Origin of the sequence: Acinetobacter sp. BMW17, from assembly GCF_001592855.1 — a bacterium.
GTDB lineage: Bacteria > Pseudomonadota > Gammaproteobacteria > Pseudomonadales > Moraxellaceae > Acinetobacter > Acinetobacter johnsonii.
In genome coordinates this window covers 230,687-287,806 of the sequence record NZ_LSOD01000047.1, presented here as the reverse complement: position 1 = coordinate 287,806, position 57,120 = coordinate 230,687, and the positions used below count along the sequence as shown (strand labels likewise).

The 57,120-nt window shown below is 42.5% G+C and carries 54 protein-coding genes and 5 tRNA genes (1 of these 59 running past the window's edge); 36 read left to right on the top strand and 23 right to left on the bottom strand.

All coding sequences use genetic code 11. The features are described 5' to 3' along the window. Positions 1 to 99: 99 nt before the first annotated feature. The 5 genes from AXW61_RS16110 to htpG all read left to right on the top strand — a co-directional run bounded on the left by AXW61_RS16110 (position 100) and on the right by htpG (position 5,902). Positions 100 to 984 carry an alpha/beta fold hydrolase gene (locus AXW61_RS16110; protein WP_062035232.1) on the top strand — a complete coding sequence of 295 codons (885 nt, stop codon included), beginning with the start codon at positions 100 to 102 and terminating at the stop codon, positions 982 to 984. A gap of 101 nt (positions 985 to 1,085) precedes the next feature. Further along, on the top strand, positions 1,086 to 2,456 hold the full coding sequence (locus AXW61_RS16105; RefSeq protein ID WP_062035230.1) for a Na+/H+ antiporter NhaC family protein: 1,371 nt from the start codon (positions 1,086 to 1,088) through the stop codon (positions 2,454 to 2,456). Positions 2,457 to 2,774: 318 nt separating this feature from the next. Continuing rightward, positions 2,775 to 3,377: an OmpW family outer membrane protein gene (locus AXW61_RS16100; protein WP_062035228.1), complete on the top strand. Its 603-nt coding sequence runs from the start codon at positions 2,775 to 2,777 to the stop codon at positions 3,375 to 3,377. A gap of 160 nt (positions 3,378 to 3,537) precedes the next feature. Then, positions 3,538 to 3,882: a lysozyme inhibitor LprI family protein gene (locus AXW61_RS16095; RefSeq protein ID WP_062035226.1), complete on the top strand. Its 345-nt coding sequence runs from the start codon at positions 3,538 to 3,540 to the stop codon at positions 3,880 to 3,882. A gap of 100 nt (positions 3,883 to 3,982) precedes the next feature. Next, the gene (htpG, locus tag AXW61_RS16090; protein WP_062035224.1) at positions 3,983 to 5,902 is read left to right on the top strand and encodes a molecular chaperone HtpG; all 1,920 of its coding nucleotides are present in this window, start codon (positions 3,983 to 3,985) and stop codon (positions 5,900 to 5,902) included. Between the two features lie 182 nt (positions 5,903 to 6,084). Here the strand turns inward: htpG and AXW61_RS16085 are convergent, their stop codons facing one another. The 4 genes from AXW61_RS16085 to AXW61_RS17655 all read right to left on the bottom strand — a co-directional run bounded on the left by AXW61_RS16085 (position 6,085) and on the right by AXW61_RS17655 (position 9,979). Continuing rightward, positions 6,085 to 7,236, bottom strand: coding sequence for a hypothetical protein (locus tag AXW61_RS16085; RefSeq protein ID WP_029574925.1), 1,152 nt, complete (start codon positions 7,234 to 7,236; stop codon positions 6,085 to 6,087). 77 nt (positions 7,237 to 7,313) lie between these two features. Next, positions 7,314 to 9,353 (bottom strand): hypothetical protein, encoded by a 2,040-nt coding sequence (locus AXW61_RS17660; RefSeq protein ID WP_062035222.1) that lies wholly within the window; start codon positions 9,351 to 9,353, stop codon positions 7,314 to 7,316. A gap of 10 nt (positions 9,354 to 9,363) precedes the next feature. Continuing rightward, complete coding sequence (locus AXW61_RS16075) at positions 9,364 to 9,543, bottom strand: hypothetical protein (protein WP_062035220.1); 180 nt, start codon at positions 9,541 to 9,543, stop codon at positions 9,364 to 9,366. Positions 9,544 to 9,817: 274 nt separating this feature from the next. Continuing rightward, positions 9,818 to 9,979: a hypothetical protein gene (locus AXW61_RS17655; protein ID WP_004692748.1), complete on the bottom strand. Its 162-nt coding sequence runs from the start codon at positions 9,977 to 9,979 to the stop codon at positions 9,818 to 9,820. Between the two features lie 459 nt (positions 9,980 to 10,438). Between AXW61_RS17655 and AXW61_RS16070 the strand changes: the two genes are divergently transcribed. Next, positions 10,439 to 10,639: a dodecin family protein gene (locus tag AXW61_RS16070; RefSeq protein ID WP_062035218.1), complete on the top strand. Its 201-nt coding sequence runs from the start codon at positions 10,439 to 10,441 to the stop codon at positions 10,637 to 10,639. Between the two features lie 96 nt (positions 10,640 to 10,735). On the opposite strand, the gene AXW61_RS16065 is transcribed toward AXW61_RS16070, so the two are convergent. Then, complete coding sequence (locus tag AXW61_RS16065; protein ID WP_062035216.1) at positions 10,736 to 11,425, bottom strand: DsbA family oxidoreductase; 690 nt, start codon at positions 11,423 to 11,425, stop codon at positions 10,736 to 10,738. A gap of 235 nt (positions 11,426 to 11,660) precedes the next feature. On the opposite strand from AXW61_RS16065, the gene AXW61_RS16060 reads away from it, so the two are divergent. From AXW61_RS16060 to AXW61_RS16050, 3 genes are all read left to right on the top strand, one after another. Continuing rightward, positions 11,661 to 12,176, top strand: a complete 516-nt coding sequence (locus AXW61_RS16060; RefSeq protein ID WP_062035214.1) for a hypothetical protein — start codon at positions 11,661 to 11,663, stop codon at positions 12,174 to 12,176. A gap of 147 nt (positions 12,177 to 12,323) precedes the next feature. Beyond that, complete coding sequence (locus AXW61_RS16055) at positions 12,324 to 13,073, top strand: hypothetical protein (RefSeq protein ID WP_062035212.1); 750 nt, start codon at positions 12,324 to 12,326, stop codon at positions 13,071 to 13,073. 112 nt (positions 13,074 to 13,185) lie between these two features. Beyond that, positions 13,186 to 13,458 carry a hypothetical protein gene (locus tag AXW61_RS16050; protein WP_058868773.1) on the top strand — a complete coding sequence of 91 codons (273 nt, stop codon included), beginning with the start codon at positions 13,186 to 13,188 and terminating at the stop codon, positions 13,456 to 13,458. A 57-nt stretch (positions 13,459 to 13,515) separates the two neighbouring features. On the opposite strand, the gene AXW61_RS16045 is transcribed toward AXW61_RS16050, so the two are convergent. Next, positions 13,516 to 14,214, bottom strand: a complete 699-nt coding sequence (locus AXW61_RS16045) for a hypothetical protein (RefSeq protein WP_062035211.1) — start codon at positions 14,212 to 14,214, stop codon at positions 13,516 to 13,518. Between the two features lie 282 nt (positions 14,215 to 14,496). On the opposite strand from AXW61_RS16045, the gene tehB reads away from it, so the two are divergent. The 3 genes from tehB to AXW61_RS16030 all read left to right on the top strand — a co-directional run bounded on the left by tehB (position 14,497) and on the right by AXW61_RS16030 (position 18,388). Then, the gene (gene tehB, locus AXW61_RS16040; RefSeq protein WP_062035209.1) at positions 14,497 to 15,369 is read left to right on the top strand and encodes an SAM-dependent methyltransferase TehB; all 873 of its coding nucleotides are present in this window, start codon (positions 14,497 to 14,499) and stop codon (positions 15,367 to 15,369) included. Positions 15,370 to 15,500: 131 nt separating this feature from the next. After that, complete coding sequence (locus AXW61_RS16035) at positions 15,501 to 16,988, top strand: AAA family ATPase (RefSeq protein WP_081408317.1); 1,488 nt, start codon at positions 15,501 to 15,503, stop codon at positions 16,986 to 16,988. After that, positions 16,976 to 18,388, top strand: a complete 1,413-nt coding sequence (locus tag AXW61_RS16030) for a VWA domain-containing protein (protein ID WP_062035206.1) — start codon at positions 16,976 to 16,978, stop codon at positions 18,386 to 18,388. The genes AXW61_RS16035 and AXW61_RS16030 overlap by 13 nt, the downstream gene beginning before the upstream one ends. A gap of 51 nt (positions 18,389 to 18,439) precedes the next feature. Here AXW61_RS16030 and fadA read toward each other — a convergent pair whose 3' ends face one another. Further along, entirely contained in the window at positions 18,440 to 19,612 is a 1,173-nt protein-coding gene (gene fadA, locus AXW61_RS16025; RefSeq protein ID WP_062035204.1) for an acetyl-CoA C-acyltransferase FadA, read from the bottom strand. 12 nt (positions 19,613 to 19,624) lie between these two features. Continuing rightward, the gene (fadB, locus tag AXW61_RS16020) at positions 19,625 to 21,778 is read right to left on the bottom strand and encodes a fatty acid oxidation complex subunit alpha FadB (RefSeq protein WP_062035202.1); all 2,154 of its coding nucleotides are present in this window, start codon (positions 21,776 to 21,778) and stop codon (positions 19,625 to 19,627) included. A gap of 479 nt (positions 21,779 to 22,257) precedes the next feature. Here fadB and lpxO point away from each other — a divergent pair, with 479 nt between their 5' ends. From lpxO to pgsA, 6 genes are all read left to right on the top strand, one after another. Next, on the top strand, positions 22,258 to 23,172 hold the full coding sequence (lpxO, locus tag AXW61_RS16015) for a lipid A hydroxylase LpxO (protein ID WP_062035200.1): 915 nt from the start codon (positions 22,258 to 22,260) through the stop codon (positions 23,170 to 23,172). Positions 23,173 to 23,389: 217 nt separating this feature from the next. Continuing rightward, a complete protein-coding gene (locus AXW61_RS16010; protein ID WP_062035199.1) occupies positions 23,390 to 23,797 on the top strand; it encodes a PH domain-containing protein in 408 nt (135 codons plus the stop codon). Between the two features lie 155 nt (positions 23,798 to 23,952). After that, positions 23,953 to 24,297, top strand: coding sequence for a DUF2185 domain-containing protein (locus tag AXW61_RS16005; protein WP_062035197.1), 345 nt, complete (start codon positions 23,953 to 23,955; stop codon positions 24,295 to 24,297). Positions 24,298 to 24,456: 159 nt separating this feature from the next. Further along, positions 24,457 to 26,256, top strand: a complete 1,800-nt coding sequence (uvrC, locus tag AXW61_RS16000) for an excinuclease ABC subunit UvrC (RefSeq protein ID WP_062035195.1) — start codon at positions 24,457 to 24,459, stop codon at positions 26,254 to 26,256. A gap of 113 nt (positions 26,257 to 26,369) precedes the next feature. Then, entirely contained in the window at positions 26,370 to 27,164 is a 795-nt protein-coding gene (locus tag AXW61_RS15995; protein WP_062035193.1) for a thioesterase family protein, read from the top strand. 106 nt (positions 27,165 to 27,270) lie between these two features. Next, on the top strand, positions 27,271 to 27,858 hold the full coding sequence (gene pgsA, locus AXW61_RS15990; RefSeq protein ID WP_062035191.1) for a CDP-diacylglycerol--glycerol-3-phosphate 3-phosphatidyltransferase: 588 nt from the start codon (positions 27,271 to 27,273) through the stop codon (positions 27,856 to 27,858). Between the two features lie 53 nt (positions 27,859 to 27,911). Here the strand turns inward: pgsA and AXW61_RS15985 are convergent, their stop codons facing one another. Further along, positions 27,912 to 29,714 (bottom strand): ABC transporter ATP-binding protein, encoded by a 1,803-nt coding sequence (locus tag AXW61_RS15985; RefSeq protein ID WP_062035189.1) that lies wholly within the window; start codon positions 29,712 to 29,714, stop codon positions 27,912 to 27,914. Positions 29,715 to 29,842: 128 nt separating this feature from the next. Here AXW61_RS15985 and AXW61_RS15980 point away from each other — a divergent pair, with 128 nt between their 5' ends. Further along, positions 29,843 to 30,475, top strand: a complete 633-nt coding sequence (locus AXW61_RS15980; protein ID WP_062035186.1) for an alpha-ketoglutarate-dependent dioxygenase AlkB — start codon at positions 29,843 to 29,845, stop codon at positions 30,473 to 30,475. Between the two features lie 6 nt (positions 30,476 to 30,481). On the opposite strand, the gene AXW61_RS15975 is transcribed toward AXW61_RS15980, so the two are convergent. After that, complete coding sequence (locus AXW61_RS15975; RefSeq protein ID WP_004692725.1) at positions 30,482 to 31,252, bottom strand: IclR family transcriptional regulator C-terminal domain-containing protein; 771 nt, start codon at positions 31,250 to 31,252, stop codon at positions 30,482 to 30,484. Positions 31,253 to 31,699: 447 nt separating this feature from the next. Here AXW61_RS15975 and AXW61_RS15970 point away from each other — a divergent pair, with 447 nt between their 5' ends. From AXW61_RS15970 to AXW61_RS15960, 3 genes are read left to right on the top strand one after another with little or no spacing between them, the layout of a single operon-like run. Continuing rightward, positions 31,700 to 33,781: an FUSC family protein gene (locus AXW61_RS15970; protein WP_062035184.1), complete on the top strand. Its 2,082-nt coding sequence runs from the start codon at positions 31,700 to 31,702 to the stop codon at positions 33,779 to 33,781. A 2-nt stretch (positions 33,782 to 33,783) separates the two neighbouring features. Next, the gene (locus AXW61_RS15965) at positions 33,784 to 33,990 is read left to right on the top strand and encodes a DUF1656 domain-containing protein (protein WP_062035182.1); all 207 of its coding nucleotides are present in this window, start codon (positions 33,784 to 33,786) and stop codon (positions 33,988 to 33,990) included. 35 nt (positions 33,991 to 34,025) lie between these two features. Next, positions 34,026 to 35,033, top strand: coding sequence for an HlyD family secretion protein (locus AXW61_RS15960; RefSeq protein WP_062035180.1), 1,008 nt, complete (start codon positions 34,026 to 34,028; stop codon positions 35,031 to 35,033). Between the two features lie 123 nt (positions 35,034 to 35,156). Here the strand turns inward: AXW61_RS15960 and ruvX are convergent, their stop codons facing one another. The 3 genes from ruvX to recN form a co-directional block, all read right to left on the bottom strand. Then, a complete protein-coding gene (ruvX, locus tag AXW61_RS15955; RefSeq protein ID WP_062035179.1) occupies positions 35,157 to 35,600 on the bottom strand; it encodes a Holliday junction resolvase RuvX in 444 nt (147 codons plus the stop codon). Next, on the bottom strand, positions 35,593 to 36,147 hold the full coding sequence (locus AXW61_RS15950; RefSeq protein WP_004692720.1) for a YqgE/AlgH family protein: 555 nt from the start codon (positions 36,145 to 36,147) through the stop codon (positions 35,593 to 35,595). The genes ruvX and AXW61_RS15950 overlap by 8 nt, the downstream gene beginning before the upstream one ends. Before the next feature lie 112 nt (positions 36,148 to 36,259). Next, complete coding sequence (gene recN, locus AXW61_RS15945; protein ID WP_062035177.1) at positions 36,260 to 37,921, bottom strand: DNA repair protein RecN; 1,662 nt, start codon at positions 37,919 to 37,921, stop codon at positions 36,260 to 36,262. A 392-nt stretch (positions 37,922 to 38,313) separates the two neighbouring features. Between recN and AXW61_RS15940 the strand changes: the two genes are divergently transcribed. The 3 genes from AXW61_RS15940 to AXW61_RS15930 all read left to right on the top strand — a co-directional run bounded on the left by AXW61_RS15940 (position 38,314) and on the right by AXW61_RS15930 (position 40,479). Then, positions 38,314 to 38,637 carry a pyrimidine/purine nucleoside phosphorylase gene (locus AXW61_RS15940; RefSeq protein ID WP_004692718.1) on the top strand — a complete coding sequence of 108 codons (324 nt, stop codon included), beginning with the start codon at positions 38,314 to 38,316 and terminating at the stop codon, positions 38,635 to 38,637. A 142-nt stretch (positions 38,638 to 38,779) separates the two neighbouring features. Continuing rightward, entirely contained in the window at positions 38,780 to 39,529 is a 750-nt protein-coding gene (rlmB, locus tag AXW61_RS15935; RefSeq protein ID WP_004692717.1) for a 23S rRNA (guanosine(2251)-2'-O)-methyltransferase RlmB, read from the top strand. Positions 39,530 to 39,561: 32 nt separating this feature from the next. Then, positions 39,562 to 40,479 (top strand): DMT family transporter, encoded by a 918-nt coding sequence (locus AXW61_RS15930; protein WP_062035175.1) that lies wholly within the window; start codon positions 39,562 to 39,564, stop codon positions 40,477 to 40,479. 14 nt (positions 40,480 to 40,493) lie between these two features. On the opposite strand, the gene coaE is transcribed toward AXW61_RS15930, so the two are convergent. From coaE to pilB, 4 genes are read right to left on the bottom strand one after another with little or no spacing between them, the layout of a single operon-like run. Continuing rightward, positions 40,494 to 41,093 (bottom strand): dephospho-CoA kinase, encoded by a 600-nt coding sequence (gene coaE, locus AXW61_RS15925; protein WP_062035173.1) that lies wholly within the window; start codon positions 41,091 to 41,093, stop codon positions 40,494 to 40,496. 6 nt (positions 41,094 to 41,099) lie between these two features. Then, entirely contained in the window at positions 41,100 to 41,960 is an 861-nt protein-coding gene (locus AXW61_RS15920) for an A24 family peptidase (RefSeq protein WP_062035171.1), read from the bottom strand. Then, positions 41,960 to 43,186 carry a type II secretion system F family protein gene (locus tag AXW61_RS15915; RefSeq protein WP_004978753.1) on the bottom strand — a complete coding sequence of 409 codons (1,227 nt, stop codon included), beginning with the start codon at positions 43,184 to 43,186 and terminating at the stop codon, positions 41,960 to 41,962. Before AXW61_RS15915 ends, AXW61_RS15920 begins: the two co-directional genes overlap by 1 nt. Positions 43,187 to 43,216: 30 nt before the next feature. Beyond that, positions 43,217 to 44,929, bottom strand: coding sequence for a type IV-A pilus assembly ATPase PilB (pilB, locus tag AXW61_RS15910; protein WP_062035169.1), 1,713 nt, complete (start codon positions 44,927 to 44,929; stop codon positions 43,217 to 43,219). A gap of 279 nt (positions 44,930 to 45,208) precedes the next feature. Between pilB and tpiA the strand changes: the two genes are divergently transcribed. The 11 genes from tpiA to AXW61_RS15855 all read left to right on the top strand — a co-directional run bounded on the left by tpiA (position 45,209) and on the right by AXW61_RS15855 (position 52,457). Continuing rightward, positions 45,209 to 46,000 (top strand): triose-phosphate isomerase, encoded by a 792-nt coding sequence (gene tpiA, locus AXW61_RS15905; RefSeq protein WP_062035167.1) that lies wholly within the window; start codon positions 45,209 to 45,211, stop codon positions 45,998 to 46,000. Positions 46,001 to 46,013: 13 nt separating this feature from the next. Further along, positions 46,014 to 46,343, top strand: coding sequence for a preprotein translocase subunit SecG (secG, locus tag AXW61_RS15900; RefSeq protein ID WP_004692710.1), 330 nt, complete (start codon positions 46,014 to 46,016; stop codon positions 46,341 to 46,343). A gap of 53 nt (positions 46,344 to 46,396) precedes the next feature. Next, a tRNA-Leu gene (locus AXW61_RS15895) sits at positions 46,397 to 46,481 on the top strand. A 49-nt stretch (positions 46,482 to 46,530) separates the two neighbouring features. Next, positions 46,531 to 46,607: transfer RNA gene (locus tag AXW61_RS15890), tRNA-Met, on the top strand. 72 nt (positions 46,608 to 46,679) lie between these two features. Further along, positions 46,680 to 46,756, top strand: a tRNA-Met gene (locus tag AXW61_RS15885). A gap of 68 nt (positions 46,757 to 46,824) precedes the next feature. Beyond that, positions 46,825 to 46,901, top strand: a tRNA-Met gene (locus AXW61_RS15880). Positions 46,902 to 46,990: 89 nt separating this feature from the next. Continuing rightward, a tRNA-Met gene (locus AXW61_RS15875) sits at positions 46,991 to 47,067 on the top strand. A gap of 228 nt (positions 47,068 to 47,295) precedes the next feature. After that, positions 47,296 to 47,820 (top strand): ribosome maturation factor RimP, encoded by a 525-nt coding sequence (rimP, locus tag AXW61_RS15870; RefSeq protein WP_004692708.1) that lies wholly within the window; start codon positions 47,296 to 47,298, stop codon positions 47,818 to 47,820. A gap of 39 nt (positions 47,821 to 47,859) precedes the next feature. Further along, positions 47,860 to 49,344, top strand: a complete 1,485-nt coding sequence (gene nusA / locus AXW61_RS15865) for a transcription termination factor NusA (protein WP_062035165.1) — start codon at positions 47,860 to 47,862, stop codon at positions 49,342 to 49,344. A gap of 9 nt (positions 49,345 to 49,353) precedes the next feature. Beyond that, positions 49,354 to 52,053 (top strand): translation initiation factor IF-2, encoded by a 2,700-nt coding sequence (gene infB / locus AXW61_RS15860; RefSeq protein ID WP_010325772.1) that lies wholly within the window; start codon positions 49,354 to 49,356, stop codon positions 52,051 to 52,053. Continuing rightward, positions 52,053 to 52,457: a ribosome-binding factor A gene (locus AXW61_RS15855; RefSeq protein WP_004978763.1), complete on the top strand. Its 405-nt coding sequence runs from the start codon at positions 52,053 to 52,055 to the stop codon at positions 52,455 to 52,457. The genes infB and AXW61_RS15855 overlap by 1 nt, the downstream gene beginning before the upstream one ends. Positions 52,458 to 52,850: 393 nt before the next feature. Here AXW61_RS15855 and AXW61_RS15850 read toward each other — a convergent pair whose 3' ends face one another. The 6 genes in view from AXW61_RS15850 to AXW61_RS15825 are tightly spaced (at most 11 nt apart) and all read right to left on the bottom strand, a layout consistent with a single transcriptional unit that may run on beyond the window. Then, positions 52,851 to 53,249 (bottom strand): Na+/H+ antiporter subunit G, encoded by a 399-nt coding sequence (locus tag AXW61_RS15850; protein WP_004692702.1) that lies wholly within the window; start codon positions 53,247 to 53,249, stop codon positions 52,851 to 52,853. Positions 53,250 to 53,260: 11 nt separating this feature from the next. Continuing rightward, complete coding sequence (locus AXW61_RS15845) at positions 53,261 to 53,536, bottom strand: monovalent cation/H+ antiporter subunit F (RefSeq protein WP_004692700.1); 276 nt, start codon at positions 53,534 to 53,536, stop codon at positions 53,261 to 53,263. Then, positions 53,533 to 54,054 carry a Na+/H+ antiporter subunit E gene (locus AXW61_RS15840; protein WP_062035163.1) on the bottom strand — a complete coding sequence of 174 codons (522 nt, stop codon included), beginning with the start codon at positions 54,052 to 54,054 and terminating at the stop codon, positions 53,533 to 53,535. Before AXW61_RS15840 ends, AXW61_RS15845 begins: the two co-directional genes overlap by 4 nt. 2 nt (positions 54,055 to 54,056) lie before the next feature. Beyond that, on the bottom strand, positions 54,057 to 55,865 hold the full coding sequence (locus AXW61_RS15835; protein ID WP_062035161.1) for a monovalent cation/H+ antiporter subunit D: 1,809 nt from the start codon (positions 55,863 to 55,865) through the stop codon (positions 54,057 to 54,059). Then, positions 55,865 to 56,230: a Na+/H+ antiporter subunit C gene (locus AXW61_RS15830; protein WP_004692695.1), complete on the bottom strand. Its 366-nt coding sequence runs from the start codon at positions 56,228 to 56,230 to the stop codon at positions 55,865 to 55,867. The genes AXW61_RS15835 and AXW61_RS15830 overlap by 1 nt, the downstream gene beginning before the upstream one ends. 1 nt (position 56,231) lies before the next feature. Next, positions 56,232 to 57,120, bottom strand: the 3' end of a protein-coding gene (locus AXW61_RS15825) for a monovalent cation/H+ antiporter subunit A (protein ID WP_062035159.1). It continues 1,952 nt past the right edge of the window; 889 of the gene's 2,841 nt are visible here — the last part of the coding sequence; the start codon falls outside the window, past its right edge — the gene reads right to left on this strand; it ends in the stop codon at positions 56,232 to 56,234.

Genomic DNA, 57,120 nt, shown 5'->3' with positions numbered 1-57,120 from the left:
TGATGAACTTCTATCCATACTAGAGAAGATCAAATCAATTGGCATTGATCGTTTTGCCACTAAAGTATAAAAAACAGTCAAAATAATAAGGAGCCGAACATGGAGCTACAAAGTCATTGGGTACAGACAACTGATCAGCAAAGACTTTATGTCAAAACATGGGGGAAATCGGAGAATCCTGTTGTAGTCTTGGTGCATGGCTATCCTGATAATCAGGACGTATGGGAGCCTGTGATTCAATACCTCATCCATGATTATTATATTGTGACTTATGACGTACGTGGCGCAGGTATGTCGAGTATACCGCGTCATATAAGAGCCTATGCCTTGCCTCAGCTATCACTAGATTTGGAAAGTGTAGTGAATAGTGTGATCCCACAGCGTAGCTTTCATTTAGTTGCGCATGACTGGGGGTCGATTCAGTCATGGGAGTCCGCGACTGAGCCAAAATTTAGAGAGCGTATGCTGTCATTTACCACCATTTCAGGCCCATGCTTAGACCATGCCGCATTTTGGATGCGTGAACAGTTCGCACAACATAAGCCTCAATTTTTTAAGCAGTTAACGAAGTCTTGGTACATTGCGGCCTTTCAGTTGCCTTTTTTAGCACCAACCGTATGGCAGTTTTTTAGTCCTGAGCATTGGGGCAAAGTTTTATCGCGTTTAGAAGGACGCTCAGACTTACCGCTGAATCATCACATTGCTGCCGATGGTAAGCACGGGGTTGCGCTCTACCGCGCGAACTTTATCCCACGCCTGACGAAACCTCGGGAACGCTTTGCAATTTGTCCCGTACTAGCGATTGTGTTGGAGCAAGATCAGTTTGTGAGTCCAGCGTTAATCGATGAAATGCCGAAGTGGGTCGAGGATTTTCAACGGGTGAATGTGAATGCCAACCATTGGGCAATCTTGAGCCAGCCAGAGGTAATTGCTAAAGAAATCAAAAGGTTTGTTCAAAACTGGCGTTGTGTTGAAGCCAGCTGAAATGATCTGTGAAAGAGAAAGGTGCTAGCGACCTGTAAGGGCAGAATTTTTTGGTTATTTTCTGATAAAATGCGCCTTTCTTCCAAGTCACTCTTTTCACTATGTTCGCAATTCTTGCCGCTATTGGGGTCATGTTTGGACTTTCATTAGCTCGTGTGCCTGTAGTATTTGCATTAATTATTGGTGCTGTCACAGGTGGTTTATTGGCTGGTTTAGGGCTACACGGTACCCTCGAAGCATTTAATAATGGGCTTGGGGGCGGCGCAAAAATTGCGTTGGCTTACGGGGTTTTAGGTGCATTTGCTTTGGCTTTGGCACGCTCAGGTTTACCTGACTTGTTGGCCTATAAGCTTATTAAAACATTGAAAGGTTCGAGCAATGAAAAGGCACAAAATCGGGTTAAATATCTGATTTTTATAACCGTCGCGTTAGCAGCCATTTGTTCACAAAACGTCATTCCTGTGCATATTGCGTTTATTCCAGTCCTGATTCCTCCTTTATTAAGTGTGTTTAACCATCTTCAGTTAGATCGTCGACTAATTGCTTGTGTTCTAACATTTGGCTTGGTTGCCACTTATATGCTGGTACCATTTGGATTTGGTGCGATTTTCCTGAATGACATCTTAGGTCAAAATATTAATACTTTCGGGCAACCCTACGGCTTTAAAATCAATTATGCCGATATCCCTTCAGCAATGGCCATTCCTGTTTTTGGCATGTTTATTGGTTTATTGGTTGCTGTATTCTTTAGTTACCGTAAGAAACGTGTATACGAAGAAGTACATGTGGAACCAGTGCAGCAAAGTATTTCTTCTGAACTTGATATCACGGGTGAGAAGTCTAAGCCCGAAATTTCAAAGTTTACGTTATCTATGGCTCTCATTGCGGTAGTTGCTACGCTTTGGGTACAAATTGCATCAGATTCCATGATTTTAGCTGGTTTGGTTGGTGTTGCGATTTTGAGCTGTGCAGGCATTTTTAAATGGAAAGAAGCAGATGATGTGATTATTAGCGGTATGCGAATGATGGCATTAGTTGGTTTCATTATGATTGCAGCACAAGGTTTTGCATCTGTTATTTCTGCGACCAATCAAGTGCCAGCATTGGTAGAAGCATCAGTGCAGTGGATTGGTTCTAGCCAAGGACTCGCTGCATTTTGGATGCTATTGATTGGCTTACTGATTACTTTAGGCATTGGTTCTTCGTTCTCTACCATTCCAATTTTAGCAATTATTTATGTGCCTTTGTGTATCCAGTTTGGTTTCAGTCCAGCGGCAACCATTGCGATTATTGGTACGGCTGCGGCACTCGGTGATGCGGGTTCTCCAGCTTCTGACTCCACTTTGGGACCGACTTCGGGTTTGAATATGGATGGTCAGCATGATCACATGAAAGACAGTGTGATCCCGACCTTTATTCACTTTAATATTCCGCTCATGATTTTCGGTTGGATTGCTGCCATGGTGTTGTAATTTAACCCCCCCAAATTATTATAAAAAGGCGATTTTAAATCGCCTTTTTTATTATTTATTCAGATTAAAACAATCGGGTTTATAATATTAATTCGGATTAAAAAGGTTGGAATTAAAATATATTTATTTTGATTTTATATTATTAATTTAAAACCAACTAAAATGGTCTATTTAATATTTAAATTAATTTAAAACAATAGCTTAAAAATAGCATTTGAAATACATTATTATTATAATTGCATATTAATTACACTCTTGTTTATGATGAGTTAATGTTAATTTCTATATTAATTATTTTACAAACAGAGGTTGTTTGAAATGTTGAAGCAAATTACCCTAATTACATTAATGGGTCTTTCTGCATCTGCTGCAATGGCAGGTCAATGGCAAGTCAAAGTCGGTGGATCTGCAATTGCGCCAACGCAGGACACGAAAATTGCGAATGGTACATTAACGGTTGAAGCAGATAGCGAACTCGCGTTTACGCCATCGGTTGAATATTTCTTTAATGACAATATTTCTGCAGAGCTGCTATTGGCGACACCAATTAGCCATGACGTGACAGTAAATGGTAGCAATGCTGTAAAACTTAAGCATTTGCCGCCAACAGTGACTGCAAAATATAACTTTAAAAATTCAACAGGTTTCACGCCTTATATTGGTGTCGGTGCAACAGCATTTATTGCTTGGGATGAAGAAACTTCAGGTGTACTTGCAGGAACTAAAGTTAAAGTCAAAGACGACTACGGCTATGCTGCACAACTTGGTTTTAATTACCAACCTGCTGATGCGAAAAACTGGGGTGTGTTTGTCGATGTTCGTTATGCGGACTTAAACCCAAAAGTTGAAACTGTGGTTGAAAACTTTAAATTAGATATCGATCCAGTGATTTATACACTCGGTTATAGCTACAAATTTTAATAATCAAAAGTAGCTTTTTAAGAACCTCATCAATGATGGGGTTTTTTTATGCAAAGACTAAAGTTGAATAGTGGTCAACGTTGAAATAAATCACGATGATTCAGTATTAAAAGAAAATCATCTATAAAATGGATAGAAACAGAATAAGAGAGTGATAAAAATGAAATCTATGTTCGGGATCGGTTTAGTTTGTGCTTTGGCTTGGAGCATACATGCTCAAGCAGCCAGTTTTAATTGTGATAAAGCAAAAACGACGACGGAGCACGCGATCTGTGAGCACCGGCAAATCAATGATGCCGATGTGAAAATGGCCACCACTTATACCATTTTAAAACGTCTTGTTCCGATGGGGACACGTGGCATGATTCAGGATGACCAAGTGAAATGGTTGAGTCTCCGTGACCGCTGTGGTGCTTCACAAAGTTGCCTCATGGATGTGTATAAAATGCGCCAGCAGCAGTTAGAACTACATCTAGATCGTATTTACCGTCAGGGCCCATTTTAAAAAAAGGACAAAAAAACTTGCGATCACTATTGAAAAACGTACCGCTCACTCCAATTCATTAAGCATTCTCTATAAGACTTAATACATTAAGGAGCGATTGATGAGCGAGCAAAACGCACATAAACATAGTTTCCAAGCTGAAGTGGCTCAGCTATTACATTTAGTGACGCACTCACTGTATTCAAATCCTGACATTTTCCTACGTGAATTGATCTCAAATGCGTCCGATGCCTGCGATAAATTGCGTTTTGAAGGCATTAATCATCCTGAATATTATGAAAATGACCCAGACCTACATGTGCGCGTCAGCTTTGATGAAGCCAATCAAACACTGACCATTTCAGACAATGGGATTGGTTTAACTGAACAAGAAGCGATTGACCACTTAGGTACGATTGCTAAGTCTGGAACCAAGGACTTTATGTCTAAGCTCACGGGTGACCAAAAATCAGATGCACAACTGATTGGTCAGTTTGGTGTCGGTTTCTACTCGGGCTTTATTGTGGCTGACAAAATTACCGTAGAATCACGCCGTGCAGGTGTGGGTGCTGATCAGGCGGTACGTTGGGTCAGTGCGGGCACGGGTGAGTTCGAAGTCGAGCAGATCCACAAAGACAGCCGTGGTACCGATATTATTCTACATTTGCGTGAAGATGCGTTGGACTATTTACAGTCGCATAAAGTGAAGCAAATTATCAATAAATACTCAGATCACATTAGTCTGCCGATTGAGATGCAAAAAGAAGTTTGGCAGCAAGAAGAAGCGGTCGAAGGTGAAGAACCAAAACCGGGTCAGTATGTGAAAACGGGTGAGTGGGAAGCGATTAACTCAGCCAGCGCCCTGTGGACACGTAATAAAAATGAAGTGACTGAAGAGCAGTACGTCGAGTTCTATAAGAATCTCAGCCATGACTTTGCAGCCCCACTGGCATGGGCGCATAACCGCGTCGAGGGCAGTACCGAATATACGCAGTTGTTGTATGTACCGGGTAAAGCTGCTGCGAATATCTTTACCCGTGAAGCCAAAGCGGGGATTAAGCTCTATGTAAAACGTGTTTTCATTATGGATGACGCGGATAACTTGATTCCAAACTATTTACGCTTTGTTCAAGGGGTGGTCGATAGTGCCGATTTGCCACTGAACGTTAGTCGTGAGTTGTTACAAGAAAGCCGTGATGTGAAAACTATTCGTGAAGGGAATGCACGCCGTGTATTGACGATGCTGGATGCTTTAGCCAAATCGGAAGATGAAAAAGACCAAGAGAAGTTCAAAACCTTCTACCGTGAATTTGGTTCAGTATTGAAAGAAGGTTTGGGCGAAGACTTTGGTAACCGTGAGCGTATTTTAAAACTTTTACGCTTCTCAACTTCAAACAATGATGCGGTGAGCACTTCTTTGCAGGACTATAAAGCGCGTATGCCTGAGGGGCAAAAAGCGATTTACTATGTGACTGCAGACAGTCTCAATGCTGCGAAGAACTCGCCACAACTTGAGCTGTTTAAGAAAAAAGGCATTGAAGTCTTACTCATGGCAGACCGTGTCGATGAATGGGCAATGGAATTTGTGCATGAGTTTGATGGCACACCAATGCAAAACGTGGCGAAAGGTGCAGTCGATTTAGGTGATTTACAAGATGCCGAAGAGAAGAAGGCACTTGAGGCAGCTGCAGAGCAGTTTAAACCTGTGGTTGAAAAACTGTCTGACTCATTGAAAGCCAAGACCAAAGAAGTACGTGTGACCACACGTTTGGTGGATTCACCTGCATGCTTGGTGACAGGTGAGGGAGAGCTTTCTCCACAACTGATTCGTATGCTGCAACAAGCGGGTCAGGCCGTACCTGAAAGCAAGCCAATTTTGGAAATTAACCCAGAGCATCCATTGGTGAAAAAATTAGAAAATTCGGCACAGTTTGATGACTTGGCCAATGTGATTTTTGACCAAGCGATGATTGCTGAAGGCGGCTTACCTGATGATCCTGCCGAATATATCAAACGGATTAACAGCTTATTGCTTCAATAAACCATTATATGTTTAAAGAAAGCCTATCGTTAAGATAGGCTTTCTTTTATGTCAATGAGTTGGATCAAGCACCTTAAAAACTGTCGAATGTATTGATTAACTCGGTGGAAAAGAAGTTGATGTGGATATCCGTGGATAAGTGAGAACTTATCCACAGTTCAGCTTAAATATCCACCATGCCATTAAAATAAAGCCTCAAAACGCACCAAGGCACTGACGTAATGGCTGCGGTCTTCACGGTGATCATTAAAATAATTTAAATCGCCTTGGATATAAAACCACTCGCGTAAGAAGGGTTGACGCCACGAGACAAAAGGCCCCCAACGGTTCAAGCGCAGGTCATCGTTGTTGTAGAAACCACCAGTGTAAATGCCGTAGTTAAAACGATTGCCATGAAAGAATTGGTGTTGTCTAAAGCTATAGTTATCCCAGAGCAGATCATCATCCTGATCGTCTGCATAGGTCAGACTGAACTGATTGGATAAAAATGGCTGATTGGGTCGTGCATGCGTCAGCTCTAGGTTGGTACGTAAGTAATTTTCACTGTCGATACCATAACGGTAAATCTGTTCAGCATAAGCACGAAAATCATTGTCGAGTTTCCATTCTTTCGATAACTCGATCCGCGCATAGATATCATCCCCTGAACGGACCCCCAAGTCGAAATCAGTTTCAAAAGGCAGACGATCTGATAATTGCGACCATCTTAAAGCCAGTGAGCTATTGGCATCACGGGTTTGGCGGCGATCAAATGTTTTATCGTTATTCGCACTGGGTGGATTTTCATTGGTAATTGCAACATTGTTTTGCAGTTCATTATCTAAAGAGTCATCCCCAAACACCACACTGAGTTTATGTTCTAAGGTTGGAAGTTTAACTCGACCCCGAATACGCGGTTTTACATCATATTCATCATGTTTATTCCAGCGGTTATCGACCAAGACACGTAATGTGGCTGTAGCTGGTTTTTTAGGATCGGTTTCACCAAACCAATTGTCCATTTTGGCGGCTGTTCGGTCTGCCCAGTTTCGAACTTCTTTTTGCTGGCGGTCGACCCAGGTGCGTTCTTCAGTGAGGTCAGTCGTGGGCACAATCAGCTCGTCCGATTCTTCAGGTAGAACGGTTGGAAGTGAGTCAATCCACTGTGGAATTTGATATAAAAGTCCACTACCTTTGGGGGGCGATGCGATTTTGTCAATTTCAGCCACGTCGTGAGGTGGCACAAAATGTTGTGTGCTGTTGGTATTGCTTTCCGCCCAAGCCACGTTGACGTATGTACCTAAACTTAGGCAGAAAAATAAAGAGATGGATCCCACATGTTGAGTTCTTAGCATGCTTTCGTACTTTATTGTTCTTCGATGTTTTAGTGTTGTAAATTTCACATAAGAACACAAGTAGAAAATACAAAACTCTACAACTCGATGCTCAGCTGTTTTTGAATAGAATCAAATAATTGAAACACAGTGATAGGTTCAGGCAAAGTGGAAATCGTATTTTGAATCAGTTGCCAACTGACGCCGTGCTGTCGGTCTAAGACCAAGCACGGATACGCGATGTCGGTACGTGAGAGCTCTACCCGCTTTTGACCATGAATTACTCGAATTTTTTGTCGTTCTTTTAACACTAAAATGGGCGTATTTACGTCCGCGGGGCTTTCTTCAAAATGAATGAATTTACGGCTATTGAGGAGATCGACCAGAATAAATGGGTGATAGTCTTCAATGTGCCATACCAATTTGGCCTGTTGGGTATACAGCTGAAAAATCGAAAACACATCATGCATGTGAGTCTGTAGCTGATCCCATTCAATTTCGCGAATGGCTGCGAGTTGATGTTGACCACTCTGGGCAAATTGTTGGCTCAGGCGAATGGCTTCTGTAGGACTGTCAGCACCAAATAGAGCCAAATACTTAATAAACCTTCCGTGCTGATGGGTCTGTTCTGCCAAATAGATGGGATAGTCCAAGCAGTGATCGAGTTGGTCGCTGTGGATCAGAAACTCGATATTTTGATTGATCTCAATGTGCCCTGAAATGTCGAGGCCATACAGCTTAGGGTCTAAATTTGGTTGATGCAGCGTGTGCAATTGCGCTTGATATTGCCCCAAATGAATCTGTGTGGGCAGTATGGGTTGCGCAGCAGTAGCTGATGCTTCTGAATTTTCTGTATGGCTATCCTGCAAAACAGGGCATGGTGCTGTCACCTCGCTTTCAAGTGGATTTTGCTGATGAGATACAAATGAAATGTCTGTGTCTTGTGGTTCAGCTAAGATCGATCGCCTTTGGATAAAATCCTGAATGGCAAGCGTTGAAATAGACGCACTTGGCTTGAGGTCAAATCGAATGGGTGTAACGGTCTCAATGATAAATTCTTCCTGAGGCGGACATAGCCCATCACTTAAAAGAGGCTGATTGCTGAGAATCAAATGATTTTCTGCTAATACTTCAGGTTGAAGATCTAAATCTGTTTTTACAATATCGACCTGATTTTCAGGTTCCTTATCTTGTTTGATACTTAGTTTAATAGGATTGATTGAGACGACATCTTCTACAGCGTCTTGTTTAAAAGACCTGAGTTTGGATTCTTCAATTTGAGTTGCATTTAGGTTGCTGTCGAATGTAGGTTGTATTTCCGTATTGAAATGAAGCGCTGCTTCAGCCTTAGATAAAAGCAGACTAGACTCAGGACGGACTTCGAGGAAGTCTGACTCAGACTCTTGGGTTCGTTCAGCCGATGTATCATCTGTAGCAATGCTTAAAAGCTCAATACCCGTGAAAACAAAAGCATCGGTAACTACATTGTCCTGTGCATGCCCTATGTCAGTTTTTTCCTCGAATGTTGTTGTAATAGGGATGATAAACTGGTCTCGTGCAACTTCTGCAACTTCTGCAACTTCTGCAACTTCTGCAACTTCTGCAACTTCTGCAACTTCTGCAACTTCTGCAACTTCTGCAACTTCTGCAACTTCTGTGGATATTTCTGGTGTGGTAAGAAAATGTGTGTTGTCGGGCTGTTGAACGCTTTGTGCATGGCTCAAAAACCATTGGTAAGCGTGTTCAAACTTTATGTGCCATGAGCTGCTATACAGTGTCGCGGGAGTGCTTTGAAAAGCAATTTGCCAACCTAAACCTGATTTATATAAAAAACCCCATGCGAAAGCTGCCTGCTGCTTTAAGGCATCGGTTAAAGCAGATTCATATTGAAATAGTCCAATATAGGCATGTTGGTAGGGGCTTTGTTGTATCCAGCGTTCAGCCGTAGCTTGAGGCTGAGTCAGCGCCTTATAGGCTTCGAGTTGTTTTTGGAAAATGGGCTCATCACAGAGTGCAAAGATTTCACGGATGCGTTTTTTCGAGCGCGCAATTTCAAAAAAAGACAGAGGTTGATGCTCCAAACCATCAATCAATTGATGCAGTTCTTTGATCAGCAGTGCTTTTTCGATTGCTTTCATGCGCTGAACTCTAAAGTTGTTTTTGTGCTTGTTCCAAGTAGCTTGCCAAAACCATATTGATGGCCAGTTCAAGTAATTTATATTCGGCTGAAGTCGGCTGCGTATACAGCTGTGCGAAAGCAATCAATTGATCAAGGTCAATGGCTTGGGGTGTAATACGACCTTGGATGAGGGCTTGTAAATTTTGCATAGGCATGTGCTATTGAGTGCATTTAATTTATTGGTTTTGGAATTGGGTCTTCTTGTTGGATCATAATTAGAAAAGAATAAATAGGCAAAAATTATTCTGCTCTCGATACGAGAAAAGGGTAGTGAAAAATGTAGATAATTTCGATTTCAGCACAGATTGAATTAAATATTTTGCCCTAGAGGGTTCATAGCTGAAATTTTTTGTCAGTTCTTTGCAATTTTGGGCAAAAAAATAGGCAATCAACATTGCCTATTTTTGACCAAGTCAGCACAAATTACGCTTCTTGATGTGGTGCAGCCGCAGGAGCATCAGCCGTTGCCGTTTGAGTGTCTGCTGGTTTTTTTACAGGAAAATCTGGAACAAAAACAACTTGTGCAGAAACAGTTGCAGAAAGAGCCATTACAGCGACAGCCAAAGCATATTTAACAGCGTTCATGATATTTCCTCTAAAAAGGAGGTCTCACTAAGGAGACTGGGAGTTTTAAAAAGACAAATTTCGCATGAATAATATCAAAAAATGATCGATTTAAGCGCTGGTTTAGGCCATTAAAAGATGAATGGCGAGTTCATTTATTGTTAAAAAACAATTAATTAGAATAAATACTCTAGTCTGGTATAGAGTTTTTACTCCAGTGCTAAGCTGTTTAAATTTAAAGTGAAAATTTAGATTTTCAAGTTTGAAATGAAGCTTGAAAGTAGGACTTTTTTGTCTGAAATGAGACCTGAAAAAGGACTTGGAGTTACATGATTAATTGTTTAAATATTCATCATTTTGAAGTCTTTTGATTGTGCACACTGTGTAAGTTTTTGCTGTGGAATGTTTAACTCATCTATTTTTGATTAAAAATTCACCTAAGATGAACAGGCAAAAACAACAATAGCTGAGGACAAACAGATGGCCATTGCAAAAGTGGTAGAAGTCAATTCAAGCAGTGCGAAAAGTTTTGAAGATGCGATTCAGACTGGGGTCGCAAAAGTCACCGAGACGGTGAAGAATGTTCAAGGTGCTTGGATCAATGAACAAAAAGTGGTGATTAAGGACAACCAAATTGTAGAATATCGGGTCAATCTTAAAATTAGTTTCTTGGTCGATTAAAGACAGATCAGTTTTTTTAACTTATAAAAAATCCCCGCAGGTCGGGGATTTTCTTATCTATGGATAGGGCTCAGTTAAGGTCTGAACCGAGTATCCTTATGATTGTTTTGGTGTTTCACAAGACTCATCGGAACACTGTGCAGCATTATTTTCTTCTGCTGGCATTTGTGCTTTTTCAAGGACTTGTAAAAAGACTTCACGCGGCTGCGCACCCGCTAAAGCCACACGTTGATCGAAAACAAAGAACGGCACACCCGTTACCTTCAGTTGTTCACGCGCCACTTCTTGGTCAAACTTCACGAAATCTGCGTATTCGTCAGAATCCAGCACATCATCTACCTCAACTGGGTTTAACCCAATACGAGAGGCCACATCTTCAATGGTTTCACGTTCACCAATCGGTAAACCTTGCGTCATATAACTAAAGAAAAAGGCTTCTTCAGCTTCATTGCCTAAACCATGGCTTTGAGCAAGGTGGATAATACGGTGTGCATTGAAACTGTTGCCTGAGTTGGCATTTTCCCAGTTAAATTCAATGCCTTCTTCCGCAGCCATTTTGGCAATATTACGTTGCATCTCTTCAACTTCAGCGACTGTGCGACCATATTTTAGTGCGAGACGTTCTGAGTTCGAAATTTCTTGGCGTACTGGCGCATCTGGATCCAGTTCAAAACTGTGCCAGTGCACTTCTAATTCAACACCAGCTTGTTCAGCCGCCGCTTCTAAACGTTTTTTGCCAATATAACAAAAAGGACAAACAACATCTGACCAAATATCTACACGCATGGGATTTCTCAAAAATAGTAAAAAGAGCAATTAAGGAAATGATGGGGATGAGTTATAAAATTTAAAGCAGGGCCATTAAAAAAAGCGGTTTCGCTATGGATTCAATCAGTTGAGCCCTCTGGGTTTGACCGTTTATCTGACAACTACGTTGCATAAAGATCGAAAAATATACAATAGGGTGAAGGCGCTCAGTTTGAGCATGCTTTTTATATCTCTTATCGTTTGGGATTGTTTTATGAAATTTTTAAATTCTCTTCCAGTTTTTTGTTGTGTTCTTATTTTTATGCCGACTTTGCTGCAAGCCAATGGTGAGATCGTGAGTCTACCGACTTTTAGAACCATGGCGGAATCAGAGCTACGTGCTGAAACGGGTGTGATTCCTTATCAACAGGATGAAAATATTCGTAAAGCCTTGCAGCACCGTATTGTTCAGTTACAGGATGATGCGCAGTCTTTTGTGGTCGATCCGACCATCACTCAAAACATCGATATTTTGCCACCTGCGGTCACCGCAGATCTAAATTCTGTGCCGCCTTTGTTACGTGAGCATGTCTTGAACATTGCCGCTGGTTTGCAGTCGTCTAATCCAACTGAAGGTTTGTATATCATGTTGCAGCCGTTTGGCATTGACCGTAATGCGACCAATGTACAAATTGCCCGTGAACAAATTTCGATTGGGCAGATTGATCGGAATTTTATGCAAGGGATTCAACAGAATAGTCAGCAACCGAGAATAGCTCCAACGAAGTAACACGTCTTTATTTGTTTATCGCCCGTACATTCCTCATCCACTTGGGGAGGGTACGGCCTTAGCGTCCTCAAATCTCGATAACATGTTGAAATATTGATCATGTGCCTTTATTTGCTATGATGAAAAGAAATGAAGAGGAAGCTGAACATGCGACGTATTGTGTTGATTTTAGTTCTTGCGACCAGTGCCGTTTTTGGTTGGATGTTTTATCAGTATTCTCAACAACAAAAAGAGCAGCAGCAGCTACAACGCTATGAAACGGTGCTGTATGAAAAGACCGAACAAATTTACAAACAAGCTCAAGATTGGACCACACCGATTCAAGTCGATGTAAAAGACCCACGTCTGACAGGTGACTATCAAATTATGGCGGAGTTTGTGCTCAGTCATATGCTGCAAAATGCCGAAGCGCGTAATCAATATCTGCGAGATTTAAAAGCCTTAGATTGGGATCAATTTTTAAATATTGACCGATTAAGCAAAGACAAAAAGAACAATTATGCTGAAACGGAGCAAATGCTGAAAGACGTACATGCCGTTGTTGATAGCTATGCACAGCAGGTTGAACAACGTCAAAAAGAAGCGATTGCTCAGGCCAAAGATTTAGCAATATCTGCGCGGTTCCGCCATCAACTGACCGACAGCATGAAAGCCAGTGAAAAAAGCCATGAAGCTACCCGCCTGTTTAGTCTTGAACAGCAGAATTTAGCCAAAGCGGATCAAATTTTCTTGGTGCTGAAAAATAACCAATGGGAAAAGAAAAATAACACCTTTATGTTTTATGAAGATGCACCACTACAGCAGTTTAATGCGCTGTATAAAGAGATTTTGGCACTGAATAGCCAAATGCAGCAGGTCGAAAAACAGACCCAAAAAGAGGTAGAACAGAAGTTATAACACCGTGCAAAGATGACAGCCTTGTAAGCGGACTGTCATCTGTTGTTCAAAATAGGCTGCTAGAGTAAAAGCATCACAACGATGACGACTTTTCAGTGCAGGCAGGTGAGTCATGAGAACCATACACGTTTTTGATGATATTCAGCATGTGTATAGTGAGTTTGTAGAAAATAAAAACTATCCAAAATTAGAACGCTTAAGCAACTGGGGGAAGAATCGTTTTTTCTTCAACCAATATTTCAAAATGATTGAAGACTGGTACCACACCGAACAAATCGTGATTCAGTTCAACCAACAGTACTTCAGTCTAGATACGGGCAGCGCGCCTGACTTTATGGACAAAGAAAAGTATATGGCTTGGTTGATGGGCGAACTCTTAATTTAAATCCTTCACACAACAGCACAGCGCCTGATTCGTTCTAGGCGCTGTGCTTTTATTGTCTTAATCAAAAATTTTATCGGCCGCTTGGAAGGGTAGACTGACCACATCAATTGCCACGGCAAAAGGCAGTAACACTAATTTTTCAAAAGGATTCATACCTGACTTTGATTTATAACTTTCCTCTTGATGGGTATAAATGCTCACCTGATAAGGTTTACTCAAGGCTTTTAACGACGCTAAATTGTTCGCGGCAGGGTAAACCACACCTGCCAGTTTGATCTCAAAACAGAAACGCTGTGCAAACATGCGTTCATCACTGGAACTTGAACATTCCTTCGCACCATTTTCAATAAAAAATTCAAGATCTTTCTTGCTGATGTCTTCTTTGAGTTTCACATAAGACAGTGGTAGTGTCCCTGTGAAATGACCATCATTCTTTTCTGAATAGAAACTTAGTTCTCGGGTGACTTGAATATTTTTCGGTTCCAGTTTCCCAATCAAGCTGACAAATTGGGGCCCGCCTTGGGTCAATACATAACTTTTTTGTTGCCCCGCAATCACTAAACTATGCGCAGGTAAATTCGGTAGAGGCTGAGCAGGTTTGCCAAAAGCCACCACTTGGTCTTCAATCAAGGTGACTTTGTTGGTACGGGTATAGGTTTTATTGTCTTTGGTCATCAGGGTTTTGGTGGCACAGCCTGTGAATAATGTTGCCATGACGCCTAAGCAAATGATGGTTTTTAAAGGTGATGCAAACATCAATAGACTCCGAATCATTTGAAATATAGTTAAGCTGAGTTTTTATTGTCTTTAAGCCTATCATTAAAATGTTCAAAAAGGCGCCAAAGCTCAAAAGTTTGAAGTCATGAAAGTTCGATGAGTCGCTCAATGCCGTGGCAACAGATTTTATTTTTTATCCATCTACTGGTTTTAGTTACTGAATGAATGTTCATTTGAGTCTGAACTGGCTATGATCATACAAGTGTTCAATAAAAAACGATGGACTGGCGAATACGTCATAACAAGGTGGGGACTAGGCTGATGCAAGACTTGATTTGTTATAAAGAACTTCCTGTATGGACTGCGCAGACCATTCCGCAAGGGTTTAAAAATCAACACAATACCAAAGCGGGCACGTGGGCAAAGCTAAAGATTTATCAAGGTGAGCTGAGCTTTGCTTTTTTAGATGAAGCAGGTCAAGTGCAATCTGAACATCTATTTACAGCTGAGCAACAGCCACCGTTTATTGAGCCTCAAGCATGGCACAAGATTGTTTCGACCAGTGACGACATAGAGTGTCGGCTACAGTTTTACTGTACCCCGCAGGATTATTTTTATAAGAAATATCAGCTTTCACCTACGCACTCAGAAATTTTGGCGGCTACGCCGTATTTACACGGTGGTCGGGCTTTGGATGTTGGCTGTGGGCAAGGGCGCAATGCACTGTACTTAAGTCAGCAGGGCTTTGAGGTGGATGCTTGGGATGTGAATCCGCAAAGTTTGCAAAAACTACAGCAGATTATAGATGCCGAAGGTATTCAAAAGATTCATGTGCAACAGCGTGACCTCAATGCTGACCCAAGCATTACAGGTACATATGACTTTATTTGCTGTACGGTCGTGATGATGTTTTTAGAGGCCTCAACGGTGAAACCATTAATTGCGCAGATGCAGCAAGTTACCAAAGTGAACGGGTTGAACTTGATCGTCTGTGTGATGGATACCGATGATATTCCTGCACAGCCTGACTTTCCTTTTGCCTTTAAAGCAGGAGAGCTAAGTGCGCTATACGATGGCTGGAACATTGTGAAATACAATGAAGATGTAGGTGAGTTACATCGGGTTGATAAGCAGGGTAATCGGATTAAGCAGCATTTTGCGACGTTATTGGCGCAGCGGATAGATGATTTATAAGAATAAATGTTTTTTTACTATAAACTGAGGAAATTAAATGATTTGTCATAGAAAAAATTAAAGAGTAGTGATAAGTTTATTATTTGAAATATTTATTTTTAATTAATAACTTATATTTACTTACGGCGTATATGAACATAAACCAAAGAATTGAAAAAATTTTAAATCATTTATCTGACAATATGTATGAAAGAGAACATATTATTGCATTAACTTTGTTAGGTGCTTTATCAGGTACAAATACTTTTTTACTTGGTTCTCCAGGTACTGCTAAAAGCTTAATTTCAAGAAAAATTGCACAGGCTTTCGAGCAGCCAAAGTATTTTGAATATTTGATGAATCGCTTTAGTACACCTGAAGAAGTTTTTGGTCCTGTTTCTATCAAAGCGTTAAAAGAAGATCGTTATACACGTAAAATTGAAAGCTATTTACCAAATGCAGACTTTGCTTTTTTAGATGAAATTTGGAAATCTAGTCCTGCAATTTTGAATGCTTTACTCACATTGGTAAATGAAAAATTATTTAAAAATGGTGATGAAATTCTTCATGTACCATTAAAGGCTTTAATTTCAGCTTCAAATGAAATCCCTGCTGAAAATCAAGGTTTGGATGCTTTATATGATCGTTTCATTTTACGCCTAATAGTTGAGCCGATTAAAAATAATGAAAATTTCTTAAATTTAATTTGCTCTAAACCAACTGAGATCGAGGTAAATTTAGATAAGCAGTTATTAATTAAAAAAGATGAATGGCAAAAATGGCAAAAAGACATTCATGAGGTGAAATTTAGCAAGGAAGTATCAGATATCATATTGATGATTCGTCAAATGATATCTGATTTACCTAAAGATAAAAAAATTTATGTTTCAGATCGTCGTTGGCAAAGAGCTGCTTATTTACTTAAAGCCGCTGCATTTTTTAATGGGCGTCAAGAAGTCATTTTAAGTGAAATATTTTTGCTGAAATATTGTTTATGGAGTAAATCAGAAAATTTTAAAGACATTGATAATATTGTAGAGCAATGCTTAAAGAATAATGGTTTAGATAGTGGTATTGATCAAGAGAATTCCATATCAGAAAAGCAACGCTTAGAAAATGAAATTAAAACAGAGCTGTATTATTCGGATGATATTTATGACACAGTGAAAATTGGTACTGAAGAATACTATCCATTTACTCTTCAAACTTACAGAAATGAAATTGAAGTTTATATTAATGTGAGTCATGTAGGAACTGATGAATGGTTTTATGCAAAAGATATCAATGGAAATGATTTAAATTATGAATATAATTTTCAAAATAATGGTAGTTGTAATTTTCACAATATGAATAAAAAGTTTACTCCACAAGTGAAATATACGAAAGGTTCTAAAAAGGAAGATATAAATAAAAGGCTAATTAAAGCTTTACACGATGAGGTAGGTAGTATCCAAAAGAATTTTGAACAGGCATTATTGCAAGTTACAAATAGAAAGAATGAACTTTTAGATGAATTTGACTCATTATTTATTTCTTTAAAAGAAAAAGATTTTTTAGTGAGTAGTCTTGAAAAGCAGATACAAAATTTTGAATTAAATATTCAGGATAGTGAGAGACTAAAATCCTTATGTATCAGCTAAATTTATTTGATGATACTAAAGAAGCAGTGCAACAAGCCACGAAAGAAAATTCATTATCACAGTGGCTTGAGCATGAAAAGATTAGTCATCGTTTAGACATGCAAGTCAAAGTTTGGTCTAAAAATACTGAGCGACAACTTTTCTTAGATAATCCATATTATTTGTATCAAGAGCAATATGAAGATATTGCTCAAAATAATGTGTCTAAAGTAAATGGCGCTGTTCAGCAGTATAGTGAATTCTTAAAATTTTCAGGTTTGCCTGACTCTACTGCGTATTGGCAAAAAGAGCTTGAAAAGCCTAAAGTGAACCAACAAAAGTTGATGTCTCACTTATTAGGTGATTGGAAGAAAAATTTAGATCAACAAATTGCTGAATGGAATTTAAAAAAGATTGATGAGCTGAGAAAAAAGTTTATTGAAGAGTTTATAAAGCAATTACAGGATTTAGAAGAGTTAAAAAAACTGACGGACAGTTTAGGCTTGGAAACAGGTACTTTTTTAGACTATTCCAAAGGAAATTTAACACCACAAGATATTGTTCAGTTTAAACAATGGGCGGAATATCTCCGAAACAATGCTTCATTGGCAGAGGTTTTAAATGTATTAGGTAAAATTCAAAGTGCTAAAATTGCAGAAGATAAAAAAGTTATTTCACAGTCTTTGAGTATTGAAACATATATTCCTGATATAAATTCTAGAGAAGAAATTATAGGAACAAAATTAGCTAAGGATTTAGAGTTTATTTTGCCTTCTGAATTGGCATTATTGTCAGATCCTGAAACTGAAATTTTGTTTGATTTAAAATTTATAGAATCCAATCTGATGTGTTTTGAGATGCAAGGATTGCAACCTTATAAAGATACTATTGAACAGGATGTAGAGGTATCTGATGATTCGAAAGGACCGATGATCTTATGTATAGATACGAGTGGTTCGATGAATGGCATGCCAGAATATATTGCTAAAGCAACGGCTTTATATTTTGCAACTCAAGCAATGAAAGAAAAACGAAAATGTTTTTTAATTAATTTTTCGACATCAATTAAGACATTAGAATTAACAAGTGACAATGGATTAAAAAGTGTTATAGATTTTCTAAAAATGTCTTTCTATGGTGGAACAGACGTTGCACCTGCTTTAGCTTATGCATTGCAACTAGTTGAAAAAGAAAATTATAAAAAAGCAGATATTCTTGTAGTATCAGATTTTATAATGGCATCTTTAGATACAAAAATTCATAATAAGATTAAATTAGTTAAGGAAAATAAAAATCAATTTTTTTCATTAGTAATAGGGTGTTCTCCAATTAATGAATTTTCTCGAGATTACTTTGATAGAGAATGGCTATTTAATCCTAGAAATAGTTCTGTTACAGAAATAGTGAATTTAATTAAATAAAGAAACCCCGCAATAAGCGGGGTTCTTTTTATCTCAGTATTTAACTAAATATTAAACACGTTCGATAATAGTCGCGATACCTTGGCCAAGACCGATACACATAGTCGCAAGACCAATTTGCGTATCTTGTTGTTCCATCACATTCAACAAGGTCGTTGTAATACGTGAACCAGAACAGCCCAATGGGTGACCCAATGCAATCGCACCACCATTTAAGTTAATGATGTCTTGCTTCTCATACACGCCTAAGCCTTTCATCACTGATAAGCCTTGAGCAGCAAATGCTTCGTTTAACTCGATGGTTTGGATATCTGCCATCGTTAAGCCAGCACGTTTAAGCGCTTTTTGAGTTGCAGGTACAGGACCATAACCCATGATTGCAGCATCACAGCCTGCAACCGCCATAGAGCGAATCACAGCACGTGGCTTAAGACCTAAAGCTTGAGCACGTTCAGCAGACATCAGTAGCATTGCAGATGCACCATCAGACAAAGCTGAAGACGTTGCTGCTGTTACTGTACCGCCTTTCGGGTCAAATACAGGACGTAAACCTTTGAATGCTTCAAGGTTTGCATCTGGACGAATCACTTCGTCGATGTCGCAAAGGATTTTGAAGCCATTGGCATCATGACCTTCAACACCTACGATTTCATTTTTGAAACGGCCTTCTTGCGTTGCAGCCCAAGCGCGGCGGTGAGATTCAACACCGAATGCATCTTGTTCTTCACGGGTAATGCCATTCATGCGACCTAACATTTCAGCCGTTAAGCCCATCATGTTAGACGCTTTTGCATAGTGCTTAGATGCTTCTGGGTTCAGGTCGATGCCGTGCATCATCCCAACGTGACCCATGTGCTCTACACCACCGATGATGAAGATATCACCTTGGTTGGTTGCAATCTGTGCAGCAGCGGTGTGTAGCGCTTGCATAGATGAACCACAAAGACGGTTAACCGTTTGACCTGCCACAGTTTTTGGAAGGTCAGCCAATAAACCAATGTTACGGCCAATGTTCATACCTTGTTCTAGAGTCTGGTTTACACAGCCCCAGATCAGGTCTTCAACTTCATTGGTGTCAAACTGGTTACGAGCAACTAAAGCACGAACCAATTCAGCCGATAAGCTGTCAGCACGTACATTGCGGAACATACCGTTTTTGGTTTTACCCATTGCTGAACGTACGCCATCAACGATGACAACGTCACGTGGATTTAAAGTAGCCATTCACGTTGCTCCTTAACCGTAGAATTTTTTGTTGTTAGCAGCCATGTCACGCAACATTTGTGGCGCTTCATAAGCTTTACCTAAGTGTGCGTATTTGTCGCAAAGTGCAACGTATTCAGCAACACCTGTTTGGTCGATGTAACGGCATGGACCACCACGGAATGGAGGGAAACCTACACCCATAATCATTGCCATGTCTGCTTCAGAAGCAGTCGCTACGATGTTGTCTTCTAGGCAACGAACAGTTTCGTTACAGAAAGCAAGCATCATACGGTCAATGATTTCTTGAGCATCAAACTCGCGTTTTTCTGCAGTTGCCACAGTAGCAACAAGCTCATACGCAGTTGGATCAACCACTTTGGCTTTTTTGCCTTTACGGTCAAGTTCGTATTTGTAGAAACCAACGTCGTTCTTTTGACCCAAACGTTTGTTTTCGTACATGATTTCGATTGAACCTTTGAAGTCTGGCTTCATACGGTCAGGGAAACCTTCAGCCATGACTTCTGCACCGTGAACGCCCGTGTCGATACCCACCACGTCGATCAAGTAAGCAGGACCCATAGGCCAGCCGAATTTTTCCATGACTTTGTCGACTTGTTGGAAGTCAGCACCGTCTTTCAATAGAAGGTCAAATGCACCAAAGTAAGGGAACAATACACGGTTTACAAGGAAGCCCGGGCAGTCGTTGACTACGATTGGTGTTTTACCCATTTTCTGAGCAAGAACTACAGTGGTTGCAATCGCTTCAGCCGAAGTCTTCTCACCACGGATCACTTCTACCAATGGCATCATGTGTACTGGGTTAAAGAAGTGCATACCGACAAAGTTTTCAGGACGTTGTAGGTTTTCAGCCAAACGTGTGATTGAAATTGTTGAAGTATTTGAAGCAATGATCGTGTTTTCACGGACGTTCTTCTCAGTTTCAGCAAGTACAATGCCTTTTACTTTTGGATTTTCAGTTACTGCTTCAATCACGATGTCCACTTCTTTAAACTCGTCATAGCTTAAAGTTGGACGGATGCGCGCAAGAGTTTCACCCATTTGAGCAGGTTTCATCTTCTTACGTTCAACTTGTTTGGTCAGTAAGCCATTGGCTTCTTTCATACCCAAAGCAAGTTGCGGGTTACCAATGTCTTTCATTATGATTGGTGTGCCTTTGCTTGCCGCTTGGTAAGCAATACCGCCACCCATGATACCCGCGCCCAATACAGCCGCTTGGTTTACAGGGTGCGCACCTTTTTCATATTTCTTCGAAGTTTTCTTCACCACTTGGTCATTGATGAATAGACCAATTAATGCATTTGCTTGTGGTGTAATCGCTGCTTTTGCAAAACCAGCCGCTTCAGCTTGAAGTGCTTCATTACGTGGAAGGCTTGCACCTGCTTGTAATGAGTCAAGAAGAAGTTTAGGCGCAGGGTATTGAGCAGGATTTGCTTTTGCAAGAACTGCACCTTTCGCCGAGTTGAACGCCATCATTTGTTCGATTGGGTTCAATTTAACAGGGTCAAGTTTTTCCTGACGTTTTGCTTTCCAGTCTACACGGCCAGCAAGGGCTTGTTTAACCAAGTCAATTGCAGCGTCTTGTAGTTTGTCTGCAGCAACAACCGCATCAACCGCACCGTCTTTCAGTGCCGCAGCAGGTTTTTTAGGATTAGCCATGGCCATCCATTCAACTGCATTGTCGATACCAATTAGACGGCTTAAACGAACCGTACCACCGAAACCAGGGAAGATGCCCAGTTTGATTTCAGGAAGACCGACTTGAGCCGCTTCTGACATCACACGATAGTCACACACGAGGCACATTTCAAAGCCGCCGCCCAATGCCATACCATTGATCGCTGCAACTTTAGGAATGTCTAAATCTTCAAATGCGTTGAAGATGTCGTGAACAGGCAATGCCCAATCCACAATCGCTTGTTCGCCTTGAGCGAAGTTTGCACCAAATTCAGTAATATCTGCGCCAACGATAAATGTAGATTTAGCCGAAGTAACGATTAAGCCTTTGATGTCACCGTTTGCTTTAACAGCGTCAATTGCAGCTTTGAAATCTTCAATCGTTGCACGGTTAAATTTGTTGACCGACTCACCTTGTAAGTCAAAGCGGAATTCTGCAATTCCGTCCGAAAGCATTTGGACGGTAATGGCATTGCCAGCGTGGATCATGCCTGATCTCCTTTATTTTGGAGGACTTCTAAGTTGATGTTGTGAAGCGAGTACGTCATTCCTACGTACATCTATGCTCCGCCAATCTTACGATAACTATATCGAAAAAGAACATAACAAGTTGTATCAAGCCGTGACGCAAGGGTCATCTATTTTTATTCAATTATTTCGTGTGCTTGCGTGATGTATTTTTGAATAATGCGGCCTAAATAGAGTGAAGTTTTTGTTTCGTTTAAGATTTTTTATGGATGAGTGATTAAAAAATGATTAGACAGCGTCCTTATATTTCAAGTCAACCTTTGAGCCGATTTTGGCAATTTAGTCAATGCTGCACTTGCAGGTAAACCCAAACAGAATGAAAACTTGTGATGAAAAGCTGGAAATAGGACGTACTTTGCAGCCTATGTTACAATTTGCAGTCTAGACCGAATACCGGTCTTTTTCTTTTATTTCGTTTTCTTTGGTTTCCAGGTTTTCATATGATTAAGTGGATCATTCTGGCGATTTTTATTCTTTCTGCATTTTATATTCAGCAACGTGGGAAGGTTCGTCACTCGTTTTATCGTCAATTTTTCGATCACTCAACGATTCTTGCGCCAATTAACTACCTCATGTACATGTTTTCAAAGGTACCGAATCAGCCATATATCGATACACAGCATTTTCAAGACTTAAAAGTGTTGGATGAAAACTGGGAAATGATTCGTGATGAAGCAAAAGTTTTATATGAAAAAGGCGGAATTAAAGCATCGAGCAGTTATGATGACTTGGGGTTTAACTCCTTTTTCAAAACAGGCTGGAAGCGTTTTTATCTGAAATGGTATGACTCTGCACATCCATCAGCCGCTGAACTTTGTCCAAAAACGACGGCGTTGCTGAAAACCTTGCCGACCATTAAAGCTGCGATGTTTACCGAACTGGCACCAGACAGCCGTTTGGTTCGTCACCGTGACCCCTATGCGGGTTCATTACGTTATCACTTGGGGCTGATCACACCGAACGATGACCGCTGCTTTATTGATGTGGATGGTGAGCGCTATTCATGGCGTGATGGTGAAAGTGTGGTCTTTGATGAAACCTATATTCACTATGCAGAAAATAAGACCGATCAAAACCGCATTATTTTCTTTGCCGATGTCGAGCGTCCGTTAAAGACACGCTTTATGGAACGTTTCAATCACTGGTTTGGTAAAAAAGTTATGACCGCTGCCAGCTCTCCAAATGAAGCTGGGGATCAAACGGGTGGACTGAATAAAGTCTTTGGTTATGTCTATCAAGTGCGGATCAAAGCCAAAGCTTTGAAGAAAACCAACCGTCAACTGTACTACTTCTTAAAGTGGTTCTTGATGCTTGGAATTTTCTTTTTGATCTTTGTTCGACCTTATGTGTTTTAAAGCACATTAAACGCCCTGAGGGGCGTTTTTTATTTGGGCAGAAAAGGGGAAGCCTATCTGCCCTTTTGATTTTTCTATTTATTTCAAGGCTTACAGTGGATTCGAACCACGCATGGCTTTATGCTTTATCCAGTTAAAACTAAAAACAATATGAGTGCGTATCTGTGTCATTTTTAAGATCGCAACTTATAACTTAGATAAAGCATGAGGTTTCAAGGTGCAAAAGTTTCGTTCGAAGATGGACTGGTGGTTTTTGGGGTTTATTATTGCCATGTCAGGCCTGTTGGCCCAATTGATTTTGACCACCTATGGCAAAGGCATTTTGATGCAAAATCTTTTGTTCGTTGTGGTCTATGCTTTGACTATTGTTTTACTGTGGTGGCCGCTGTGGAGTACTCGCTATGTGGTCGATCAGGAGCAACTGACAATTCGCAGTCTCTGTTTTAAATGGATCATTCCCTTAAGCGCGATACAGTCGGTTTCTGAAACAGATAATTCCATCAGTTCACCTGCTTTGTCTCTAGACCGTCTAAAGATTGAATACTTAAAAGAGGGCCAAACCAAAACCATTTTGGTGTCACCGAAAGACAAAGTAGCGTTTAAAGTTGCGTTAAAATTGTCATAAATATAGTCTTAGGCAAATTGTATGCTTTACGGGCCTAAGCGAGTGAAAGCCTTGCTCAAATATGCCGTGAAGACTAAAGTAAAATAAACTTGAGTCCTGTTCATCCCACAAACCTCCACATGCAAAACGTCTACTTGCCGTTGAAGGGTATGCTTATGAAGTCGTATCAATTGAGTCCGACACAAATTCAAACTTTAGTGCCGCATATGGGAAGTTGTATCGCTTCAGATATGATTACGGTGCAAGGCCTAAAAGTGGCCTATATGTACCGTGAAGAAGCACAATCTAGCGAAGAAAGTGGTTGGGTGTTTTTATCGGGTGAAGAAGGGGATGACTATATTGAAGACCCTGAAAACTTAGGTCTTTATGAGGTCAATGTGATTGCCAACTATGATGCGGACATCATTGCTCACTTAAATGCACCTGCGGGAAGTCACTTTGCCCGCAATGAACAAGGTGTGTTTGAACGGATCGATTTTGAAGCGATGGATCTGGAGTAAGTCTTCAACCTCAGCATCAATGTCTTTTGCCAGCAGACTGGTTTTGAAATGCACTTTCATGTGCTTGAAATGCGTCAGACCTGCCCAATCTAAAAGACAGATCAAAGGCTAAGCCTACGCAGAACAGTTGACGGCGAGCCGAGAAAATTAGGGAACCCTGTGAACGAAAACGCACGAGAACATATCGAAAAAATTTTAGCCAATATGACCACACTGCCGGGCGTTTATCGCATGCTCGGCAAAGACGGTGAACTGCTGTATGTGGGCAAAGCGAAAAATTTAAAAAATCGTGTCTCGAGTTATTTTGTCAAAACTATTGAGCACCCGAAGACGCAGGCTTTGGTGGCGCGTATTTATGACATCGAAACCTTAGTTGTTCGTTCCGAAACTGAAGCACTGCTGCTTGAACAAAACCTGATTAAGCTGCACCGTCCACCCTATAACATTATGCTCAGGGACGATAAGTCCTATGTGTATATCTTTGTCTCTGCCGACAAACCTTATCCTCGGATTGCATCGGGTCGGGGCAAAGGCAAACACCAAGTCGGAAAGTTTTTTGGACCGTATCCGAGTGCTTATAATGCACGGGATACTTTGTTGGTTTTACAAAAGCTGTTTAATGTTCGTCAGTGTGAAAATAGCTATTTTTCACAGCGTAAGCGTCCTTGTTTGCAGTATCAAATCAAACGTTGTTCAGCACCGTGTGTGGGACTCATTAGCCCTGAAGAGTATAAAAATGATGTCGATAACTCGATTCGTTTTTTACAAGGGGACACCAAAGAGCTGAATCAAGAACTGATTGCGAAAATGGAGCAAGCGGCCGAAGCCCTAGAGTTTGAAAAAGCGGTGTTTTACCGTGACCGTATGGCGCTGCTGCGGGATGTCCAGTCTCAACAAGCTATTTATAAGCTCAAAGGTGAGGCCGATATTTTAGCGATTGCCTATCAGGCAGGAGTGACCTGTGTGCAGATTATGCATGTGCGCAACGGGAAAATGCTCGGAGGTAAAAGCTACTTCCCAGATATGCTCGGAGAGGATCTGGGGCAAATGCTGGCTGACTTCATAGCGAACTTTTATTTCCAAGTGGCAGATGAAGTACCCAGTGAGTTGATTGTAAATGTCGAATTGCCCGATCGAAAAGAACTGGAACAAGCGTTACAACAACAGTTTGGTAAGAAAGTACAGATTAAACATAGCGTACGTGAAACACGTGCAGAATGGTTAGAGCTGGCACAGATGAATGTGCAGCATGCGATCAAAGGGCAATTGGCCAATCACTTTGAGCTGAATGAGCGTTTCCATCAACTTGAACAAGTGGTGGGACGTACGATTGATCGGATCGAATGTTTTGACATCTCACATACCATGGGTGAAGAAACCGTGGCTTCGTGTGTGGTATTCGACAGTGGCGGCATTCGTAAGCGCGATTATCGTCAGTTTTCAATTCAAGACATTACCGCTGGTGATGACTATGCCGCAATGCGCCAAGCGCTGACTCGTCGTTATAAAAAAGCTATGCTGCCTGATTTACTGCTGATTGATGGTGGCAAAGGGCAGTTGCATATGGCGATGGAAGTCATGCAAGAGCTGGGTTTAGAGGCCTTTATGGTCGGGGTGTCAAAAGGCGAGGGGCGTAAACCGGGCCTTGAAACTCTACACTTTACCGATGGAACTAAAATTCAGTTGTCTGAAGATCATAAAGCGTTGCATTTGATACAACAGGTACGTGATGAGGCACATCGGTTTGCGATAACTAAACACCGAGCCAAACGCGATAAAAAACGGGGTTCATCGATTTTGGAAGTAATTCCGGGGTTGGGGCCGAAACGCCGCCGCGATTTGTTGACGCACTTTGGTGGGATTCAAGGGGTGTTGAAAGCCTCCGAAAAAGACTTAACCCTAGTCCCCGGTTTAGGCGAAGTGATGGCCCGCACCATTTATAAAGTCTTGCATGAATAGAACCGCATCTACTGCGATGGCAAAAGTGCTTATTGACCCATGGGTCATTGATCATTCACATTGGTTGAATTGTGTTGTAAAGATATGGATGGAATTTAAAACAAGGATGCCACATGTCGCTTCAACACAGTTATCAGGCTTTAGCAGAACAAGAATGGATTGATATTCCTACAGGTTGGTTACAAGGACGCACGATCTATGGGGGACTGGTCGCAGGTTTAATGATGCAAAAAGCATTGTTGACTCTTGCCGATGACACGAAGCATTTACTCAGTTGTAACGTGACTTTTGTTGGGCCAGTACAACAAGCCAAAGTTCGTTTAACCAGCGAGATTCTACGTCAAGGCAAGTCGGTTACCACCTTGGAAGTACGTTTATGGCAGGATGATGCAGTTCAAAGTATTTTGGTGGCAAGCTTCGGGACACAGCGTGAATCGAGTATCCATGTGCATCAAGAACCTGTAGCACCCGCGTTTCCATCGGTTGATGGTCTTACAACAGCGCCGCATCACCCGCTTGCACCTGAGTGTTTTAAGCAGCTGGATATGGTTTGGGTGACAGGACAGTATCCGTGTACAGCCAGTCCAAAGCCTGACTTTTCAGGCTGGTATCGTTTTAACCCCAATTTGCATGAAAATCGTGACATGACTGTGGCAGACTTGATGGTGTCGATGGACATTTGGCCACCGGGCGTCTTGCCCATGTTTAAAATGATGGCACCTGCAAGTTCGTTGACCTGGCATTTGACCTATGTGCATCCACTGAAAAATCAGTTACATGATTGGATGAAGTACCGCGTTGAAACGCAATATGCTGCGGATGGATATTCCACCGAAGCCGCCTATTTGTGGGATGATCAGAATCGTTTAATTGCAATTTCGCGTCAAACAGTTACCGTGTTTGCCTAGTGACACCTTAGGTCAATTCGTATAAAGTGGGCGCTATTAACGATGGATTAAACCTCAAAAAAGTGTGCATTTTCATCGTACATGAGGGAAACAACGGGCGGTGTTTATGACTACAGGTCGCATCCTGAATATTCCTAATATCTTGACCTTGGCGCGTATTGCCTTAATTCCGGTCTTTTTGTTGGTGGCCTATTGGCCCCCTGTAATGGGTATCGCTGAACAAGCGGTAAGTATGTCTCGTCATATTTTGTTGACGTCTATTTTTGTCGTTGCAGCGGTGACAGATTGGTTCGATGGTTATTTGGCGCGGAGTTTAAATCAGACCTCTGCATTTGGGCGTTTCTTAGACCCTGTTGCGGATAAATTGATGGTGGCAGCAGCACTGATCGTGTTGGTGCAGTGGAAACCAGAAATTTCGATGGCATTTGCGGCGATTGTGATTATTTCCCGTGAAATTACGGTGTCAGCACTGCGTGAATGGATGGCGGAATTAGGTGCACGTACCAATGTAGCCGTGTCTACGGTCGGGAAATATAAAACTGCTTTTCAAATGATTGCAATTACCGTGTTCTTACTGAATTGGCAGCCGCTTGAAATGTTGGCTTATGCATTGTTGTATACCGCAGTAATTTTGACTTTATGGTCGATGTTTATTTACCTCAAAGCGGCTTGGCCATACTTAAAACAGCCTTGATTGTTAGATTTTTAAGAAGCTCCTGCGGGAGCTTTTTTTGTACCTGAGATTCATTAGCTATGCGTTTCTTCCTCAGTATCATCTTCAAAAGTCTTGGCAATTTTTTCAATATTGAGGCTCTTGGCCATGGCATCGAAAATTTCCTTATAGACCCCATCCTGACGGTACAGCGCTTCATGTTCTCCATGTTCAGCAATACAACCTTCCTTCATGACATAGGTATAATCGGCATCTATAATTTGCGACAGACTATGCGAAATAATAATCACCGTTCGCCCTTGTTTAATCTCATCGAGGCTCTGTTTAATTTGCTCGCTAGCAATGGCATCGAGGCTGGCGGTTGGTTCATCCAGAAAAATAATCGGTGGGTTCTTGAGGAACATCCGTGCCAGCGCAATGCGTTGTTGTTGCCCGCCTGAAAGCATCAGTGCATCGGATTGGTAAGCTGCGGGGAGCTGCAAAATTTGTTCATGAATAGAGGCTTTTTCTGCGGCAGCATAGACCTCTTCATCACTGGCATTGATTTTTCCATAGCGAATATTGTCTAAAATACTGCCTTGGAAAATGTGATTTTTCTGTAAGACGAGGCCAATGTGATCGCGTAAATAGGCGGTGTCGATGTCTTGTAAATCAATTCCATCGAGCTCAATTTTTCCTGCATCAGGCTGATAAAATTTATCTAATAGGCTAATTAAAGTGGATTTTCCTGCACCAGATAAGCCCACCAAAGCCGTGATTTTGTTGGGTCGAATTTCCATGTCGATTTGTTTTAATGCGTGATGACCATTGGGGTAGAAAAAATCGACATTCTTTAAGGTGAATTTACCCTGAATTGTGGGTTTGAGCGCACCACTTTGCTCGATTTCATCATCTGCTTCTAAAATTTTAAAAAAGCTTTCCGCGTAAATCATTGCATCATTGACTTCATCATAAATACGGTGCAATGAACGAATTGGCGCAGAGACATTATTAAACAGCAAAATATGAAACATGATCATGCCAATGCTCATTTGTCCATCGAGCACAAAGTACGCCGTGAGGATGATGATCAACACAATCCCGATTTGTTCAATAAAGGTCTTTAAGCCATCAAATAAAAAGCTGAGTTGACGCGTTTGCATCTGGTTATCGGTCAGTGCTTTTTGTAGTTTCAGTTGTTTAGTCGATTCAATGGACTCTCGGTTAAAGGACTTAATCACGCTAATCGACTGGATAATACTGAGAATGCCTTGGCTCTTTTTTTCACGGCCATCACGCAGGTTGCGCCGCCATCCGCCCAGTTTCTTAGCTTGTTGGAAGGTCAGCCAAAAGTAAATTGGGATAATACTGGTCGCCACCAAACCGACGTAGAAGTTGGCATAGTACATCAGCCCCAGTGCCACAATGGCACTGCTAAAAAGTGGCAAAATATCGATAAAAAAGATTTGTACCAGACGGGTCAGTGAACCAATGCCACGGTCAATTCGCGTTTGTAGCTTACCCGCTTGGTTTTGATCGGCATTAAAAAAAGCCAAACGGTAGCTAAGGAATTTTTCGATAATACTTTGCGCCAAGTCTTGCGATACCAGAATGCGGAGCTTTTCCCCATAAAACTTTTGACCAAACTGCACCAAGGCACTGATGATTTCTTTACTGAGTAAAATCATAGAAATGGTGATCAAAATATGGAGGCCTTCGGTCAGTCCTTGGCCTTGTTCGACCAGACGGTTGATACTGTCGACGGCATATTGCAAAGTCAGAGCATTAACCTGCGCGGTGAAGGAACCAATCAGCGTCAGGATCAAGGTCGCAATCACCAATATCCGATAGGGACGGACAAAGGGGTGAAGCTTTTGAAACAACTGCCAAAGGTTCATACATGCTTCTTTTTATTGTGAAAGTTCACATGAGTGTATGCATAAGGAGGCTAGGCGACAAGCTGTGACTTTGTTTTGATTTGTGTCGTTCTAAATTCAGTTAAACTGTTTGCAGAGGAGGAAAAGTCATGACCTTAAATCTGTTTAGTCCTGAACCGCAAGCAAACTTGCTCCCATTCGATGGGCAGGTGCAGGACTTGGGCTTGATTTTAACTGCGAAGCAAAGTGCGAAATATTTGGATTATTTTTTAGCACATTTGGCATGGCAACCTGACGAGGTCGTACTGTATGGCAAACGTTATGTCACGGAGCGAAAAGTGGTGTGGTATGGCGATGCCGAGTATGAATATCACTATTCGGGCAGTGCCAAGCAAGCACGGTTATGGAATCCAGCTTTGTTTCGTTTAAAACAACATATTGAGCAATTGGTGGGACATCCATTTAACTCGTGCCTAGCCAATTTATATGAAAATGGCAGCCAAGCTGTGGGCTGGCATAGTGATGATGAGCCTTCACTACGTTCGCCGCAGCAAGAAAATGTGGTGATTGCCTCACTCAGTTTTGGTGCAACCCGTAAGTTTTGCTTTAAGCACAAGTTTAAACAGGAAAAAATCGAGCTGATGTTGCATAGCGGGCAATTGATCGTGATGCGTGGACAGACCCAGCGCTACTGGAAACATACTTTGATGAAATCCAGTAAAATTACTGAGCCACGTCTGAATTTAACCTTTCGCTATTTCTATCCAACACTTCAAAGCTAACTGAAATTAAGCTTCAATATTATGCAGTAGATGGCATTTCTGTTCGATCTGTAAGGCGCTATGTCTTAATATTTCGACCATTTTTTTTAGATCGACAAATTCAAACCGGTTTTTCGAAGCCAATAAGGTCAGTGCCAACGGTGTATCTTTGGGTGAAAATTTGACAGGTACAGACAGACTGGCAAGGTTGGGGTCAAACTCGCCATTTGAAAAATAGTAGCCCTGTTTCTTAATGGCTTTCATTTTCTGTAAAAATTCATCTTGGCTCGCAGCAAAATTGACCTCGGCCAGCTGAGCCGAAAATTTTTGATAATATTCAATAATTTTAGCTTTGCTGAGCTGTGAAATCACCACTTTAGGCGATGAACCCAAATACACGGGACGTGGGCAACCACGCCCATAAGAAAATAACTCAAGGTCTTTAAAGACTTCACCATATAGGTCAATACAGTGTTCTGCGTTGAGCTGGGTGAGGATACAGCAAAACTCCGTTCGCTCAACGATGTCTTGCATAAAAGGAATGCTGATTTGTAAGAGCGGGTCTGTCGTTCGAGAGATATAGTCCAACACAGCAATTTGAGAGCCTAAAGTATAGTCGCCGCTGGTTCCGCTTAAGCGCTGTAAAAGTCCTGCGGATACCAATTCCTTTAAATAACGATAACTGGTGGGCTGTGAGAGTCCCAGTTCGGCACTGATGATATCGACATTGATAATCGGGCGTGACACAGAAAAGAGGTCTAAGACAGTGAGAATTTTACCGAAACTTGAAAGTGCCATAAGAACCTACTTAGTCAAAATAAATGCCATTTGAACGACAGTTACTATATAACAAAAACCCTAGACTCGACATGGCTTTCGTTCTGGACGCATGGCATTCGGGGACTTTTATCAGCATTTGCAACGCAATAAAAAGGGTGAAATATGATCTTAAAAATATGTAAATTATCATATTAAGATATTTTAATTGACAAAAATTCATATTTTTGGAAAAATTATCATTATAAATGTCTTTTAATGAATAATGCTTTTGTTATTTGTTGAGCTATTTTCTTTCCTTTCAACATGGTGCTGTCTTTGACCATGTCTGTAAAAGACTTCATTTATTGAATTATTTTTTCATCCGTCTTCGCATGAGGTGAGGACGAAGTGATGCTGTTTGTCTGAGCAATGCTGTGTTGAAGAGTTGTTTAAATGTTGTCATTCAGCGCATTTAGAGATGAATTTATGTTCCTCACCAAACAGTTACTCGCATTCCGTCCAAATAAATTGGACTGGATTTTTGCGACGAAAACCTTTTTGGCAGGCATGCTTTCACTTTATGTCGCATTTTCTTTAGATTTGGCTTATCCCATTTGGGCGATTGGAACGGTCTTCGTTATCGCAAACCCATATGCGGGTATGACCTCCTCAAAAAGTCTTTATCGGGTATTGGGAACGTTGCTGGGAGCGATTGTTTCGATTGCAGTCACGCCAAACCTGATCAATACCCCAGAATTGTTCACGTTATTTTTAGCCATATGGGTCGGGTTTTGTCTATATTTTTCATTGTTGGATCGGACGCCGCGTAGCTATATTTTTATGTTGGCGGGTTATACCACGGTCATTATTTGCTACAACATTGTCTATAACATTGAAACCACTTCCATGTTTGATATGGCGATTGGTCGCTGCATTGAAATCACGGTGGGAGTACTGTGTAGTGCAGTGGTGAATGCGGTACTGTTTCCCATGCATATTGGTCCCGTAGTCAAAACCCGTGTTTCACAGACTTTTCAAGACACTCGAGCGGTTTTTGATCAGATCCTGACAGATGATGTTAAGGCCATTAATTACAGCACTACGCTTAGTCATATCACGCGGGATATTGCCGATATTCATGTGATGGCCGTGCACTTGAGCTATGAAAAATCGACCTTGCAGGGCATGACCAAACCGCTCCAAGAAATGCTGCATCAACTCAGTATGTTGGTGACAAACTTGGTGGCCATGGCCGAGCGAATTCAGCAGTTAGATCACATTGACTCACGCTACCGACCAGCTTTAGAAAAGGCGCATGTACAGATTGTAAAATTTTTACAAAGTGATCAGGTCATTTTAGAGCAGGACTTAAACCAGCTACCTGAGCAGTTTGAGTCGAGTTTTCAAGCCGTGTTTGACAGTGCCTTGCCACAGCAGCAAGTCATGTTGGTCAGTTTAAAAATGGATGTGCGTCATTTCACCCAAAATATACGCGCCATTAGGTTGATTTGGCAGCGTATCCAACAGGGGGATGACAGCTTACCCGCAATAGTGACCCCAATTAGTACAAACTATCCCAACTTACATCGAGATCATGGCGTAGCCGTGCGTGGCGGCATTTCAGCTTTTATTGTGGTGCTTGTGGCGACTGGTTTTTGGATTATCAGTGGTTGGAAAGCCGGTTTTATGATGGCAGAGATGGCCGCTATTTGTGCCTGTATTCTGACCAGTATGGACAATCCTGTTCCTGCCTTAAAAATCTTTATCCGTGCCAGTCTGTATGCGGCGATTATTGTCTTTATTTATGCTTATGGCATCTTCCCACACATCAGCGCTTTTTGGATGTTGGCTGTGGTGTTGGCCCCTTTTTGTATGTACTGTCTGATGCTGTTTTTACACCCACCACTCACAGGTTTGGCGCTACCTTTGATAATGGGTGTGGTCATGGGCTTAAACCTGCAAAACCGTTATCACCTTGACCAAGTGATGTTTTTTGATGCATCGATTGGGACGGTGCTTGGCCCCATCATTTCTGTCTATGTGATTCACTTGGTGCGTGCGATGTCGCCGGACATTACCGCCAAGCGAATCCTGTCTTTACATTATAAAGCGATACGACAAGCGCTTTATCTACCTTATGGGGTGGAATTTAGAGTGCATTTGCGCAGTATGTTGGATCGGATAGGCGTACTGAATACCAAGTTGGTACAGTCGGATCGCTTGAAGCAAAAAATCAATTTGGCCCTGATTGAATCCAGTGCGGTGATTGATTTAACTCGGGTGCAAGAACTGATTGAAAAAATGCCTGTGCAGGCCTCTATCACGCCGCATCTACAAGAACTACAAAGCCAAATGGATGCTTATTTTCACGCGAAAGAATTAGACTATAGCGACCTACAGGTCAGACAACACATTTTGGACAAAATTCAGATCATTCAGGCCGAGCTTATACAGCTGGAAGACCTAAGCATTGCTCGGCGTTTGCAAGTTTCACTGAATAATATTCAAAGCAGTCTCTGTCATGCGACATGGGACGAAATGTCTCAAGTCCGTTTGCTGGGAGCATAACGATGGGTGAACTTAATATCTATGGTGTGTATGTGCCAGTTTTGGTCATTCAGGCGGTATTGGCCTACATCGTATTGCGGTTAATCATGCGGGTGACCGATCCTTGGGTCGACAAAGGCTGGATTTTTTTACCCAGTATTTTTTATTTATGCCTCTACATTACTGTGCTTGGCTTAGTCCATTGGGGTTTTATCGTGAGCTTTGCCTAAGCGCACATCTGATTGAAATGAATGAGGTAAAAGAAATGGCATCCTTTGATTGGCGTAAACTGAGCCGTCCCATCACTTTAGTGCTGATTGCGGGTATCGCGATCGCGGTACTCGTGCATCTTTGGCATTATTATAATGCTGAACCGTGGACACGTGATGGGCGGGTTCGTGGCGATGTGATTCAAGTGTCTTCCGATGTATCAGGCTTAGTCACGGAAGTTTTAGTGCACGATAATCAAAGCGTCAAACAAGGGCAGGTGCTGTTTAAAATTGATGTGGCGCGTCAGGCGCTTGATGTGGAACAAGCCAAATCAGACTTGGCTAAAGCCAAAGCTAGTTTGGCCGCCGCCGAAGCGGAGCTGTTTCAAAGCAAGGCCAATTTGACCAAATCACAAGCCAATAGCCACTTGGCCGATAAAAATGCAGAACGCTATGCAAATTTGATGGATGGTGCTATTTCAAAGCAAGAACAAGATCAGATGTTTGCCGTACGAGATCAATCGCATGCCGAACATGAACAAATGCAAGCGGCGATTCAGCAGGCCAAAGCCAATATTGCGCAGCAACAGGCGTTAATCGATGTAGCCACCAGTAATTTACATTTGGCTGAATTAAACTTGAACCGTTCCGAAGTGGTGGCACCAGCCGATGGCACACTGTCTAATTTTGAGATGAAAGCAGGAAATTATGTCAAAGTGGGGCAGGCGGTAGCGGCATTATTAGATCGCTCACAGCTTTATGTGGTCGGTTATTTTGAAGAAACCAAGTTAAATAAAATATATTTGGGTGCGCCCGCTACTGTACAGTTGATGGGGGACTCAAACATATTGAAAGGACATGTGCAGGGGATTGCTTCAGGCATTGAAGATCGTGAACGAACTACAAGTACAGGTTTATTGGCCAATGTAAACCCAACCTTTAGTTGGGTGCGTTTAGCGCAGCGCGTTCCTGTGAAAATTGCACTGGATGAGATTCCGAAAAATGAATTGGCCTTTGTCGCTGGGCGAACCGTGACGGTACATATTACCGAGTCACAGCACTAAATTGACCTCTGTTCATTTCAAAAAAAAGCATCCGATGAGAATGCTTTTTTTAGAACGCTATTTGCTGTGTTGAGATACAACTCCAGCCATAAAACCCATGTCATCTATTTTAAGAAAGCCTCGTTAAGGCGTAAGACCTTCAGGATCGCGATACCAGCTTTCAATAAACAAGGTTGCAGCAAGGCTATCAGCAGAAAGTTTTTTGCCTCGGCCTTGTGCATGATAGTGGCTCAGCTCATCACGGGCTGCACGAGTACTTAAGCGTTCATCCACCATCCATGTTTCAATATTGGTTTGATGACGTAAACGACGTGCGAACTTACGTGCTCGAGCAGATAATTCCGACTCGCTATCATCCATATTGAGTGGTAATCCGACTAAAAATACATTGGGTTGATATTGCTTAATAATTTTATGCAGTTCATCCCAATTGGGGATGCCATCTTTCATTGGAAACAAAGCCAAAGGTGTTGCACTTTCAATCAGTGCTTGACCGACTGCCATGCCCATTTTTTGTGTACCAAAATCAAATGCCATAATCATTTGAGGTGTGTTTAAATCAGGCATGTCCAATCTCAGAAGACAACCAGGTTCGATCCAGCCCGAGTTTTTTATAGGCTGCGTCCCAACGGTCGTCATAAGGAATATTAAAAATCAAATCCATATCAGCATCGCAGACTAGCCAATCACCACGAGACAGCTCATCTTCCAATTGGTTTTTGGTCCAACTGGTATAGCCCAAAGCAATTTGATAGCGACCCACACCTTCATTATGCGCAATCGCATCTAAAATATCTTTAGACGTGGTGATACAGATATTTTCGCCGACTGCAATGGAAGAGTGCCATGTCGGCTGGCCCGTATGTAAGACAAAGCCAGCTTCTGGACGCAAAGGTCCACCTTGGAGAACATCGTGTGGTCGTACGTGATCGGCTTCAATTTCAAGATCATTGAGCAGTTCTTTGACTGAAAGTCCTGAAGGGCGGTTGATGATGATGCCTTGAGCACCTTCCTCATCGTGTCGGGCCAAATAAATCACGGTATGGGCAAAGACTTCATCTGCCATATCGGGTGGGGCAATGAGACAGCGATGCGTCAGATATTGTTTGCTCACCTAAAGGCTTCTCCTTGAAATTAAAATGCTTCTAGTCAAATGTTGTTATCTACCACGTTACTAGACTAATGCTCTTTCTCCAAATCTTTTTTTGTGATCCAGTCTACATAAATTAGGCGGATTGAAACTTCAACTGACGTAATTGCTTGGCATGTTGTAATGTAGTGTCATTGATTTCAACGCCGCCTGTCATACGTGCAAGCTCATCGATACGCTCATCTTCTTCTAAGTTTAATATGGTGCTACTGGCAGGGTCGGTCTGACGTTTTTTCACCAACAAGTGCTGGTCAGACTGTGCTGCAACTTGAGCTTGGTGGGTAATACATAAAATTTGTACATGCGAACCCAAGTCGGCCAAGAGACGACCGACAATTTCGGCTGTGCCACCACTAATACCGACGTCAATTTCATCGAAGACTAAAACTTCAGCTTCGGTTTTTTCAGCATTCATCACTTGCATCACCAATGCGATACGTGACAACTCACCCCCTGAAGCAACTTTGGCTAATGGTTGCGGTGGAATGCCTTTGTTGGCGGTGAATAGTAATTGGATAAAGCTCAAGCCTTCACTAGAGACCTGCTCCATCGGCTCAAATTTGAACTCAAAGTGTGCTTCAGGTAGGGCCAATTGTTTGACCTGTTCGGTTAAATGTTTTGCCAATGGTGCGGCTGCATCGCGACGAATTTGGTCGAGGTGCTGGGCTTTATTTAACAGGTCTTGATGCGAGACTTCAACTTGCTCAGCTAGTGTTTCTGGATCTTCTAATAAATGGAGCTGTGCCAGTTCAGATTGCCATTGTTCATGCTCTTGTTTTAAGTGTTCTGGCTGCGTGCGGTACTTACGGGCAAAACGGTGGAACATTTCAAGCTGGGTGTTCAACTCTTCCATGCGTTCTGGGTCATAACTTTGACGGTCAATAAACTGACGGAGATTGGCCGTGGCATCGTCAAGCTCACTTTGTGCATTCAGCAAAGAAGTATGAATTTCAGCCAATTGTTCACTGCGTCCTGCATGTGACTCTAAGCGGCGAATAATACTGGAAATTTCTTGATTAATATTTTGTTCAGCATCATCTAAGGCTGTAACGGCATAACTACAGTCCTGCATGATGTTTTCATGATGGGATAAGCGGTCGAATTCTTGTTCAATCTCTTTATAGTCGATTTGCACCACATCTTCGAGTTCTTCTAATTGTAAACTCAAGGTATCCATACGCTGTTTACGCGTGGCTTGAGCATCCAATGCTGCTTGGTGCTGACGAATGTCTTTTTGCCATGTGCTATAGGCTTCACGCACAGCTTGCGCTTCTGGGTAGAAGTTATGATAGAGGTCTAACCAGCGTCTTGGATAAGGCGGCTCTAATAGCTGTTGTTGACTGTGTTGACTATACAGCTGTACCAGCAAACGCCCGATTTCTTTCAATTCAGCTAAGCTGCTCGGACGACCATTAATCCATGCTTTGCTGCGGCCAGTGGCAAAAATAACCCGTCTTAGATGAATTTCTCCTGACTCATCATCTAATTCATGTGCCTTTAACCAAGCGGCTTCAGGGCTGTGCTCTTGGTAGCTGAAAATAGCCGTGACATCGGCTTTGTCTGAACCGAAACGGACATAGTTAGTGTCGGTACGTTCTCCCAAACAGGCGGACAGTGCATCTAGCAATAATGATTTGCCTGCACCTGTTTCCCCAGTCAGGACATTAAAACCTTGATCGATATCAAGTGCTAAGTGATCGGCTAAAGCAAAATTAATTAAAGTTAAATGTGTCAGCATAAACGCATCCGAGCTGCGAAAAGTTTTAGTTTAAGATAGTGAAGTTTTATTCAGCCGACAAGACGGCAACGCTATTCGTTTTGTGCAAAGTCGGCTTATTTTAGCGTGAATCTGAAAGTCGACCTAGCAGATTTTTTTAAATCAGACTGTTATAGCAAACTTAGCACAAACAAGTGGGTATGCGGTGTATACAGAAAGAGTACAGCACAGCGAACGGATCGTATCGGCAAAAAACAAGCCAAAATGGGCTAGAAAGTGAGGCAATTGTACGATGGTCGGACTTTAACAAAATATTGATTGAGGGGAATAAAACATCGATTGATTAGTTAATCGCACATCTTTAAACTAGCGAATCAATACGAATATAAATGCGCATTATCTGGAGTGTACGCATGTCAACTCAGTTCGACCATGTCTCTGTCATTAAAAAATCCAATGTTTATTTTGGCGGTTTATGCATCAGTCATACTGTGCAATTTGAAGATGGCACCAAAAAAACGTTAGGGGTTATTCTTCCGACAGAGCAAGCTTTGACGTTTGAAACACATGTAGCAGAGCGTATGGAAATTATTTCAGGCGAATGTCGTGTACAAATTGCTGACAGCGAAGAGAGCGAATTGTTCCGCGCAGGTCAGTCTTTTTATGTGCCTGGCAATAGTCGTTTTAAAATTGAAACTGACGAAGTGTTGGACTACGTGTGCCATTTAGAAGGCTAAGCCTTCAACTGATACTCGCCAAGTAATTTCAAGCGAAATCGGTTAAACTATCTGTTGCACAGCAATCCTGTAAAGTCAGCTTTACAGGATTTTTATTTTTGGCACATCGTGTCGATGGTCATTTATCTTTTAGAGGTCCTACATGGCTAAACCTGAATATTTCTATGGCGTTCATTCGGTGGAGTCATTGTTGGAACTTGAACCTGAACGCGTACTGACGCTTTTTACCTTAAAAGGGCGTGATGATCAGCGTTTAAAACGCGTACTTGAGTTGGCTGAACCTTTTGGTATTAGCGTACAACAAACGGGTCGTGATCGATTAGAAAAAATGGCTGGCTTACCGTTCCACCAAGGGGTTGTGGCTGCGGTCCGTCCTAATCCAGTTTTCAATGAAAAAGATTTAGAAGCCTTACTGAAACAATCGCCAAATTGTTTATTGCTGGGTTTAGACCAAGTCACCGATCCGCATAACCTCGGCGCATGTATCCGTACCGCAGCTGCAATGGGCGTTGAGGCCGTGATTGTGCCTCGTGATCGTTCTGCAAGTTTGACCCCGACCGCGCGCAAAGTTGCGGCAGGTGGTGCTGAAAAAGTTAAATTTATCCAAGTGACCAATCTGGCTCGGACTTTAGCGCAAATTAAAGATGAGTTTAATGTGCGTGTGGTCGGTACCATGTTGGATGAAAAAGCCTTACCACTACAACAGTTCGATTTTACTGGAACGGCTGTATGTGTGGTGATGGGTGCTGAAGACACAGGTCTGCGTCCAATTACTCAGTCTCAATGCGATCAAACGGTTTATATTCCGATGGCGGGCAATCTACAAAGTTTGAATGTCAGTGTAGCAACGGGTATGGCTTTGTATGAAGCATGCCGTCAACGTAATGTCTAAGTTTTTTTAATTCCTGATTCAATGTAAGCACAATGATGACCCCTCAAAAACAAGGCTATGTATTTATTGCCATCACCATGTGTATTTGGGGGGGATTTACCTTAACGGCGCGGCTCAGTGCCAATTGGGGCATTGGTGCGTGGGATATTACCGCCTTACGTTTTCTCTTGGCGTTTTGCATCTTAATGCCGATCTTGATCTATAAAAAAGATACCGCCTTTTTGTGGAAGAAAGAGCCTTTTATTTTGGCGATGATTGGAGGGGTATGTTATTGCATCACCGCTTATAGCGCTTTTCATTATGTGCCTGCGGCACATGCTGCGATCTTTCTGAATGGCTGCATTCCACTTTGTACGGCTGTCGCGGGTTATCTTTTATTTCGACAACCATTTGACCGGCATACTTGGCTCAGCCTCAGTATTATGTTGCTCGCACTGACGGCCATGAGTGTGCTGATGTATCAAGAAACAGGTGTTGCTTTTAGTTTAGGTGATGGCTTGTTTTTCCTCAGTGCTGTGCTGTGGGGAACATTTACCGTTTTATTGAGACAATGGAAACTGTCGGCATGGCACTCCATGGCAGGTGTTGCGATTTGGGCTGCGATTGTTTTTGTGCCGATTTATGTTTTATTCCTCCCCAAAACCATAGCGCATGTGCAACCTGTGCAATTGATTGCTCAGGTGGTATTTCATGGTGTGTTCGTAGTCATCGTGGCGACACTCACTTATGTGGAAGCCATTAAGCGTTTGGGGGCATTTAAAACAGGCAGTATTGTGACGTTGGCGCCTTTTATTGCTGCGATTATTGCGGTTCCTTTGCTCAATGAGCCTTTGAGTGTTGCGATTTTATGTGGTCTTCTGGGAATGGGGATCGGGGCCTTGCAGCCATGGCGTTGGATACGGCAGGACAGTTTGAAAGCCCAACTCGCACAACAAAAAAAGCAGTCATAATTGACTGCTTTTTTTTAGACTTCTGAATGGGCCAAATACTTTAAATGCAAAGGTCTGAGCTGTGCGTATAAGTGTTCCAAGTGTCCATCATTTACCACAATATCATCGGCCAACGCTTGTTTTTGTTCACGGGACATTTGTGCTTTAATGATGGTTTGAATTTGCTCAATGGTTTGATGGTCGCGCTGCGAAGCACGAAGAATCTGGATATCAATTGAAGCATCGATCAGAAGCGTATGTTGTGTTAGTTCATGCTGATTGGTTTCAAAAAGTAGCGGTGAAACCAAAATCGCATAAGGGCTGGTCGCAGCTTGTAATTGTTGCATGATGGACTGACGAATTGCAGGGTGGGTGATCTTTTCCAATTGCTTACGGGCAGACGGGTCCTGAAAAATGTGTTCACGTAAAGCGCGTCGATTCAGTTCGCCATTGTCCAGTAAGGCCCACTCGCCGAAGCTGCTTCGAATTTGCTGAAGTGCGGGTTGCCCTACAGCAACAATCTCTCGAGCAACCACGTCAGCATCAACTACCTGTATGCCTTGTTGTTCAAACCAGTGGCTTGCGGCAGATTTTCCACTGCCAATCCCGCCTGTCAGACCTAAAATAAATGACATATTATTTTAATTGCCTAAGTATATTTTCATAATTTGCTCACCCCACAAAAAGGCAATCCATCCTGCGATGGCAATATACGGACCAAAAGCAAAAGGCTGATTTTCTTTACGGACTTTGAGCAGGATGATGCCGATAATGGCGCCTACGAAAGAAGAAAGTAGCACAATCAGTGGCAGCAGCAAAGGACCCATCCATGCGCCTAAAGCAGCAAGTAACTTAAAGTCACCATAACCCATACCTTCCTTGCCTGTGATGAGCTTAAACAGATAGTACACGATCCATAAGCATAAAAAGCCAATGATATAGCCCCAAATGGCCGCTGTTGGCGTGGTGTAAATCGCATAACTATTGACTCCTAAACCTAGACCTGCAAGGGTGAGGGTATAGCGATCAGGTAAAAGTTGAGTGTCAAAATCAATAAAGGTTAAGGCGATTAAAATATAAGTGAGTACGAGACCAAACAACATTTGGATTGTTGGGCCAAAGACAGCAACCACGGCCAAAGCACAAATGGTGGTCAGGAGTTCAATCGCAGGGTAGCGAATGCTGATCGGATTATGGCAAGTGCCACACTTTCCTCGTAGCAGGAACCAACTCATCACAGGGATATTTTGATACCAGTGTATGGCACTTTTGCATTTTGGACAGGTTGAGGCAGGCTTACTCAACGTGAGCTTTGTTTCATCAATAATTGGCTGCTCAGGATGAAGCAGAAGTTGGCAGTCGGTGCGCCATTCTTGTTCCATTATTTTTGGCGTGCGATAGATCACTACATTCAGGAAACTACCAATGCACAAACTAAAAACTCCAACGGCGAAATAAAGCGCCATTGGAGTATTGATAAGATAGGAAATTATTTCTTGCATTAAACCACAGAACCCATTTGGAAGATTGGTAAATACATGGCAATTACTAGGCCACCCACAAGTACACCCAAGACTGCCATGATGAGAGGCTCCATCATTGCCGTTAAGCCATCCACCGCATTATCGACTTCGTTTTCATAGTGAGTGGCAACTTTATCCAACATGGCATCGAGCGCACCAGATTCTTCACCAATCGCTACCATTTGTACTGCCATTGATGGAAATTTATTGGTGGCACGCATCGCGAATTGAAGTTGTTGCCCTGTTGCGACATCTTCTCGGATCTTCATCACAGCTTCTTCATAGACCACATTGTTGGTTGCACCCGCGGTAGATTCGAGGGCATCAATTAAGGGTACACCTGCAGCAAAGGTTGTCGATAGGGTGCGGCTATAGCGCGCGATAATCGCTTTATAGACTAAATCACCAAAAATTGGGGCTTTGAGGGCGGCTTTATCTAGCATGTCACGAAACTTTTTACTACGCTTTTTGGTTTCGAGTAAAGCGGTAATCACCACACCAACGACAATAATCAAAATGAACCAGTATTTCTGCATCCATTCAGACATATTTACCACCATTTGGGTGAATGCAGGTAAGTCTGCACCAAAGGAACTAAAGAGTTCTTGGAAAACAGGGACAACTTTGACCATCAAAATAATAGTCACGATCACAGCAACCACAACCACGGTTGCTGGGTATTTCATGGCTTTTTTAATTTTTTGCTTTAACAACTCACTTTTTTCTTTATAGACCGCTACGCGGTCCAGCATGGTCTCAAGCGCACCTGATTGTTCACCCGATTCAACCAATGAACAGAATAAGTTGTCGAAATATTGTGGATATTTTTTGAGTGCTCCCGCAAAGGTATTACCGCCTTCAACTTCACCTTTAATGCCGAGGACAACTTCACGCATAGATGGGTTTTCTAGACCTTCAGCCACAATTTCAAAGCCTTGAACCAGCGGTACACCCGCTTTCATCATGGTTGCGAGCTGTCGGGTGAAAATCGTGATGTCCAGTGTGGTCACTTTTTTCTTCATTATGCCTTCAAAAATATTCTTTTTCTTTTCTCGAATACTCTTGATGGTAATCCCTTGTTTGCGCAAAGTAACTTTGGCGAGGGCAAGATTACGTGCAGGCAATTCCCCTTTAATTTTTGCCCCTTTACGATCAATCCCTTCATAATTGAAGGTTGGCATCATCTGTGCTTTTTTGACAGCCATGCATTTATCCTTATTCTTTCAATATTTCAACTATTCGCTGGTTACACGATTCACTTCTTGTAAGGAAGTGACCCCCTGCATAACCTTGAGTAAACCTGAACGACGTAAATTGTTAAATCCTAATTTTGCAGATGCTTCAGCAATCTGTAAGGCATTGCCATCTTCCATAATAATTTTTGAAATTTCTGGCGTGACTTTCATAACTTCATAAATACCAACACGTCCTTTATAGCCTTCACGGCACTCAGCACACCCCACCGGTTGATAAACTTTGAAGTCTGGATCTTTGATATCTATGGAAGTAAAGCCCATTTCGAGCAAGCTTTGTTCAGGAATGTCGACAGCGGCTTTGCATTGGCTACATAAACGGCGTGCCAAACGCTGTGCAATCACTAAATTGACCGAGGTCGCAATGTTAAAAGATGGAACCCCCATATTACGTAAGCGTGTCAGAGTTTCAGGTGCACTATTGGTGTGGAGTGTCGACATGACCATGTGACCTGTCTGTGCAGCTTTAATTGCGATTTCAGCTGTTTCAAGGTCGCGAATCTCACCAACCATCACAATATCAGGATCTTGACGTAAGAAGGACTTCAGCGCAGCAGAGAAGGTGAGGCCGACTTTATTGTTCACATTGACCTGATTAATGCCTTCTAAGTTAATCTCAACAGGGTCTTCCGCAGTTGAAATATTGGTGTCTTCTTTATTTAGAATATTCAAACCTGTATACAGCGATACCGTTTTACCTGAACCTGTCGGGCCAGTAATTAACAACATGCCTTGCGGTTTGTCTAAAGCCTGCATAAATAGGTCTTTTTGATCTGGTTCATAACCTAAAGCATCAATCCCCAGCATAGCACTGGATGGATCGAGAATACGTAGAACCAGCTTTTCGCCAAATAAGGTTGGAAGTGAGTTGACACGGAAGTCGATGGCTTTGCTTTTCGACAGCTTTAATTTAATTCGGCCATCTTGCGGGACGCGCTTTTCAGAGATGTCCATTTGTGACATAACTTTTAAACGTGAGGCAAGACGAGTCGCCAGTTGTAGTGGTGGACTGGCAATATGACGCAGAACCCCATCTACTCGATAACGGACACGGTAAGATTTTTCATAAGGTTCAAAGTGCAAGTCTGATGCGCCCATACGAATCGCATCAATCAGTAATTTATTGATGTATTTGACGATCGGTGCTTCATCCCCTTGAGGCGAGTCATCTTCTTCGTCATTGGAGTTCTGATGGTCTTGCTCTAAGTCTAAATCAATATCTTCATCAGAAAATTCAAAGCTATCGGCTTGCGCGAAATTTTGTTCGATTAGTTTTTCAAGCTGAGGATGTTCAACAATAATCGCTTCAATGTTCATTTTAGAATTGAAACGAATCGCGTCCATTGCATCCATGTTGGTTGGATTGCTGGTGGCGATATAGAGGATATTGCCACGACGGTAAATCGGCAACATACGATGCTTGGTGATGAGTTTGTCTTCGACCAGATCTCGTAGAATTTGTACCGAATCATAGACACTTAAGTCAAAAACAGGCTCTCCAAACTCCAAAGAAATCGTCTCAGCGATCATTTGTGGGGAGAGTTTATAATTTTCAATTAGATAAGGAACGATGTCTTGCTGAGCCTTTTTTGCAGAGAGCATTGCCTGCTGCATATTTTCAGCAGTCATGCGTCCGTCTTCGACTAAGCGTCGAATGAAGCCTGTGAACTTAGGCAAACCATTTGATACTGACATTCCCCAGATCCTTAACTTCTCAATTGTTTATAATTGGTATCGTAAAATTATACTTTTGTTGCACAAAAATACCATATCTGAAAGTGTTGTCACCACCTTAATATCGATTAAAAGCATGAACTGGTCGTGATAGCAGGCGATTTTTTTACAAAAAGATGTCTTTATTTTCATTCGTATTATTTTGATTGCCGAAGAAATTCTAGAAGAAAACTATCTTTGAAAAATAAATACCGTGTAGAATGAGGCCGTTTTAATGAACTGTTTTGAATAGGGTGCTGTATGTCGGGTTCGACGATTAAGCCATGGGTTGTCGGCAATTGGAAGATGAACCCAATGCAGGCAGATGCCAAGCAATTGCTTCAAGAATTTAAACAGCTCTTGCAAGAGAATGAAATAGCAGAAGAAAAATGTAATATTGGGCTTGCGCCTGTGACGCTGGCTTTGACTTCAACGCAGGCTGAATTGGCGAATGCTGCACATTCAGTTTTTACTGTGGCGCAAGATGTTTCGCGTTTTGGCAACATGGGTGCATATACCGGTGAAGTGAGCGCAGAGCTGCTTAAAGATAGTCAAATTGAATATGTTTTGATTGGTCACTCAGAACGTCGTGAATATTTTGCTGAAAGTGCAGCAATTTTAAATGCGAAAGCCCAAAATGCCTTAAATGCGGGTTTAAAAGTCATTTACTGTGTCGGTGAAAGCTTAGAACAGCGTGAATCGGGTCAGGCAGAAGTAGTGGTTTTACAACAAATTTGCGATTTAGCCAGTGTGGTAACGGCAGAGCAGTGGCCTCATATTGTGATTGCCTACGAGCCGATTTGGGCCATTGGTACAGGAAAAACTGCTTCACCAGAAGACGCGCAAACCATGCATGCTAAAATCCGTGAAGGCCTCACGCAAATTACCAGTCATGGCGCGAACATGGCCATTTTATATGGTGGTAGTGTAAAAGCTGAAAATGCAGTAGAGTTAGCGGCCTGTCCAGATATCAATGGTGCACTCGTCGGTGGGGCATCTTTAAATGCAACGTCGTTTTATAAAATTGTCGAAGCATTTGCAAATACAAAATAATTAGGAGTTCAGCATGCAAACTTTTGTGCTGGTAGTACATATTATCTTAGCTGTGTTGATGATCGTGCTGATTTTGGTCCAGCATGGTAAAGGTGCAGATGCTGGTGCTTCGTTTGGTGGTGGCGGTGCTGCAACTGTATTTGGTGCATCAGGTTCAGGTAATTTCTTGACCCGATTGACTGCGGTTTTGACGGCCTTGTTTTTTATCACCAGTTTGTCACTTGCTGTGTTTGCCAAAAAGCAAACCACAGATGCCTATAGCTTAAAGTCAGTGCAAACGACAAGTTCTGCACCTGCACAATCGACTGAAACTTCGCCAGCTGCACCTAAAACAAGCGAATAATTGGAATTAGTCCTTTCTTTTTTGTGACGATGCTACTAGAATGCGTCACAGCTGCGGTGGTGGTGGAATTGGTAGACACGCTACCTTGAGGTGGTAGTGCTTTCGGGCGTGGGGGTTCAAGTCCCCCCTTCCGCACCAACTTATGAATCCAGAAGATTAAGTTGGTGTATGCAGCAAATTCTGTTGATGCGGGATGGAGCAGTCTGGTAGCTCGTCGGGCTCATAACCCGAAGGTCGTTGGTTCAAATCCAGCTCCCGCTACCAATCTTATTTTAGATGCAAACTAAAGTGAGTAACTTAATAATCATTAAGTTAGGAATATTTTTTGTGTTTTGTTGCGGGATGGAGCAGTCTGGTAGCTCGTCGGGCTCATAACCCGAAGGTCGTTGGTTCAAATCCAGCTCCCGCTACCAATCTTATTTTAGATGCAAACTAAAATAAGCAGTTTAAGTGATTAAATTGAATAATTTTTGCGTTTTGTTGCGGGATGGAGCAGTCTGGTAGCTCGTCGGGCTCATAACCCGAAGGTCGTTGGTTCAAATCCAGCTCCCGCTACCAATTTGATTTAGGTGCAACTAAATCAGAGCAGGTACGAAGTATTTAGATTGAAAAATAGTTCATATTTGTATATAATTTTTGCACGTTGATGCGGGATGGAGCAGTCTGGTAGCTCGTCGGGCTCATAACCCGAAGGTCGTTGGTTCAAATCCAGCTCCCGCTACCAAGTTTCTAAAAAGAGGCTCACAACAAGGTGGGCCTTTTTGCACAGTGGATATTAATTTTCTGTGCAATAATTGGGGCGATTACGCCCTTTTTTATTGGCTATCGTGTAGTGTCGATGTGAGCCGGATACGGTGAAAGTCAAAGTGTCATGTTCCACTACTACTATAGTTTGTATCGGCTTGTAGTGGTCTGTTTCGGCCATTGAATCGCACAAAAATGACGAGAGTAAATGAAGCTATCAAATAAAACTCAAGCACTCCAAGACTTAATTGCTCCTGCAGTGCAAGCCTGTGGTGTTGATCTTTGGGGGATTGAATTCCTTCCTCAAGGAAAACGTTCTTTATTGCGCATTTATATCGACAAAGCTGTCGACGAAAATGCAGAACCCATCATCAATGAAGATGGTGAAGAAGAGCAGGGCCGTGGCATCGGCGTACAAGACTGTGTACGTGTGACCCAGCAAGTCGGCGCAATGATGGATGTCCATGATCCAATTTCAGGTGAATATGCACTTGAAGTGTCATCTCCGGGTTGGGATCGTCCATTTTTCCAACTTGAACAATTACCTGCATATATCGGTCAACAGATCGCTTTTCGTTTGATCAGTGCGGTCGATAACCGTCGTAAATTCCAAGCTAAATTGGTTGCTGTAGATCTTGAAGCTGAAATGATTCAAGTCGAAGTGGAAAAGCAACAGGTGCTTGAAATCGATAGTAATAATATTGATAAAGCCAATTTGGTCTATCAAGATTAATTCATTTAATAAATAAGAATCTGAACGAATAGGTGGCTTATGGCACGTGAAATTCTTACCGTAGTTGAAACGGTTAGTAATGAAAAAGGTGTACCTCGTGAAGCGATTTTCGAAGCCTTAGAACAAGCGCTTGTTGCTGCGACTAAAAAGAAATTTTACGAAGGAACAAACTCTGAAGAAGCTCAGCTTCGTGTAGAGATTGATCGTAAAACGGGTGAATACAGCACTTTCCGTCAATGGGAAGTGGTTGCGGATGAAGATCATGAAATGCCAGCATGTCAAGATGCGATTTCAGATGTTGATCCTGCACAATGGTCGATTGGTGATATTCGTGAGCTTGAAGTGCCTTCAATTGACTTCGGTCGTATTGCTGCGCAAATTGCAAAACAAGTGATTGTCCAAAAGATTCGCGAAGCTGAACGTGCGCTGATTGCAGATGCCTACGAGTCTAAAGTGGGTGAGTTGATCTACGGTGAAGTGAAAAAGCAAACCAAAGATGGCTTTATCATTGACTTAGGTGACAATGCTGAAGCGTATCTTGCACGTGAAGAAATGATTGCAAAAGAAATTTTGCGTCCGAAGCAACGTGTAAATGCGATTTTGTTTAATGTGAACCGTGAAGGTCGTGGTGCACAATTACAATTGTCACGTGCCAAGCCTGAAATGCTCATCGCTTTGATGAAGAAAGAAATTCCTGAAATTTCTGAAGAAATCATTGAGATTAAAGCGGCAGCGCGTCAACCTGGCGTTCGTGCTAAAATTGCTGTGAAAACCAATGATCATCGTATTGATCCAGTGGGTGCATGTATTGGTATGCGTGGTACACGTATCCAAGCAGTTCAGCAAGAATTGAACGGTGAGCGTATTGATGTTGTTGTATGGTCTGATGATCCTGCGCAGTACATTGCGAGTGCTTTAGAGCCAGCAGATGTATCGGGTATTGTGATTGATGAAGAAGAACGTACAGCGGACATTATTTTCGCAACTAGCGATCAATTAGCGCGTGCGATTGGTTCACAAGGTCAAAACGTACGTTTAGCCTCTGAACTGACAGGCTACAAACTCAACATGATGCTTGAAGATGAGTATCATGCTCGTCAGCAAAATGAAGCACAACAATACTTAGACCTATTTGTATCGCGTCTAGATATTGAAGAAGATTTGGCAATGGCATTGGTTGAAATGGGCTTTACTTCTTTAGAAGAGATTGCTTATGTTCCAGCTGAAACATTTGACGAAATCGAGCTAGATGCTGAAGTTGTTGAATTACTTCAAAGTCGTGCCAAAGAAGTTACATTGGCTGATGCATTACAGCAGCAAGAAAACATCCAAGATCCAAGCGCGGAACTCGTTGCAATGGAAGGGATGACGCAAGAGATTGCTTATGCACTTGCAGCACGTGGTGTCATCACAATTGATGACTTGGCTGACCAAGCGACTGACGATATTGCTGATATTGAAGGTCTGGGTACAGAGAAAGCGGGTCAACTTATTATGAAAGCGCGCGAATCATGGTTTAACTAGGAGATCTACATGACGGATAAGACGATACAAGAGTTAGCTCTCAGTGTGAACCGCCCTGTTGAGAAGCTCCTAGAGCAGGTTCGTGATGCTGGTTTACCACAGCGTAAATCGGACGATATAATCTCTACTGAACAACAAGATGCCCTCGTGCACCATTTGAAGAAAATTCATGGTCAAGACGATGGTCAGGCAGGAAAAATCACGTTGAAACGTAAAACGACCAGTACCGCTAAAGTAGCGAGTACATCAGGTAAGGCAAAAACGATTAATGTAGAAGTTCGCAAGAAACATACATTTACCAAGCCAGATCCAGAACAAATTAAAGCGGAAGCTTTGGCAAAAGCGCAAGCTGAGCAACAAGCTCGTGCGAACGTTCAAGCTATGGTTGAACCAAAAGCTGAAACTCCAGTAGTAAATAAAGCGGCTGCAAACTTTGAAGCGATGCGTGCTGCTGCAAAGCAAGAAACGACGAAGCAAGAAGTAGCAAAAGCTGCGGTAGTTGTGAAGCGTAAATCAAACAATAAGCCTGTGGTTAAAGCACAAGTTAAAGTTGTTGAAACACCTGAACAGAAAAAAGCACGTGAAGCTCAAGCCGCTCAATTAAAAGCGACTGAAGAAGCAGCACGTCGTAAGGCAGCTGAAGAAGCGCAGCAACGTACACTTGAACAAATGCGTCAAATGGCATCTAAGTATTCAAACGAAGATGCAACTGCGACCATTCGTGTAGTGGATGATTCTCCACTTGCTGCGGGCCTGGTTGGTCAAGCATATGAAGACTCATTTGCGAAAGAAGACCGCGAAATCAAACGTGGTACCAATACGCCAGCTACACGCGCACCGAAGAAAGGTGGTCGTCGTGGTGAAGAGCAATCTTTCCGTGATAACTCGCATAAACGTGGTTTGAAAACAAGCTCTGCAAACAAGCATGGCTTTGAAAAACCGGTTAAAAAGCAAGTTTATGATGTTGAAATTGGTTCAACCATTGTGGTTGCTGACTTGGCTGCAAAAATGGCAGTTAAGGTACGTGAAGTAATTAAGTCACTCATGAAAATGGGTGAGCTTGTGACTCAGAACCAAGCGATTGACCAAGAAATTGCAGCATTAATCGTAGAAGAAATGGGCCATAACCCAGTTCTTGTATCGGATACGCAAGCAGAAGATAACTTACTTGAAGCAGCAGAAGAAGCACGTGGCGCTCAAACGACTCGTCCTCCTGTTGTGACCATTATGGGTCACGTTGACCATGGTAAGACATCGTTACTTGACCGCATTCGTCGTTCAAAAGTGGCAGCTGGTGAAGCGGGTGGTATCACTCAGCACATCGGTGCGTACCATGTTACGACTGATAAAGGCATTATCACATTCTTAGATACTCCGGGACACGCAGCATTTACTGCAATGCGTTCACGTGGTGCGAAATCGACAGACATCGTGGTATTGGTGGTTGCAGCAGATGATGGTGTAATGCCACAAACAGCTGAAGCGATTGATCACGCACGTGCTGCAGGTACGCCAATTATTGTTGCAATCAACAAGATGGATAAAGAATCTGCTGATCCAGATCGCGTATTGAATGAATTGACTGTGAAAGAAATCGTGCCTGAACAATGGGGCGGTGACGTTCCTGTTGCAATGGTTTCAGCACATACAGGTCAAGGTATTGATGAGCTTCTAGATATTATTTCAATTCAAGCTGAATTACTTGAGTTGAAAGCATCTGAAGAAGGTGCTGCTCAAGGTGTCGTGATTGAAGCACGTGTAGACAACAGCCGTGGTGCGGTAACGTCTATCCTTGTTCAAAACGGTACATTGAAAGTAGGTGACCTTGTTCTTGCCGGCGCATCTTACGGTCGCGTACGTGCGATGACAGATGAAAACGGTAAACGTATTCAATCTGCTGGTCCTTCAATTCCGGTTGAAATTCTAGGTCTACCTGAAGCGCCAATGGCGGGTGATGAAGTTCTTGTTGTGAATGACGAGAAAAAAGCACGTGAAGTTGCCGATGCGCGTATGGATCGTGAACGTCAAAAACGTCTTGAGCGTCAAAGCGCAATGCGTCTTGAAAATATCATGGCGTCTATGGGCAAGAAAGATGTGCCTATCGTCAATGTGGTATTGAAAACTGATGTACGTGGTACATTGGAAGCATTACACGTTGCTCTTGCTGACCTTGCAACAGACGAAGTTAAAGTCCGTGTTATTGGCTCAGGTGTTGGTGCGATCACCGAATCTGACGTGACACTGGCTGAATCTTCTGAAGCGGTACTTCTTGGCTTTAACGTACGTGCGGATAACGCAGCGCGTCAAAAAGCGGATGCTGACGGTATCGATATTCGTTACTACTCAATCATTTATCAATTGATTGATGATGTGAAAGCAGCGATGAGCGGTAAGCTTGCGCCTGAGCACCGTGAAACAATTCTGGGTGTGGCTGAAGTGCGTGAAGTGTTCCACTCAAGTAAGTTTGGTGCAGCAGCAGGCTGTATGGTACTTGAGGGTATGTTACACCGTAATAAACCAATTCGTGTCCTTCGTGATGACGTGGTTGTGTTCCAAGGTGAGCTTGAGTCACTTCGTCGCTATAAAGAAGTGGTTGAAGAAGTTCGCGCAGGTATGGAATGTGGTCTTGCGGTTAAAGGTTATAAAGACATCAAAGAAAAAGACAAGATCGAAGTCTATGATGTTCAATTGATCAAACGGAGTCTTTAATGGCGGGTAGTCAACGTCTTAAGCGCATGGCGGATACAGTGCAACGTGAGTTGTCTGAACTAATTCGCCAAGAGTTGAAAGATCCACGCTTAGGTGGTCTCGTGACCATCTCTGCGGTGAAGGTTAGTCCAGACTTAGGTTATGCTGAAGTATATGTGACTGTGATGGGCCGTGAGCTTGGCGATGAGCAAAGTGAAGCAGCCAATAAAGAAACCCTAGATGTGCTGAACAAAGCATCTGGTTTCTTACGTCACGAACTCGGCCGTCGTATTAAGACACGTATTACACCGCGTTTGCGTTTCCATTACGATAAAACCAATGCATATGGTAACTATATGTTTGGCCTGATTGCTGAAGCAGTAAAGGATTTACCCGCTGACGAAGCAAACAAAGATGATGAATAATTCAGTCTAACTGAATTAAAAAGCCACCTTCGGGTGGCTTTTTTTATGCGGAGTCATGGCTAGAGCAAGATCAGGATTTGAAATGCGTTACACAGGATTATGGTGGGGAATAGAGGGTTGAGCTTTTAGGGATTATTTTGACCATCAAGTTGTTGTGGATTGATATGGGCAATGATTTACAAGGGGGTACATTTTGATTATTTTAATTTTTGAGAAGCTCGAGTATTACGCAGATTGATCAGTCCATCTGTGTTGGTCAATGTACTGGATGTGACACTATCTAATACGTTTGAACATTACCATCAGTACAATGTTCAAATTAGCGCAACACCACTATGTCAATGCTGAAGCGCTAGAAATTATTTATTTTTATATCTTTAAGGATACAAATGTTTAAAGACGATGTTCAGTGTCTTCATGCTTATTGCTAAAAGCTCTGCGGCGGGTACGTTGCCAAGGCAGTGGACGGTTGAGTGCTTCTGGAACGTCACCACTCAGCGAGCGTAAGCGCAAATGTAGCGCCGCTTGCGCCATCAAATTTGCCGATACAGGTGCAGTTAAGAAGGCAAACAGCGTTAATAACAGCTCAGCAAAACCAAAGCGTCCTTGAAATGCAGAATAGATCATTGCCGCGATCAAGAAGCTCCCTAAGCCTAAGGTACTTGACTTGGTTGGAGCGTGCAGGCGCATGAATAAATCGGGCAGGCGCACCATTCCAATCCCTCCGACCAGCATGAAGAAAGTGCCGATCATGAGAAAAATGGAGACTAAAATTTCCATCGTAAGTTGCATCGATCTTGCTCCTAGTCAATCACATGACCTGAGGTGAAGTAGCGTGCTAAAGCGGCTGTAGAGACAAAGCCGAGCATCGCAACCAAAAGAGCACCTTCAAATAATGAAGTGCTGGCCCAGTAAATGCCTAAAATAATAATGAGGCAGATTGCATTTAAAAAGAGTGTATCGAGTGCTAAGAGTCGGTCTACAATCGATGGGCCGATGATTAAGCGAATTAAGCACAGCAACATTGAAATAGTGACGGCGATTAAACAAATCCCGAGGGCATAAGGCAAAATAGTCATGCTTTGTCTCCTGCTTCGACGCCAAAAATTTGCATCAACGGTTTTTCATAACGCGCTTTGATATTTTCAATCTCGGCATTTTCATCATCGGTGCTGAGGGCGTGAACTAAAATGTCCCCACGATCTTGATCGATGCCTGCTGAAACAGTGCCTGGTGTGGTGGTAATAATCATCGCCAGTAAGGTGTTTACTTCCTCATGTTGTGTTTCCAGCGGAACGCGAAACCACTTGGGTTGTAGACGATCAATTGGGCCGAGGACCAATTTAGCCACTTGAATATTCGACACCACAATGTCGTATAACACCACAAAAAATAGCTTCACCGCCGCTTTCCATTCAATATTTGGAGTATACTTAATGAATGGTCTGATCAAACTCGGAATAAAAATAGCCAGTAAAAATGCCATCACTAAGCTGGCTGCATCGACACTATGTGCCAACATCACCCAGCTCAGCGCAACAATCACCGAGACAAAAGGGTGGGGTAACCAACGTTCCAAAAACGACGTTTTTTTCATGTTTAAGGCTCCACCATCGGTTGTAGGCTTTCAGCATCGGGATTCACTTCAGCCTGTTGTTGCTGTTGCATTTGGCGTTTTTTGTATTCGGAAATATGCTCGCCTTCCAGTGTTTCTTCTGAAATTAAATATGGAATCAAATGTGCATTTGGATCCACGCGTTCGCCACCATATTTGGTTTCAGGTAAATTTTCGCTGTCGAAAGGTTGTACGCTAATGGTTTGCCCATGCTCATCAGTTTTGAGCAAAGTCTGTTCATAGAGCACATTATTTTGGATTTGCTCAGCCGTTTGGTAAGTGTACTTTTGAATTGGACCTGCAAATACCATATAAGCCATTAAACCTACCAACAATAGATAGATGGTTTTGTCATTGCGCTTCGGCGCTTGTTCAGGCAAAGCTTGGTACGCGGCATAAGCAGCTTCATCAGGGTTGTCTTCTGGTTTAGTTGCGCGCCAAAAAATCACGAAACCCACACGTGTAAACGCAATAATACTCAATAAGCTCACCACTAAAACGGTCACAATAATCAGCAATTGATATGGTGAGTGTGCGGTGGCTTGGAGAATAAATACTTTGCCCAAGAAACCACTAAAGGGTGGTAAACCTGCCATCATCAAGGCAATGGTGAAATAGGTTAACGCCACCACCTTATGCTGTTTCATTTGTGGTGCAATTTTAAAATGGTCTTTAAATTCACCACGTTGAGAGGTAATCCAACCACTTAAAATATAGAAAGCTGCCGCAATAATGGTACTGTGCACCAAATAATACAGTGCCGCTGCCCATGCCAAGGTATTGAACAGGGAAATGGCGATTAAAATCGTGCCCACAGAAGACAAAATCATAAAGCCAATGAAACGACGTAAGCGTTCCGCACCCATTGCACCAATCACACCATAGACTGAGGTAATTAAGCCAATCGGCAATAAAATGTATTGCAGGATTTCACGGCTAATTGCATCGTCAAATACGGTGCCATTAACACGTAAAATGGCATAAATACCGACTTTTGTCATGATGGTGAACAGGGCTGCTACAGGAGTGGTTGCAACCGCATAGGTTTTCGGTAGCCAAAAACCGACAGGTAGCATGGCTGCTTTAATGCCAAAGACTGTAAACAACAACAGCCCGCCAGCAACCGCGATACGATGTTGATCGCCTTCTAATAGAGGCATCAGACGTGCAACATCCGCCATATTGAGGCTGCCGACGCTGCCGTAAATCATGCCAAGGCCAATCAGAAATAGGGCTGATGCCAACAAGTTAATGGTGACATAGTGAATGCCGAGTTGAAAACGCGCTTTGCCTTGGCCATGCAGTAACAAAACATAAGAGGCCATCAACAAAATTTCAAAGAATACGAACAGGTTAAATAAGTCGCCTGTCAGGAAGGCACCGGTTAGCCCCATCAGTAGGAAATGGCACATGGCATGGAAATAACGGCCACGTTCATCCCATTCTTTACTGGCGAACCACATCACTGGAACAGCTAAGCCGTAGGTTAAAACCAGCATCAGGGCAGACAGTTGGTCGAGGACCAAAACAATACCAAATGGTGCAGCCCATTCACTCAGGTTATAAACACTGATTTGCCCAGAGCTGGCAAAGATCAGATAGTTGACCGCTGTAAATAAGCCCAACAGGCCAGAGGTATAACTGATGCCTCGACGCCACGGTTGTCGCCAGTCTTGTGCTAAAGAACCTGATCCTGGATTACCCAATAACACCAAAATAAAGGCGGTAATGGCAGGAATTAAAATACTAAAAATTGGGGTGTGTTCGGTCCAAAATTGGATGAGGTCATTCATTATGGCTCATCCTCACGTGGGTCAATTTGTGGTATTTCTTCTTTAGAGTCAACGTGGTCGGTTCCTGTTTCATAACGACTGCGTAAAGCCAGTTGTACAATAAACGCCGTGGTAGCAAAGCCAATCACAATCGCGGTTAACACCAAGGCTTGTGGCAAAGGGTCAGTGGCTTTGCTGGCTTCCGTGAGTACCGCGGGTGCATTAAGTTGAAGTCGCCCCATGGCAAATAAAAATAAATTGACGGCATAACCAATCATGGCCAAGCCAAGTACCACAGGGAAGGTACGGGCACGCAAAATCAGATAGATGCCTGTGGCAGTCAACAGACCAATAGCGGAGGCAAGTAACAGTTCTAAACTAATCATATTAATCCCCCTTTGGTACTGGACCAGACATACTAGAGTGACGCGAGTCCCCAAGTACTGAAATAAGTAGCATGGTTGCACCCACAACCGTGATATAAACCCCGACATCGAACAGTGCAGCTGTCGCTAGGTGCATTTCGCCTAAAATTGGTGGCGACACATAAAAGTGTGCACTGGTGAGGAAGGGACGTCCCCAGAACCATGCGCCTAAGCCTGTTAATCCTGCAATGACCAGACCTGTTCCAATCCAGATTTCATACAAACGACCAGACTTGGCTTTGAGCAGTTGTTCTGCATGATCCTGACCGAGTGCCATGTACTGAATAATCAAGGCCAAAGCGGTAATTAGACCTGCGATAAAACCGCCCCCAGGCAGATTGTGCCCACGCAGGAAGATATACAGGCTGACCACCAAGGCAATCGGTAAAATCCAAGATGCAGTGATACGAAGCATCAATGGCGATGGATTAAAACGGTAACTGAGACCTTGGGTCATAGTCGTGCCGTGGGTACGCATACCATCCATTAGGCACAGCGCGCCAATGCCTGCAATGCCGAGGACTGTAATTTCACCGAAGGTATCGAAACCACGGAAATCGACCAAAATCACGTTGACCACGTTGGTACCGCCGCCTAATGGAATCGACTGCTGCATGAAGAACCATGAAATGGAGTTGTGATCACGGGTCAAGATGAGCCATGTGATCCATGCAATGCCGAGCCCGCCGCCAATCGCAATCAGGGCATCTCGCCAACGGCGTGAGACACTCGACTCATAGGGAGTGAGTTGTGGTAAAAGTGATAAACTCATCAATAACAGTACGGTGGTGACCACATCGACGGTGATTTGTGTCAAAGCCAAATCAGGTGCAGAGAAGCAGATAAAGACC

Excerpts from the sequence above, each read along its gene's own strand:
- AXW61_RS15915 (WP_004978753.1), bottom strand. The coding sequence starts at position 43,186 with ATGGCTGTCAAAAAAGCACAGATGATGCCAACCTTCAATTATGAAGGG.
- AXW61_RS16110 (WP_062035232.1), top strand. The coding sequence starts at position 100 with ATGGAGCTACAAAGTCATTGGGTACAGACAACTGATCAGCAAAGACTT.
- AXW61_RS16105 (WP_062035230.1), top strand. The coding sequence starts at position 1,086 with ATGTTCGCAATTCTTGCCGCTATTGGGGTCATGTTTGGACTTTCATTA.
- AXW61_RS16065 (WP_062035216.1), bottom strand. The coding sequence starts at position 11,425 with ATGCGTGTAGATATTTGGTCAGATGTTGTTTGTCCTTTTTGTTATATT.
- lpxO (WP_062035200.1), top strand. The coding sequence starts at position 22,258 with ATGATTAAGTGGATCATTCTGGCGATTTTTATTCTTTCTGCATTTTAT.
- tpiA (WP_062035167.1), top strand. The coding sequence starts at position 45,209 with ATGTCGGGTTCGACGATTAAGCCATGGGTTGTCGGCAATTGGAAGATG.
- rlmB (WP_004692717.1), top strand. The coding sequence starts at position 38,780 with ATGGCTAAACCTGAATATTTCTATGGCGTTCATTCGGTGGAGTCATTG.
- AXW61_RS16085 (WP_029574925.1), bottom strand. The coding sequence starts at position 7,236 with ATGCTAAGAACTCAACATGTGGGATCCATCTCTTTATTTTTCTGCCTA.
- AXW61_RS16100 (WP_062035228.1), top strand. The coding sequence starts at position 2,775 with ATGTTGAAGCAAATTACCCTAATTACATTAATGGGTCTTTCTGCATCT.
- AXW61_RS17655 (WP_004692748.1), bottom strand. The coding sequence starts at position 9,979 with ATGAACGCTGTTAAATATGCTTTGGCTGTCGCTGTAATGGCTCTTTCT.
- AXW61_RS15980 (WP_062035186.1), top strand. The coding sequence starts at position 29,843 with ATGACCTTAAATCTGTTTAGTCCTGAACCGCAAGCAAACTTGCTCCCA.
- AXW61_RS15940 (WP_004692718.1), top strand. The coding sequence starts at position 38,314 with ATGTCAACTCAGTTCGACCATGTCTCTGTCATTAAAAAATCCAATGTT.
- fadA (WP_062035204.1), bottom strand. The coding sequence starts at position 19,612 with ATGGCTACTTTAAATCCACGTGACGTTGTCATCGTTGATGGCGTACGT.
- recN (WP_062035177.1), bottom strand. The coding sequence starts at position 37,921 with ATGCTGACACATTTAACTTTAATTAATTTTGCTTTAGCCGATCACTTA.
- infB (WP_010325772.1), top strand. The coding sequence starts at position 49,354 with ATGACGGATAAGACGATACAAGAGTTAGCTCTCAGTGTGAACCGCCCT.
- secG (WP_004692710.1), top strand. The coding sequence starts at position 46,014 with ATGCAAACTTTTGTGCTGGTAGTACATATTATCTTAGCTGTGTTGATG.
- AXW61_RS16095 (WP_062035226.1), top strand. The coding sequence starts at position 3,538 with ATGAAATCTATGTTCGGGATCGGTTTAGTTTGTGCTTTGGCTTGGAGC.
- fadB (WP_062035202.1), bottom strand. The coding sequence starts at position 21,778 with ATGATCCACGCTGGCAATGCCATTACCGTCCAAATGCTTTCGGACGGA.
- AXW61_RS15830 (WP_004692695.1), bottom strand. The coding sequence starts at position 56,230 with ATGATTAGTTTAGAACTGTTACTTGCCTCCGCTATTGGTCTGTTGACT.
- AXW61_RS15835 (WP_062035161.1), bottom strand. The coding sequence starts at position 55,865 with ATGAATGACCTCATCCAATTTTGGACCGAACACACCCCAATTTTTAGT.
- AXW61_RS15920 (WP_062035171.1), bottom strand. The coding sequence starts at position 41,960 with ATGCAAGAAATAATTTCCTATCTTATCAATACTCCAATGGCGCTTTAT.
- AXW61_RS16055 (WP_062035212.1), top strand. The coding sequence starts at position 12,324 with ATGCGACGTATTGTGTTGATTTTAGTTCTTGCGACCAGTGCCGTTTTT.
- AXW61_RS15975 (WP_004692725.1), bottom strand. The coding sequence starts at position 31,252 with ATGGCACTTTCAAGTTTCGGTAAAATTCTCACTGTCTTAGACCTCTTT.
- AXW61_RS16035 (WP_081408317.1), top strand. The coding sequence starts at position 15,501 with ATGAACATAAACCAAAGAATTGAAAAAATTTTAAATCATTTATCTGAC.
- AXW61_RS15965 (WP_062035182.1), top strand. The coding sequence starts at position 33,784 with ATGGGTGAACTTAATATCTATGGTGTGTATGTGCCAGTTTTGGTCATT.
- AXW61_RS15840 (WP_062035163.1), bottom strand. The coding sequence starts at position 54,054 with ATGAAAAAAACGTCGTTTTTGGAACGTTGGTTACCCCACCCTTTTGTC.
- AXW61_RS16005 (WP_062035197.1), top strand. The coding sequence starts at position 23,953 with ATGAAGTCGTATCAATTGAGTCCGACACAAATTCAAACTTTAGTGCCG.
- AXW61_RS15995 (WP_062035193.1), top strand. The coding sequence starts at position 26,370 with ATGTCGCTTCAACACAGTTATCAGGCTTTAGCAGAACAAGAATGGATT.
- AXW61_RS16030 (WP_062035206.1), top strand. The coding sequence starts at position 16,976 with ATGTATCAGCTAAATTTATTTGATGATACTAAAGAAGCAGTGCAACAA.
- AXW61_RS16045 (WP_062035211.1), bottom strand. The coding sequence starts at position 14,214 with ATGTTTGCATCACCTTTAAAAACCATCATTTGCTTAGGCGTCATGGCA.
- pgsA (WP_062035191.1), top strand. The coding sequence starts at position 27,271 with ATGACTACAGGTCGCATCCTGAATATTCCTAATATCTTGACCTTGGCG.
- AXW61_RS15970 (WP_062035184.1), top strand. The coding sequence starts at position 31,700 with ATGTTCCTCACCAAACAGTTACTCGCATTCCGTCCAAATAAATTGGAC.
- coaE (WP_062035173.1), bottom strand. The coding sequence starts at position 41,093 with ATGTCATTTATTTTAGGTCTGACAGGCGGGATTGGCAGTGGAAAATCT.
- AXW61_RS16075 (WP_062035220.1), bottom strand. The coding sequence starts at position 9,543 with ATGCAAAATTTACAAGCCCTCATCCAAGGTCGTATTACACCCCAAGCC.
- AXW61_RS15845 (WP_004692700.1), bottom strand. The coding sequence starts at position 53,536 with ATGACTATTTTGCCTTATGCCCTCGGGATTTGTTTAATCGCCGTCACT.
- AXW61_RS15850 (WP_004692702.1), bottom strand. The coding sequence starts at position 53,249 with ATGCAACTTACGATGGAAATTTTAGTCTCCATTTTTCTCATGATCGGC.
- AXW61_RS16070 (WP_062035218.1), top strand. The coding sequence starts at position 10,439 with ATGGCCATTGCAAAAGTGGTAGAAGTCAATTCAAGCAGTGCGAAAAGT.
- nusA (WP_062035165.1), top strand. The coding sequence starts at position 47,860 with ATGGCACGTGAAATTCTTACCGTAGTTGAAACGGTTAGTAATGAAAAA.
- AXW61_RS15960 (WP_062035180.1), top strand. The coding sequence starts at position 34,026 with ATGGCATCCTTTGATTGGCGTAAACTGAGCCGTCCCATCACTTTAGTG.
- ruvX (WP_062035179.1), bottom strand. The coding sequence starts at position 35,600 with ATGCCTGATTTAAACACACCTCAAATGATTATGGCATTTGATTTTGGT.
- rimP (WP_004692708.1), top strand. The coding sequence starts at position 47,296 with ATGAAGCTATCAAATAAAACTCAAGCACTCCAAGACTTAATTGCTCCT.
- AXW61_RS16060 (WP_062035214.1), top strand. The coding sequence starts at position 11,661 with ATGAAATTTTTAAATTCTCTTCCAGTTTTTTGTTGTGTTCTTATTTTT.
- AXW61_RS17660 (WP_062035222.1), bottom strand. The coding sequence starts at position 9,353 with ATGAAAGCAATCGAAAAAGCACTGCTGATCAAAGAACTGCATCAATTG.
- htpG (WP_062035224.1), top strand. The coding sequence starts at position 3,983 with ATGAGCGAGCAAAACGCACATAAACATAGTTTCCAAGCTGAAGTGGCT.
- AXW61_RS15855 (WP_004978763.1), top strand. The coding sequence starts at position 52,053 with ATGGCGGGTAGTCAACGTCTTAAGCGCATGGCGGATACAGTGCAACGT.
- AXW61_RS16050 (WP_058868773.1), top strand. The coding sequence starts at position 13,186 with ATGAGAACCATACACGTTTTTGATGATATTCAGCATGTGTATAGTGAG.
- AXW61_RS15930 (WP_062035175.1), top strand. The coding sequence starts at position 39,562 with ATGATGACCCCTCAAAAACAAGGCTATGTATTTATTGCCATCACCATG.
- AXW61_RS15985 (WP_062035189.1), bottom strand. The coding sequence starts at position 29,714 with ATGAACCTTTGGCAGTTGTTTCAAAAGCTTCACCCCTTTGTCCGTCCC.
- pilB (WP_062035169.1), bottom strand. The coding sequence starts at position 44,929 with ATGTCAGTATCAAATGGTTTGCCTAAGTTCACAGGCTTCATTCGACGC.
- tehB (WP_062035209.1), top strand. The coding sequence starts at position 14,497 with ATGCAAGACTTGATTTGTTATAAAGAACTTCCTGTATGGACTGCGCAG.